This is a genomic window from Nocardia lasii (assembly GCF_042658545.1).
Taxonomy (GTDB): domain Bacteria; phylum Actinomycetota; class Actinomycetes; order Mycobacteriales; family Mycobacteriaceae; genus Nocardia; species Nocardia lasii.
In genome coordinates this window covers 685,812-741,501 of record NZ_JBHSQN010000002.1, presented here as the reverse complement: position 1 = coordinate 741,501, position 55,690 = coordinate 685,812, and the positions used below count along the sequence as shown (strand labels likewise).

General features: G+C 67.6%; 58 protein-coding genes, 1 tRNA gene and 1 pseudogene (1 of these 60 running past the window's edge). 31 read left to right on the top strand and 29 right to left on the bottom strand.

From position 1 onward, the window contains the following. The 6 genes and pseudogenes from ACFP3H_RS07195 to ACFP3H_RS07170 all read right to left on the bottom strand — a co-directional run. Positions 1-723 carry the 5' portion of an ABC transporter ATP-binding protein gene (locus tag ACFP3H_RS07195; protein ID WP_378601295.1) on the bottom strand. Its footprint begins 1,116 nt before the window's first position, so only the first 723 of its 1,839 coding nucleotides appear in the window; its start codon is at positions 721-723; its stop codon lies beyond the left edge, outside the window. Further along, complete coding sequence (locus ACFP3H_RS07190) at positions 720-2,597, bottom strand: ABC transporter ATP-binding protein (RefSeq protein ID WP_378601292.1); 1,878 nt, start codon at positions 2,595-2,597, stop codon at positions 720-722. The genes ACFP3H_RS07195 and ACFP3H_RS07190 overlap by 4 nt, the downstream gene beginning before the upstream one ends. 136 nt (positions 2,598-2,733) lie before the next feature. Beyond that, on the bottom strand, positions 2,734-3,948 hold the full coding sequence (locus ACFP3H_RS07185) for an acyl-CoA dehydrogenase family protein (protein WP_378601289.1): 1,215 nt from the start codon (positions 3,946-3,948) through the stop codon (positions 2,734-2,736). Beyond that, the gene (locus tag ACFP3H_RS07180; protein ID WP_378601286.1) at positions 3,948-4,745 is read right to left on the bottom strand and encodes an SDR family NAD(P)-dependent oxidoreductase; all 798 of its coding nucleotides are present in this window, start codon (positions 4,743-4,745) and stop codon (positions 3,948-3,950) included. The genes ACFP3H_RS07185 and ACFP3H_RS07180 overlap by 1 nt, the downstream gene beginning before the upstream one ends. A gap of 75 nt (positions 4,746-4,820) precedes the next feature. Further along, positions 4,821-5,000, bottom strand: a pseudogene (locus tag ACFP3H_RS07175) (SAM-dependent methyltransferase); the annotation flags it as partial. Positions 5,001-5,035: 35 nt separating this feature from the next. Further along, on the bottom strand, positions 5,036-5,434 hold the full coding sequence (locus tag ACFP3H_RS07170; RefSeq protein ID WP_378601283.1) for a helix-turn-helix domain-containing protein: 399 nt from the start codon (positions 5,432-5,434) through the stop codon (positions 5,036-5,038). 194 nt (positions 5,435-5,628) lie between these two features. Between ACFP3H_RS07170 and ACFP3H_RS07165 the strand changes: the two genes are divergently transcribed. Genes ACFP3H_RS07165 through ACFP3H_RS07155 form a run of 3 tightly spaced genes read left to right on the top strand, consistent with a single transcriptional unit; the run spans position 5,629 to position 7,563 of the window. Beyond that, on the top strand, positions 5,629-6,204 hold the full coding sequence (locus tag ACFP3H_RS07165) for a TerD family protein (protein ID WP_378601280.1): 576 nt from the start codon (positions 5,629-5,631) through the stop codon (positions 6,202-6,204). A 28-nt stretch (positions 6,205-6,232) separates the two neighbouring features. Beyond that, a complete protein-coding gene (locus ACFP3H_RS07160) occupies positions 6,233-6,880 on the top strand; it encodes a TerD family protein (protein WP_378601277.1) in 648 nt (215 codons plus the stop codon). Continuing rightward, complete coding sequence (locus ACFP3H_RS07155) at positions 6,877-7,563, top strand: VTT domain-containing protein (protein WP_378601274.1); 687 nt, start codon at positions 6,877-6,879, stop codon at positions 7,561-7,563. Before ACFP3H_RS07160 ends, ACFP3H_RS07155 begins: the two co-directional genes overlap by 4 nt. Before the next feature lie 97 nt (positions 7,564-7,660). Here the strand turns inward: ACFP3H_RS07155 and ACFP3H_RS07150 are convergent, their stop codons facing one another. The 3 genes from ACFP3H_RS07150 to ACFP3H_RS07140 all read right to left on the bottom strand — a co-directional run bounded on the left by ACFP3H_RS07150 (position 7,661) and on the right by ACFP3H_RS07140 (position 9,757). Next, the gene (locus tag ACFP3H_RS07150; RefSeq protein WP_378601271.1) at positions 7,661-8,266 is read right to left on the bottom strand and encodes an MmpS family transport accessory protein; all 606 of its coding nucleotides are present in this window, start codon (positions 8,264-8,266) and stop codon (positions 7,661-7,663) included. Positions 8,267-8,379: 113 nt separating this feature from the next. Then, positions 8,380-9,135 carry a dienelactone hydrolase family protein gene (locus tag ACFP3H_RS07145; protein ID WP_378601268.1) on the bottom strand — a complete coding sequence of 252 codons (756 nt, stop codon included), beginning with the start codon at positions 9,133-9,135 and terminating at the stop codon, positions 8,380-8,382. Positions 9,136-9,271: 136 nt separating this feature from the next. After that, a complete protein-coding gene (locus tag ACFP3H_RS07140) occupies positions 9,272-9,757 on the bottom strand; it encodes a hypothetical protein (protein ID WP_378601265.1) in 486 nt (161 codons plus the stop codon). A 95-nt stretch (positions 9,758-9,852) separates the two neighbouring features. Between ACFP3H_RS07140 and ACFP3H_RS07135 the strand changes: the two genes are divergently transcribed. Genes ACFP3H_RS07135 through ACFP3H_RS07125 form a run of 3 tightly spaced genes read left to right on the top strand, consistent with a single transcriptional unit; the run spans position 9,853 to position 11,453 of the window. Then, complete coding sequence (locus ACFP3H_RS07135) at positions 9,853-10,473, top strand: TetR/AcrR family transcriptional regulator (protein ID WP_378601262.1); 621 nt, start codon at positions 9,853-9,855, stop codon at positions 10,471-10,473. Positions 10,474-10,500: 27 nt separating this feature from the next. Then, entirely contained in the window at positions 10,501-11,082 is a 582-nt protein-coding gene (locus tag ACFP3H_RS07130; protein ID WP_378601259.1) for a TetR/AcrR family transcriptional regulator, read from the top strand. Further along, entirely contained in the window at positions 11,079-11,453 is a 375-nt protein-coding gene (locus tag ACFP3H_RS07125) for a hypothetical protein (RefSeq protein ID WP_378601256.1), read from the top strand. Before ACFP3H_RS07130 ends, ACFP3H_RS07125 begins: the two co-directional genes overlap by 4 nt. Before the next feature lie 53 nt (positions 11,454-11,506). Here ACFP3H_RS07125 and ACFP3H_RS07120 read toward each other — a convergent pair whose 3' ends face one another. Further along, positions 11,507-11,908 (bottom strand): hypothetical protein, encoded by a 402-nt coding sequence (locus ACFP3H_RS07120; RefSeq protein ID WP_378601253.1) that lies wholly within the window; start codon positions 11,906-11,908, stop codon positions 11,507-11,509. Between the two features lie 208 nt (positions 11,909-12,116). Further along, the gene (locus ACFP3H_RS07115) at positions 12,117-12,485 is read right to left on the bottom strand and encodes a hypothetical protein (protein ID WP_378601250.1); all 369 of its coding nucleotides are present in this window, start codon (positions 12,483-12,485) and stop codon (positions 12,117-12,119) included. A 180-nt stretch (positions 12,486-12,665) separates the two neighbouring features. Here ACFP3H_RS07115 and ACFP3H_RS07110 point away from each other — a divergent pair, with 180 nt between their 5' ends. The 4 genes from ACFP3H_RS07110 (at position 12,666) to ACFP3H_RS07095 (ending at position 16,759) form a co-directional block, all read left to right on the top strand. Next, a complete protein-coding gene (locus ACFP3H_RS07110) occupies positions 12,666-13,517 on the top strand; it encodes a hypothetical protein (RefSeq protein WP_378601247.1) in 852 nt (283 codons plus the stop codon). A gap of 139 nt (positions 13,518-13,656) precedes the next feature. After that, entirely contained in the window at positions 13,657-13,830 is a 174-nt protein-coding gene (locus ACFP3H_RS07105; RefSeq protein ID WP_378601244.1) for a CsbD family protein, read from the top strand. A 164-nt stretch (positions 13,831-13,994) separates the two neighbouring features. Continuing rightward, a complete protein-coding gene (locus ACFP3H_RS07100; protein WP_378601241.1) occupies positions 13,995-15,395 on the top strand; it encodes a glutamate decarboxylase in 1,401 nt (466 codons plus the stop codon). A gap of 827 nt (positions 15,396-16,222) precedes the next feature. Continuing rightward, a complete protein-coding gene (locus ACFP3H_RS07095) occupies positions 16,223-16,759 on the top strand; it encodes a hypothetical protein (RefSeq protein ID WP_378601239.1) in 537 nt (178 codons plus the stop codon). A 39-nt stretch (positions 16,760-16,798) separates the two neighbouring features. Here ACFP3H_RS07095 and ACFP3H_RS07090 read toward each other — a convergent pair whose 3' ends face one another. Next, on the bottom strand, positions 16,799-17,191 hold the full coding sequence (locus ACFP3H_RS07090) for a hypothetical protein (RefSeq protein ID WP_378601652.1): 393 nt from the start codon (positions 17,189-17,191) through the stop codon (positions 16,799-16,801). On the opposite strand from ACFP3H_RS07090, the gene ACFP3H_RS07085 reads away from it, so the two are divergent. Continuing rightward, a complete protein-coding gene (locus ACFP3H_RS07085) occupies positions 17,091-17,543 on the top strand; it encodes a tyrosine-type recombinase/integrase (protein WP_378601237.1) in 453 nt (150 codons plus the stop codon). The two genes, ACFP3H_RS07090 and ACFP3H_RS07085, sit on opposite strands and share 101 nt — an antisense overlap. Positions 17,544-17,587: 44 nt before the next feature. On the opposite strand, the gene ACFP3H_RS07080 is transcribed toward ACFP3H_RS07085, so the two are convergent. Next, positions 17,588-17,661 (bottom strand) — tRNA-Pro (locus ACFP3H_RS07080). 351 nt (positions 17,662-18,012) lie between these two features. Between ACFP3H_RS07080 and ACFP3H_RS07075 the strand changes: the two genes are divergently transcribed. Continuing rightward, positions 18,013-18,648 carry a HEAT repeat domain-containing protein gene (locus ACFP3H_RS07075; protein WP_378601235.1) on the top strand — a complete coding sequence of 212 codons (636 nt, stop codon included), beginning with the start codon at positions 18,013-18,015 and terminating at the stop codon, positions 18,646-18,648. Here ACFP3H_RS07075 and ACFP3H_RS07070 read toward each other — a convergent pair. Next, complete coding sequence (locus ACFP3H_RS07070; RefSeq protein ID WP_378601233.1) at positions 18,639-19,067, bottom strand: winged helix-turn-helix transcriptional regulator; 429 nt, start codon at positions 19,065-19,067, stop codon at positions 18,639-18,641. The genes ACFP3H_RS07075 and ACFP3H_RS07070 overlap by 10 nt on opposite strands. Positions 19,068-19,308: 241 nt before the next feature. Between ACFP3H_RS07070 and ACFP3H_RS07065 the strand changes: the two genes are divergently transcribed. Next, entirely contained in the window at positions 19,309-20,574 is a 1,266-nt protein-coding gene (locus ACFP3H_RS07065; protein WP_378601231.1) for an MFS transporter, read from the top strand. A 124-nt stretch (positions 20,575-20,698) separates the two neighbouring features. On the opposite strand, the gene ACFP3H_RS07060 is transcribed toward ACFP3H_RS07065, so the two are convergent. Both ACFP3H_RS07060 and ACFP3H_RS07055 read right to left on the bottom strand, forming a co-directional pair. Beyond that, positions 20,699-21,346 (bottom strand): response regulator, encoded by a 648-nt coding sequence (locus tag ACFP3H_RS07060; RefSeq protein WP_378601229.1) that lies wholly within the window; start codon positions 21,344-21,346, stop codon positions 20,699-20,701. Further along, positions 21,343-22,488, bottom strand: a complete 1,146-nt coding sequence (locus tag ACFP3H_RS07055) for a sensor histidine kinase (RefSeq protein ID WP_378601227.1) — start codon at positions 22,486-22,488, stop codon at positions 21,343-21,345. The genes ACFP3H_RS07060 and ACFP3H_RS07055 overlap by 4 nt, the downstream gene beginning before the upstream one ends. Positions 22,489-22,649: 161 nt before the next feature. Between ACFP3H_RS07055 and ACFP3H_RS07050 the strand changes: the two genes are divergently transcribed. From ACFP3H_RS07050 to ACFP3H_RS07035, 4 genes are all read left to right on the top strand, one after another. Further along, positions 22,650-23,126: a DUF6326 family protein gene (locus tag ACFP3H_RS07050; RefSeq protein WP_378601225.1), complete on the top strand. Its 477-nt coding sequence runs from the start codon at positions 22,650-22,652 to the stop codon at positions 23,124-23,126. An 80-nt stretch (positions 23,127-23,206) separates the two neighbouring features. Beyond that, the gene (locus ACFP3H_RS07045) at positions 23,207-23,566 is read left to right on the top strand and encodes a nuclear transport factor 2 family protein (protein WP_378601223.1); all 360 of its coding nucleotides are present in this window, start codon (positions 23,207-23,209) and stop codon (positions 23,564-23,566) included. Between the two features lie 67 nt (positions 23,567-23,633). Next, a complete protein-coding gene (locus tag ACFP3H_RS07040; protein WP_378601221.1) occupies positions 23,634-24,404 on the top strand; it encodes an SDR family oxidoreductase in 771 nt (256 codons plus the stop codon). A 464-nt stretch (positions 24,405-24,868) separates the two neighbouring features. Beyond that, entirely contained in the window at positions 24,869-25,519 is a 651-nt protein-coding gene (locus tag ACFP3H_RS07035; protein ID WP_378601219.1) for a SecDF P1 head subdomain-containing protein, read from the top strand. Here the strand turns inward: ACFP3H_RS07035 and ACFP3H_RS07030 are convergent, their stop codons facing one another. Beyond that, entirely contained in the window at positions 25,520-26,539 is a 1,020-nt protein-coding gene (locus ACFP3H_RS07030) for a DJ-1/PfpI family protein (protein ID WP_378601217.1), read from the bottom strand. 29 nt (positions 26,540-26,568) lie between these two features. Further along, complete coding sequence (locus ACFP3H_RS07025) at positions 26,569-27,405, bottom strand: oxidoreductase (protein WP_378601215.1); 837 nt, start codon at positions 27,403-27,405, stop codon at positions 26,569-26,571. Between the two features lie 129 nt (positions 27,406-27,534). On the opposite strand from ACFP3H_RS07025, the gene ACFP3H_RS07020 reads away from it, so the two are divergent. Continuing rightward, positions 27,535-28,209, top strand: coding sequence for a TetR/AcrR family transcriptional regulator (locus ACFP3H_RS07020; RefSeq protein WP_378601213.1), 675 nt, complete (start codon positions 27,535-27,537; stop codon positions 28,207-28,209). Positions 28,210-28,371: 162 nt separating this feature from the next. Further along, positions 28,372-28,719 carry a DUF732 domain-containing protein gene (locus tag ACFP3H_RS07015; protein WP_378601211.1) on the top strand — a complete coding sequence of 116 codons (348 nt, stop codon included), beginning with the start codon at positions 28,372-28,374 and terminating at the stop codon, positions 28,717-28,719. A gap of 10 nt (positions 28,720-28,729) precedes the next feature. Here the strand turns inward: ACFP3H_RS07015 and ACFP3H_RS07010 are convergent, their stop codons facing one another. Continuing rightward, entirely contained in the window at positions 28,730-30,547 is a 1,818-nt protein-coding gene (locus ACFP3H_RS07010) for an ABC transporter ATP-binding protein (protein ID WP_378601210.1), read from the bottom strand. An 81-nt stretch (positions 30,548-30,628) separates the two neighbouring features. On the opposite strand from ACFP3H_RS07010, the gene ACFP3H_RS07005 reads away from it, so the two are divergent. Further along, positions 30,629-31,033: a MarR family winged helix-turn-helix transcriptional regulator gene (locus tag ACFP3H_RS07005; protein WP_378601208.1), complete on the top strand. Its 405-nt coding sequence runs from the start codon at positions 30,629-30,631 to the stop codon at positions 31,031-31,033. Positions 31,034-31,127: 94 nt separating this feature from the next. Continuing rightward, positions 31,128-32,267 carry a lipase family protein gene (locus tag ACFP3H_RS07000; RefSeq protein WP_378601206.1) on the top strand — a complete coding sequence of 380 codons (1,140 nt, stop codon included), beginning with the start codon at positions 31,128-31,130 and terminating at the stop codon, positions 32,265-32,267. On the opposite strand, the gene ACFP3H_RS06995 is transcribed toward ACFP3H_RS07000, so the two are convergent. Beyond that, on the bottom strand, positions 32,262-33,128 hold the full coding sequence (locus ACFP3H_RS06995) for a hypothetical protein (protein WP_378601204.1): 867 nt from the start codon (positions 33,126-33,128) through the stop codon (positions 32,262-32,264). The two genes, ACFP3H_RS07000 and ACFP3H_RS06995, sit on opposite strands and share 6 nt — an antisense overlap. A gap of 405 nt (positions 33,129-33,533) precedes the next feature. Here ACFP3H_RS06995 and ACFP3H_RS06990 point away from each other — a divergent pair, with 405 nt between their 5' ends. Together ACFP3H_RS06990 and ACFP3H_RS06985 are read left to right on the top strand one after the other, a co-directional pair. After that, positions 33,534-33,806: a hypothetical protein gene (locus tag ACFP3H_RS06990; RefSeq protein WP_378601202.1), complete on the top strand. Its 273-nt coding sequence runs from the start codon at positions 33,534-33,536 to the stop codon at positions 33,804-33,806. 74 nt (positions 33,807-33,880) lie between these two features. Continuing rightward, positions 33,881-34,513, top strand: coding sequence for a hypothetical protein (locus ACFP3H_RS06985; protein ID WP_378601200.1), 633 nt, complete (start codon positions 33,881-33,883; stop codon positions 34,511-34,513). On the opposite strand, the gene ACFP3H_RS06980 is transcribed toward ACFP3H_RS06985, so the two are convergent. From ACFP3H_RS06980 to ACFP3H_RS06965, 4 genes are all read right to left on the bottom strand, one after another. Then, positions 34,510-34,770 carry a hypothetical protein gene (locus tag ACFP3H_RS06980; RefSeq protein ID WP_378601198.1) on the bottom strand — a complete coding sequence of 87 codons (261 nt, stop codon included), beginning with the start codon at positions 34,768-34,770 and terminating at the stop codon, positions 34,510-34,512. The two genes, ACFP3H_RS06985 and ACFP3H_RS06980, sit on opposite strands and share 4 nt — an antisense overlap. Positions 34,771-34,839: 69 nt before the next feature. Further along, positions 34,840-35,643, bottom strand: a complete 804-nt coding sequence (locus ACFP3H_RS06975) for a HEAT repeat domain-containing protein (RefSeq protein WP_378601196.1) — start codon at positions 35,641-35,643, stop codon at positions 34,840-34,842. Positions 35,644-35,688: 45 nt separating this feature from the next. After that, positions 35,689-36,387 carry an LmeA family phospholipid-binding protein gene (locus ACFP3H_RS06970; protein WP_378601193.1) on the bottom strand — a complete coding sequence of 233 codons (699 nt, stop codon included), beginning with the start codon at positions 36,385-36,387 and terminating at the stop codon, positions 35,689-35,691. 67 nt (positions 36,388-36,454) lie between these two features. Beyond that, on the bottom strand, positions 36,455-40,219 hold the full coding sequence (locus tag ACFP3H_RS06965) for an outer membrane protein assembly factor BamB family protein (RefSeq protein WP_378601190.1): 3,765 nt from the start codon (positions 40,217-40,219) through the stop codon (positions 36,455-36,457). A gap of 273 nt (positions 40,220-40,492) precedes the next feature. Between ACFP3H_RS06965 and ACFP3H_RS06960 the strand changes: the two genes are divergently transcribed. Beyond that, a complete protein-coding gene (locus ACFP3H_RS06960; RefSeq protein WP_378601625.1) occupies positions 40,493-40,717 on the top strand; it encodes a LuxR C-terminal-related transcriptional regulator in 225 nt (74 codons plus the stop codon). Between the two features lie 71 nt (positions 40,718-40,788). Here ACFP3H_RS06960 and ACFP3H_RS06955 read toward each other — a convergent pair whose 3' ends face one another. Continuing rightward, positions 40,789-41,889 carry a hypothetical protein gene (locus ACFP3H_RS06955; protein WP_378601187.1) on the bottom strand — a complete coding sequence of 367 codons (1,101 nt, stop codon included), beginning with the start codon at positions 41,887-41,889 and terminating at the stop codon, positions 40,789-40,791. Between the two features lie 10 nt (positions 41,890-41,899). On the opposite strand from ACFP3H_RS06955, the gene ACFP3H_RS06950 reads away from it, so the two are divergent. The 3 genes from ACFP3H_RS06950 (at position 41,900) to ACFP3H_RS06940 (ending at position 44,109) form a co-directional block, all read left to right on the top strand. Then, the gene (locus ACFP3H_RS06950; protein WP_378601184.1) at positions 41,900-42,181 is read left to right on the top strand and encodes a hypothetical protein; all 282 of its coding nucleotides are present in this window, start codon (positions 41,900-41,902) and stop codon (positions 42,179-42,181) included. Positions 42,182-42,281: 100 nt separating this feature from the next. Further along, positions 42,282-42,530, top strand: a complete 249-nt coding sequence (locus ACFP3H_RS06945; RefSeq protein ID WP_378601181.1) for a hypothetical protein — start codon at positions 42,282-42,284, stop codon at positions 42,528-42,530. Positions 42,531-43,005: 475 nt separating this feature from the next. Continuing rightward, the gene (locus ACFP3H_RS06940; RefSeq protein ID WP_378601179.1) at positions 43,006-44,109 is read left to right on the top strand and encodes a rhodanese-like domain-containing protein; all 1,104 of its coding nucleotides are present in this window, start codon (positions 43,006-43,008) and stop codon (positions 44,107-44,109) included. Between the two features lie 43 nt (positions 44,110-44,152). Here ACFP3H_RS06940 and ACFP3H_RS06935 read toward each other — a convergent pair whose 3' ends face one another. Continuing rightward, positions 44,153-45,577 carry a short-chain fatty acyl-CoA regulator family protein gene (locus ACFP3H_RS06935; protein ID WP_378601176.1) on the bottom strand — a complete coding sequence of 475 codons (1,425 nt, stop codon included), beginning with the start codon at positions 45,575-45,577 and terminating at the stop codon, positions 44,153-44,155. 155 nt (positions 45,578-45,732) lie between these two features. Here ACFP3H_RS06935 and prpD point away from each other — a divergent pair, with 155 nt between their 5' ends. From prpD to ACFP3H_RS06915, 4 genes are all read left to right on the top strand, one after another. Beyond that, a complete protein-coding gene (gene prpD / locus ACFP3H_RS06930) occupies positions 45,733-47,235 on the top strand; it encodes a 2-methylcitrate dehydratase PrpD (RefSeq protein WP_378601173.1) in 1,503 nt (500 codons plus the stop codon). Next, positions 47,235-48,149, top strand: a complete 915-nt coding sequence (gene prpB, locus ACFP3H_RS06925) for a methylisocitrate lyase (RefSeq protein WP_378601170.1) — start codon at positions 47,235-47,237, stop codon at positions 48,147-48,149. The genes prpD and prpB overlap by 1 nt, the downstream gene beginning before the upstream one ends. Then, on the top strand, positions 48,149-49,264 hold the full coding sequence (locus ACFP3H_RS06920; RefSeq protein ID WP_378601167.1) for a bifunctional 2-methylcitrate synthase/citrate synthase: 1,116 nt from the start codon (positions 48,149-48,151) through the stop codon (positions 49,262-49,264). Before prpB ends, ACFP3H_RS06920 begins: the two co-directional genes overlap by 1 nt. Positions 49,265-49,417: 153 nt before the next feature. Further along, positions 49,418-50,341: a methylenetetrahydrofolate reductase gene (locus tag ACFP3H_RS06915; protein WP_378601164.1), complete on the top strand. Its 924-nt coding sequence runs from the start codon at positions 49,418-49,420 to the stop codon at positions 50,339-50,341. A gap of 10 nt (positions 50,342-50,351) precedes the next feature. On the opposite strand, the gene ACFP3H_RS06910 is transcribed toward ACFP3H_RS06915, so the two are convergent. The 3 genes from ACFP3H_RS06910 to ACFP3H_RS06900 form a co-directional block, all read right to left on the bottom strand. Continuing rightward, complete coding sequence (locus ACFP3H_RS06910; protein ID WP_378601161.1) at positions 50,352-50,729, bottom strand: VOC family protein; 378 nt, start codon at positions 50,727-50,729, stop codon at positions 50,352-50,354. Positions 50,730-50,916: 187 nt separating this feature from the next. Then, complete coding sequence (locus tag ACFP3H_RS06905; protein WP_378601158.1) at positions 50,917-53,502, bottom strand: bifunctional serine/threonine-protein kinase/ABC transporter substrate-binding protein; 2,586 nt, start codon at positions 53,500-53,502, stop codon at positions 50,917-50,919. A gap of 75 nt (positions 53,503-53,577) precedes the next feature. Next, positions 53,578-55,635 carry a tetratricopeptide repeat protein gene (locus ACFP3H_RS06900; RefSeq protein WP_378601155.1) on the bottom strand — a complete coding sequence of 686 codons (2,058 nt, stop codon included), beginning with the start codon at positions 55,633-55,635 and terminating at the stop codon, positions 53,578-53,580. Between the last annotated feature and the right edge of the window lie 55 nt (positions 55,636-55,690).

Genomic DNA, 55,690 nt, shown 5'->3' with positions numbered 1-55,690 from the left:
CACGGCGTCGATCTGGGCGATGGCGCGGGCGCGCATCCGCTCCTCGATGCCGTAGACGCGGATTGTGTCGATCCCGACCAGGGTCTCGAGCAGCCCGGCGTACAGCGTGCCGACCCCGCGTCGCACGGCATCGAACCGCCGTCCGACCCACTGCTGGAGGCGATGTCCGGCGATCGGCACGCTGAGCCCGATGATCAGCACCAGCAGCGCGGGCGCCCACGAGTAGGTGAACATCACCGCCAGCGCCAGGATCATCTGCGCGATGTTCTGCACCAGGGTGATGCCGCCGGATTGGGCGTAGAGGGTGACGACATCGATGTCGTTGGTCACCCGGGCCACCAGCGCGGTGCCCGAACTCGCGCGCGGATCGGCGGGCGACAGCCGCAGGATGCGACCGAACGCCGATACCCGCAGATCCAGCAGCACCCGTTCCACGACCCGGATCATCTGGAAGTTCATCAGCGCCGAGGCGATCATCGCCAACACCACCGCGCCCACCCCGGCCACGACGGCGTGGGTGACGACATCGGCGCGGGTGGCGGGATCGACATCGGCGAGCAGCGCGTGATCGAGCGCGTACTGGATGGTCACGGGAATGACGATCCGACCGGCCGCGGCGACCGTGGCCAGCAACCCGATCACCAGCAGGGCCGCCGGGGACAGGGAGGTGTGGCGGCGCAACCGGCGCAGCAGCGCGGTGGTGCCGTAGGCGCGCGCGGTCATCGGAGCACCTCGTCGGTCCGGTAGGCGCCGAGCAGGTCCCGGTACCTGGGTTCGGTGTCGAGCAGGTTGGTATGGCGGCCGTGCGCGAGGATCTGCCCGTCGGCGAGGAACACCACGGTGTCGGCCAGAGCGACGGTGGCGGCGCGATGGCCGACCAGCACGACGGTGGTGTGCCGGTCGTCGTCGGCGTACTCGGCGCGTAATCGTCGCACCACGGTGTGTTCGACGAGTGGGTCGAGCGCGGAGGTCGCGTCGTCGAGCAGCAGCAGTCCCGGACGTCGGAAGATGGCGCGCGCCAAGGCGATGCGCTGCCGCTGTCCGCCGGACAGTTGGGTGTTCTCGCCGAGCACGGTGTCGACGCCCTGCGGTAGCGCCGCGACGAACTCGGCCGCGTCGGCGATGTGCAGGGCGCGTTCGAGGTCGCCGTCGTCGGCGCCGAGAGTCACGTTGGCGCGCACGGTGTCGGTGAACAGGAAGGCGTTCTGGGTGACCAGGGCGGTGCGTCGCCGGATCGCGCCGGGCGCGAGCAACCGGGTGTCCACGCCGTCGACGGCGACCACGCCCCGATCCGCTTCGAGCAGGTGGGCCAGCAGCGCGAGCAACGTACTCTTGCCCGCCCCCGTCGCACCGACCACGGCGACGACCGCGCCCGGTCGTGCGTCGAGAGTCAGGTCCCGCACGGCCGCCCGCCCGATCTCGAAATCTTCTGTGGGCGAGCCGATGTCGAGTCCTGCCGGGCGATCGCCGACCGCCGCTTCCTCGCGATAGTCGAAGCCGACCCCGCTGACCTCGATCGCCACGCCGTGCTCGTCGCGCGGCGGACAGTACTGTCCGAACGCGGGCCGTTCGACCGCGTCGAGCACCTCCGCCACCCGCACCGACCCCGCCACCCCGAGCGGCACGATGCCGAGGAACCGCGCGATCACGTTCAACGGAATCGCGGTGGTGATGAGCAGGTAGATCACCTCGACCAGCGCGCCGACCCCCAGATGTCCGGCCTCGACCCGCGAGACCCCGATCGCCAGGATCACCAGCGCGGCCAGCGGCGGCATGAGCTCGATCGTGGGGTCGAATACCGCGCCCGCGTTGCCCATTCGCCGATTCGCCGCCCGCGAGTCGTCGGCGGCCGCGGCGAAGCGGGCGATCTCGGCGTCGGTGATGCCGAGCGTGCGCACCACCTGCTGTCCGGCGATCGCCTCGTGCGCGAGTCCGCTCACCACCGCGCGCTGCTGCTGCGCCGCGCGAGCCCGCGGCGAAAGCACCCGCTGGTAGGCCAGATTGGCCGCGAACACCAGCGGGATGAGCACCACCGCGACCAGCGCGAGCCACCAGTCGACATGGGCGATATCGGCCAGCACCAGCAGCAGCATTCCCACCATGCCGACCGCGAACGGGAAGTGCTGCATGGGATCCCACATGGTCTCGGTGTCGGAGACCGCCCGCGAGACCAGCTGCCCGGCCGAGCGGCGCCGATGCCACGAGACACCGAGGCGCAGATAGGCGTCGACCACCGCTTTCCTGGCCTCGGCCTGGTTGCGGTACTCCACGATTCCCGTCGCCACACCCCGCGAGATGATCGTGACGATCCGCAACAGCGACACCGCGAGCACGAACACCGCGCCCGCGGCCGCCGCGCCCGGCAGGAACCGGCCCTCGGCGAAACCGGCCACCACCACGTGCTCGGTGCTCCACCCGACCGCCTTCGCCGCGAGCACCATACACACGGCGTTGACCAGCCCCGACCCGATCGCCACCGCCGCTGCCCCCGGCGCGTGCACGCACCCGCGCACCATGATCGCCAACCCGGTGCGCAACGACCGCGCATCCGCCCCGGCGTCGTCCCCCGCGAGCAACGTGCCCTTGCCGAAGCTCACGACCGGGATACCTCCTGTTTATGGGACACGCGTACTGGAATACTCTTCGCCGCACGCGGCACTGTGGGCAATGCTCGAGATCGCCCTGATCGAAACTCGGCTCGGCCCCGCCCCTTTCGTTCGCGGGAACTCGATGTCAGGGGAGCAGTCCGAGGGCGGTGCGGCCCACGACGTCGAGGATCGCGTCGGTGTTCGGGGGATGGAGCTGGCCGGTGCGCACGTCGCGGTAGAGCCGCTCGAGTTCGTTGCGGCGACTCACCGACGACGCGCCCACCACCTGCACGGCGACGTCGACCACGTTCTTGGCCGTCCTGGTCGCGAACTCCTTGGCGGAGAACAGGCGCGGCAGCGCCCACGCCCCGTGCTCGACCCCGGCGTCGACATCGCGAGTGGCCGTCTCGAGCAGCGCGAACGCGGCGTCGAGCTGGATCTCGGCCTCGGCGATCTGACGCTGCACCGCCGGCTTGGCCGCGTGCGACTCGACGCCGGCCACCAGCGAGGGGCGCGTGCCCGCGTGCAGGATCGCGACATCCAGTGCGCGCCGGGCGATTCCGAAGTAGACATTGGCCAGCAGCGGCAGGTACCAGACGAGGATGCCGCCGATCAGCGGGGGATAGGCGCCCCCGGGTGCGTGCGCGCCCGAGAAGGTCGAGGCCTCGGCGCGCGCGTTGTCGAAGATCGTGTCGTCGCTGCGGGTCGCGCGCACGCCGAGGGTGTCCCAGGTCTGCTCGACGCGCACCCCCGGCTGATCCCGCGCCACGAACAGGTGCACGATCCGCGGGTTGTGCGGATCGGAGTCGTCGCGGGCGTGGATGCCCACCGAGGTCCACACCGGTCCGAGCGAGGTGAACGTCTTGCGACCGTTGATCAGGTAGGAACCGTCGGGCTGCGGGCGCGCCGACACCACCGAATCATCCATTCCCACATCGTTTCCGCGCTCGCCGTGCCCGGCCGCGAACACCTCACCGTCGCGCACCGCGGCGAGCAACCAGCCGAAATCCGCCACCCCGGACGTGGTCAGCGCGGCCGCCGGACCGGTCCAATACAGGTGCATGTTGATCGCGAGCGCCGTGGCGGGCGCCCAGTACGCCAATTGCCTTTGCTCCCTGGCCAATTCGCTGAGCGACAGACCCCGGCCGCCGTACTGGGTCGGTAGCGCGGCGCTCAGGTACCCGGCCGCCCGCAATTCCTCGAAATCCTCGGTGAAGAAGATGTTCTCGGCGTCGTAGCCGGCCGCGCGGGCATGGAACCGGCGGTAGTCCTGCGCGCTGAAGAACGCGCTCGGCGGCGCGCTCGCCGCGAGCGGGGAGGTGGTGCTGGCGATCACGGTGGGTACGACAGTGCTCGTCATCAGTAGAAGACCGGTCCGGGAATGCCGCCACCGGCGGCGATCGCGTCGCCGGTGATGGAGATGCTGCGCGGGGACGCCAGGAACGTCACCACATCGGCGATCTCGCTCGCGTCGACGAGGCGACGAATCGAGTTCGTCGCCAGCTGCTGTTCCAGCGCGGCCACCTCGTCACCGTCGCGCTCGGCCTGCGCGGTGAGCCGTTCGGTGAAGCGCTCGGTGCGGGTGATTCCCGGATGCACGACCGTCACGTTCACCCCGTGCGGTCCCAGCTCGTCGGCGAGGTTCTTGGTCAACGCCGACACACTCACATTGCGAATGGTCTGCCCGATCGAATTCGCGTGCCGCGCACCGAGTCCGCTGATATTGACGATCCGCCCCCACCCCTGCGCCACCAGGTGCGGCGCCACCGCCCGCGCGGTCCGCAGATACCCGAGCACCTTGATCTCGACCTCCCGACGCACGATCTCATCGGTCGTGGCCTGCACACCCCCGCCCGGCCCCGCACTCCACGGCGTCGCCGCGGAATTCACCAGAATGTCCACCCCGCCCAACTCGTCCACCGTCCGCGCGACCAACGCCTTGACCTGCTCGTCGTCACCGGTATCGGTCGGCACCGCGATCACCCGCACCCCGAACTCCCGAACAATCCCCGCCGCGGCTTCCCGCAACGCCCCCTCCGCCCGAGCCGCGATCACCAGATCCACGCCCTCCGCGGCCAACCCCCGAGCCACCGCCAACCCGATCCCCCGACTGGCCCCGGTAACAATCGCCCGCTTACCACTCAATCTCAAATCCACCACCCGACGCTAACAACCCAACCCGCCCCTTCCACCCTTCCCGCTCGAGCAGATCGAAACCCCGTCGCGGGCGTCTCAGTCGGTGCGGGAGAAGACCGCGACGAGGAAGTCGGAGGTGGGGGTGGAGGGGCGTAGGTCCCAGGTGGAGAAGAGGGAATCGGTTGTGAGGCCGCAGGATTCGGTGTCGGCGAGGAATTCGGGGAAGGGGTAGCCGCGGTCGGCGCCGAAGCCGGTGACCAGGCGGCCGCCGTCGGCTCGCCCCCGACAGCCACGCTACCGCCGTCGCACGCTCACAGGATCGGCAGGTCCGGTGGGATCTGCATGGCGACCTGGATCAACGAGTGCGCCCGGGTGGCGATGATGTTGAGCAGCCCGTGCAACTCCGCGGGCGCGGTCTCGGCGACCGACTGCAAACTCTTGAGGTCGTCGTCGAGGCGCGCGAGCACCTCGGAGGTGTCCTGCGGGCCGGTATTGAGCGCCGTCGCGATCTCCGCCAGCGGAATCCCCTGCGCCTCGAGCCGCTGGACGAGATGGATGCGCTCGACATCGGCGACGTTGTAGAGGCGATAGTTGCCCGCGCTGCGCTCGGCGGGCACGAGCAACCCGATGCTGGTGTAGTGATCGACGGTGCGGGTGCTGACCTCGGCGCGGGCGGCCAGTTCGCCGATTCTGAGCACGGCCTCGACCATCACAGCCTCCTTCACAGCAGAGGTAGACCATACAGTGCCGCGTGCTACCGTCGCTAATGGTGCGGTCGGAGTCCTCGCGAACCGCAACCATACAGTGGCACGTAATACCGTGCGCCGCCGCTGACGGCGGCGCACCCGTGTGTGTGGGCAGGTCGATCCGGCCTGTCTTCGACCGATGAGAAGGAGTGATGGTCGTGGGTGTGAGTTTGGCCAAGGGCGGCAACGTATCGCTGTCGAAGCAGGCGCCGAATCTGACCGCGGTGGCGGTCGGCTTGGGTTGGGATGTGCGCTCGACCACCGGGACCGATTTCGACCTCGACGCCAGCGCGATCGCGACCGGCCCCGACAACAAGGTCGTCTCCGATCAGCATTTCGTCTTCTACAACAACCTGCGTTCGCCCGACGGCGCGATCGAGCACACCGGCGACAACCTGACCGGTGAGGGCGACGGCGACGACGAGGTCATCAACGTCGACCTGGCGGCCACCCCCGCCAACATCACCAGCATCTTCTTCCCCGTGTCGATCCACGACGCCGACGCCCGCCAGCAGTCCTTCGGCCAGGTCCGCAACGCGTTCATCCGCGTCGTCGACCGCGCCAACGGCAGCGAGCTGGCCCGCTACGACCTCACCGAGGACTCCTCGACCGAGACCGCGATGGTCTTCGGCGAGCTCTACCGCAACGGCGCCGAATGGAAGTTCCGTGCCATCGGCCAGGGCTACGCCTCGGGCCTGGCCGGCATCGCCCGCGACTACGGCGTCAACATCTGAGTCGGCGGATCCGAGCGAAGCGACACCCATGGGTACCGACGACAACAATCAACCGGGCGTGAGCCTGAACAAACTCACCCTGACCAAGACCGAACGCACCGTCACCCTGACGAAATCCGGTGAGCGCCAAGGTGCCATGCGGGTGAACCTGAACTGGTCCACCGGTGCGCCGGTCAAGAAGGGTTTCCTGGCGAAACTGCTCGGCGGCGCAGGCGGGGTCGATCTGGATCTGGGCTGCCTCTACGAGCTGGCCGACGGTTCCAAGGGGGTCGTGCAGGCACTGGGCAACAGCTTCGGCGCGCTGAACCAGCCGCCCTACATCGCCCTGGACGCCGACGACCGCAGCGGTTCGGCCACCGGCGGGGAGAACCTGCACATCAACCTGGCCGACCCGGAACTGTTCCGGCGGGTGCTGATCTTCGCCATGATCTACGACGGCGCCCCGAACTGGGCGGCCGTGGACGGCGTGGTCACCATGTTCCCGACCTCGGGTCCGCAGATCGAGGTCCGCCTGGACTCCTCGGCCGCCGACGCCCGCATCTGCGCGATCGCGTTGCTCACCAACACCGGGCAGGGCCTGACCGTGCAGCGCGAGGTCAACTACGTCGCGGGCAACCAGGCCGACCTCGACCGCGCGTACTCGTGGGGGATGAAGTGGGCGGCGGGCAGCAAATGAACACCGTCACCAATCTCGCGCTGCTGCCCGGCTTTCTGGACCCGGTCAACCTGCTGAACTCGTTCGGCACCTGGGTGCTGGCCGGTCTGCTGCTCGTGGTGTTCATCGAGTCGGGCCTGCTGTTCCCGCTGCTGCCCGGCGACTCGCTGCTGTTCACCGCGGGTCTGATCGCGGCGTCGAAGTCGACCGAGATCGAGCCGTTCGCCCCGATCGGCGTGCTGTTGATCCTGGTGCCGATCGCGGCGGTCCTGGGCGACCAGGTGGGGTACGTCATCGGCGCTCGCGGCGGCACCGCGCTGTTCAAGAGCAACGACGCGCGCCTGTTCAAGAAGCGCTACATCGACGAATCGCACGCGTTCTTCGTCAAACACGGCCCGATCACCATCGTGCTGGCGCGTTTCGTGCCGATCGTGCGCACCTACGCACCGGTCGTCGCGGGCGCGGCGAAGATGCGCTACCGAACCTTCGCCATCTACAACATCATCGGTGGCGTGCTGTGGGGCGCCGGCCTCACCTACCTCGGCTACCTACTCGGCCAGATCGCGGTGGTACGCGACAACATCGATCTCATCTTCCTCGGGATCGTCGCCGTCTCCGTCCTCCCGATCGTCATCGAAGTGGCCAAGCGCGCCCTGCGCAACCGCCGCTCCACCGACACCGACACCGAGTCGATCCCCTCCTAGCTGTCACGCGCGAGCGGCTGACAGCCGAACACGATCCCGCGACGTCGCGTCGCGGGATCGTTGCGTTCCCGGGGAAGGTCCGCACGACCCGCCCCGCTCAGAACGCGGCGGCGGTGCAGTTCACGACGGCGTACTTACCTGTTGCGGTCTGTTCGTCGGCGACCTCGCCGTCCACGGTGATTCGGCAGGTCACCGAGGATCCGTCCGTCTGCGCGCCCACTCCGATCAGCGCGACCGTCGAGGTGTTCGTGACCGACTTCGTCCATGGCGCGGTCGCGGTCATCTCCTGCTGCAACTCGCTGTTCCCGTCGAAGTAGGTCACCGAGCCGAGTTCGGAACTGTCCGAGATGATCTCGTAGGTGATGGCCTTGCCCTCGCCGGTCGAGGTGCCGGGCGTGAGCGGCGGGATCACCGGCGGCACAGCGGGGGTTTCCGGCGCCACGGGCCCGGTCGACTGCATCGAACTCGCCGCCGCGTCGAGGGACTTGCTGACCTCTTCGCCCGCCGTGGCGATCAGCGCGACACACCCACCGACCCCGCACAGCACCAGCACGGCGACGATCCCGAGCACGATCCACACCGTATTGCTCTTCTTGGGCGGCCGCGGCGGATACCCCGGCTGCTGACCATACGGCGGCTGTTGACCGTACGGCGGCTGCTGACCATAGGGCGGTTGCTGCGGCGGAAAGGGCGGAGTCGTCAAGGTGTCCCCTGCTGTGAGTACGGATCGCGCACTGGGATCGAGCCGACGAACCTTATCCCGTCCCACGCGTCCCGGTGGCGATTGCGCCGAAAACAGCCCTCGACCAGTCCTTTTCAGCGCAGCACGCGGGTGAACAACTCGCCGAGTTCGGTCCAGTGCCGGGCGTCCGCTTCGGGGTTGTAGACGTCGGTGTCGGATTGGGTGAAGCCGTGGTGGGCGCCGGGATAGACCTCGGTGCGGAAGGTGATGCCCGCGGTGGTGAGGGCGGTGTCGAGGCGGGCGATCTGCTCGGGCGGCAGGCCCGGATCGGCGTCGGCGTGGGCGAGGTAGACCTCGGCGGTGATCAGGTCGACGACGGTATGGGCGCTGGTGGGGTCGTCGGTGGCCAGCCGTCCACCGTGAAATCCCGCCACCGCCGCGACCCGATCGGGATAGGCGGCGGCGGTGTGGAGCGCGTTGCGCACACCCATGCAGTACCCGGTCAGGCCGACAGGATTGCCGGTGGTCAGCGGCGAATCCGCCAACCACTCCAGATACCCGGCCGCGTCGGCGACAACGAGTTCGGGCGTCAACGCGGTCAGCAGCGGACGCAGAGCGCCGAAGATCTCACCACGCCGATCGGCATCGATGAACTCGGGAAGTTCGACCACCGGCGCGGAACCGTTGCGATACAACACATTCGGCACGAGCACGGTAAACCCCAGCGCCGCGAGCCGTTCCGCGTCCCGCCGAACCACCGGCCGCAACCCGAACGCGTCGGAGAACACCAGCACCGCCGGGTGGGGCGCGTCATCGTCCGGGTGAGCGAGGAAGGCATCGGCCTTCCCGTCGGCCGTAGCCACGGTGAGAGCGAGCGTGCGAACCGCCACGACGGAACCTCCTGAGCACATCGAGTTGGGCACACCCTACTGACCCGGGGACGGTCATCAGCCGCTCGAGCCGGCCAGAACGAGCATCCGCGCACCTAGCGAATTCGACGCGCAGCGAGCACAGTGCAGCGAGCGGCTAAGGCCCCTCGGGAAGCTCGAGGTCGCTGCGCCGTTCGGTCGGTGTCAGGTGGCGCCGGACGAGCCGGTGCCAGCGACGGTGTCGATATCGGAAGATCGCCGTGGCGACTGATGCCACCAGCCCAGTCGCCCAGCGAGTGTCGATCTCGATGGTGTCGCTGTAGCGGCAGGTCTGCTCGGTGAGCGGTTCGACCTGAAGAGTGTGGTTCCAGGTCTTCAAGATCCCACCATGCTCGCGAGTTCGGATGGTGCCGGCGTCGACCTCGACAACCTCGATGGTGTGGCGGTAGGCGGGAATGACATGAAACGCCCACAGCCACCCCGTCCCTCGTTCTCCCCGCCGGAGCGGTTCGGCCCGGCCCGCGAGCGCCGGAATGCCGAACAGACCACGGCACACGTAGAGAAAGGTGACGGGGGACCGCATGGCGAACCACACGCGATCAGCGTCGGCGGCCAGCTCGGTTTCCAGGCGGATCGTTCGCATCTATCGTTGCTCCTCGCAGACGGACGTTGCTCTCACCTCCGAATTCTTCGCGCGAACAACACTGTTGACTACTCGCGTTCCGACGAAAGGTCGCTGTGGCACCCACGGATCGGTTTCGGCCCCGCAAGCAGCCCAAACAGGCGCGCGCGACCCTCACCCGCCGCTGGGTGCTCGACGCGGCTGCTCAGGTTTTCGCCGAGCACGGCTACCCGGCGGGCACGACCAACCGCATCGCCGAGCGCGCCGGCGTCTCGGTCGGCTCGCTCTACCAGTACTTCCCGAACAAGGACGCGATCTTGCGCGCGCTGATGGACGAACACGTCGACGCCGGGACCCGCCTGCTCGGCGAGCGCTTGGCCGAGGGCCTGCCCGCACAACTCGATGATGTTCTGCGCCTGTTCATTCGGGCCGTGATCGACAACCACCGCGACAACCCACGACTGCATCGCGTGCTGTTCGAGGAAGCCCCCCGCGCCCCGGAATTCCTGACGCGACTGCGCGAGACCGAGGACTTCGCCGTCGACATGGTGACCCAGCTGCTCATCCACCACCCCGAGGTCGCCGTCGCGCATCCCGACCGCGCCGCGCGGGTCGTGGTGGCCACCGTGGAGTCATTGATCCACCGCCTGATGACCTCGACCGCGCCGATGGATCCCACCGACCTCGAGGACGAGTTGGTCGTCCTGCTCGGTAGGTACTTACGCGCGGGTGCATAAATACGGGTCTACCCGTATTGTAAATGGATGAGCTCGAATTCCCGCGCCGGTCGCCCCCGCGACCAGCGCACCCACGCGGCCATCCTCGACGCCGCCGAACACCTCATCCTCGAAACCGGTTATGCGACAACATCGGTCACCGCGATCGCGGCCCGCGCCGGGGTCGGCAAGGACGCGATCTACCGGCGCTGGTCGGGAAAGCCCGAACTGGTCTACGAAGCGCTGTTCACCCGCGTCGACCTGGGCCCGGTGCCCGACGAGGGAACCGTCGAGGCCGACGTCACCGCCCTGGTCGAGGCCCTGATCGCCGAATTCAGCGCACCCGCCGCGGCGATCGCCCTACCGGGCCTACTCGCCGACTTCGCCGCCGATCCGAAACTGCGTGCCGTGCTGCGTGATTCGTTCCTCGCTCCGGTGAAATCACGCATGGGGGAGATCTTCGAGCGGGCTCGTGTCCGTGGCGAAATCGGCGACGACATCGCGATCGATCTCGTCCTCGACACCATCGCCGGTGCGATCTTCTTCCACCTCGGCATCCTCGGCGAGCCGGTGACGGCGGATCTGGCCACCCGTCTCGGCGCCATCATCACCACCGGGATCACCCGATGAACGGCTACCTGCTCGCCGGAGGTGTTCTCGCACTGGCTGTTTCGGCGATCCACATCATCGCGGGCCACTTCGACCCGGTGCGCCCCCTGCTGACCAGTTCGATGGCCGACGTCCCGAAGCGAACCATGCACGCCGTCTGGCACATGGTCAGCGTGGACCTCGTCGCCACCGCGCTCACCCTGCTCGCGCTGGCGTGGTGGGAGCCGACGGGAACCGCACTGGTCGCGGCACTGACCGCCGCCCGCTACGCGGCATACGCGGTGGTGTTCTTCGTGATCGCGACGCGCGTGCCGGGTCGCGCGTCGGTGTTCAGCCTGCCGCAGTGGATTCTGTTGGCGCCCATCGCGATTCTGGCAGGCCTCGGCGCCTGAGCCCTACCCGTGCGCCGACTCCGTGCGGAGCCGGCGCACCAGGGCTCAGCGACTCACATCGCCATCGCGGCCGCGTACCCGTAGGACGAGCGGTCCTCCTCGCGGGCCTTCAACGCGCCGTTCACGTAGATCGCGGTGAACGCGTAGCTCGCCTCGTCGTGCCGAATCGACGACCAGACAAAGGAACTGGACGCGAACAGCACATCAACATTGCGACACCACCGCCCACCCTCCATGGGGTCGGTCAGCGTCACGACCTCGTCGCGCTTCCCGAACCCGTCGTAGTAGGTGATCTCGTTGCCTTCCTGCGCGTCGGAGCAGAAGACGTAGCGAACGTTGCCGTACTTGGGAACCTCGACGGCGTTCGCGACACCGGCACCCGCGACAACAGCCCCCGCGAGCGCACCGCCCGCCCCGATCACCGCGACCGCGCGCCGGATGGCAGACCGAGTCATATCAAGTTGTCCTTTCGCGAAACGATGTGCCGATCGGAATGCTTCCGACAGCAGTCCGCGCGACGCAGCGCCCCGGGCGAACCGAACATTGAATCACACTGCGAGGCTTAGCGTTTCATGATCACGGAATCATCGTTGACGATCGATAGACCTCCGAACTGGGCGGCCGGTGCGGCACCGGTACACGCGATAGCTACAGACTCCCGGGTTACGAGGTCATCGCCGCCGCGTAGCCGTAGGTCGAGCGGTCCTCGTCGCGGGCTACCAGCGTGCCGTTGACGTAGATCGCGGCGTACGCGTAGTTGCCATTGGCGTTCACGATCGAGGACCAGATGTAGGTGCTGTCCCCGAACTGAACATCCACGCCGCCGCACCATCGATCACTCGCAACGGCTTCGGGCAGTGTCACGATTCTGTCGCGTTTGCCGAGGTTGTCGTAGTACGTGACCTCGTTACCCGTCTGCGCATCGGAGCAGAAGACGTAGCGAACGTCGCCGTAGTCGGGGACTTTGGTGGCGTTGGCAATACCGGAACCCGCGACAACCGCCCCCGCGAGGGCGCCTCCCGCTGCGATCATCGCGACAGTGTGCTGAATGGCTGAGCGTTTCATCTCGAGTTGTCCCTTCGCGAAACGAGGTGCCGACGGAAATGTTTCCCGGCATCAGTGCGCCCGACACACTGCCTCGCGCGAACCGCGCATCCAATGACGCTGCGTCGCTCGCCTTTTCCCGAATCGGGCTACGGTGGCCCTATGACAGTGCTCGCCCACGGCGCGGTCCGGAAGCTGGGAAACGCGCATGCGGTACTCCGGTTCGATGCGGCACATCCCGAACCGACGGGCGCCACAGGCCAACGGTTGCTGTTCGTCGACGATCGCCCGTCCTTCGAGCTTACTCCCTGGTGCGGCACCTGCCCAATGCTGTTCGAGCGCAAAGAAGGCGCCGACCGAACGCTGTCGATACCCGATCTCGCCGCACGATTGGAAGCCGGACTGAGCGATGTGGACAGTTCGGTGATCGAGTCGTTCGCCGAACTACTTCCGGTCGGAAAATATCAACCGATGCTGCTGAGCATCAGCCCTCACCTCGTATTCCCGCTCGATCGCGACGACTATTTCGCGCACGAGCAGGTCCAGACCTGGGGCATCGATCCCTTCTGGGGTCTGCCCGCGCACCCGCGCACGCCCTATTACCGAACATTCGACACCGCGGTGAGCCCACATTCCCACCTGTACGAATTCGTGGTCCCGATGGTCCCGCCGAGTTGGAACGACAGCGATCGCGTTCGACATTTCGAGCAGCGGCTCCGCACCGAATCGACGCCGACAGCGGTAGCGGTGTCAATTCTGGACGTCTGCGTACCCGCGGTCGCCCACGAGGGCCGCGATTATTACGCGCACTGGTCGCTGATCCACTTCCTGCTCGATGGCCACCACAAACTCGAAGCCGCCGCACGCACCGGCCGCCCCCTCCGACTGCTCTCCCTACTGGCAGTCGATGCCGGCCTGACCGAAAAGGGCGAGATCGCAGACCTTCTCGGCGTTCGGTCCGGTCAACCGTCGGTCCGAGTTCCACGCGGGACGACCCCCTCGGCCGCACGATTCTCCTGACTCGGCCGGGAGAGGGATCGGGGTCGTCGTGCGTAGGGACAGCAAGCGCGGGTATGCCGCAACCACGGCGACAACCTCGCTCCGGGCGGGCAAGAACACACCCCCGGTGTCGACGAATTCGAGAAGGAAGTACGGCGATATGAGTATCGGTAAGAAGGTCGCGTATTCGGCGGAGAAGACCAGAGGGCGGGCGAAGAAGGTCTACGGGCGCGCGGTGGGAAACCGGCGGCTCGAAGCGCAGGGGCGGGCAGCGCAGATCAAGGGCAGCCTGAAACTGTCCGCGGCCAAGGTCCGAGACGCCTTCCGGAAGTAGCCGCGTCGAGTAATCGAGAATCCCCGCCGACCTGGTTGGCGGGGATTCTCGTGGTTGGGTGACAGGATATGAACCTCGTCGAAACCGGAAGACACCAGGCAACGTACGCACCCGTGATCGTGTGACGACCGAACCCTGTCGTCCAATCGAAGGAGGATCGCTCCATGTCCGAGCCGAGGCGCCACCATCGGGGAAACGAGTCCGACACCATCTCCGTGCGGCCAGTGTTCGTCCAGCCGGGCGAGGCCTTCGAGCTCCCCAAATTCCGCCTGCCCGACCGTGATCGATTGGGCGAGGTCGCCTACCAGTTGGTGCACGACGAGGCGATGCTCGACGGCAACGCCCGGCTGAACCTGGCCACTTTCGTCGGCACCTGGATGGACGAGTACGCCAAGAAGCTGTACACCGAGACGTTCGACAAGAACATGATCGACAAGGACGAGTACCCGCAGACCGCCGCTATCGAGGAACGCTGTTGGCGGATGCTGGCCTCGCTGTGGCACAGCCCCGACCCCGAACACACCATCGGGACCTCCACCATCGGCTCGTCCGAGGCGTGCATGCTCGGCGGCCTCGCGCTCAAACGGCGCTGGCAGGACAAACGTAAAGCCGAGGGTAAGTCGACCGAGAAGCCCAACCTCGTGCTCAGCACCGCCGTGCAGGTGTGTTGGGAGAAATTCTGCAATTACTTCGAGGTGGAGCCCCGGTGGGTGCCGGTGTCCAAGGACCATATGGTGCTCGACGGCCACGAATTGGACACCTACGTCGACGAGAACACGATCGGCGTCGTGGCGATCATGGGCGTCACCTACACCGGCATGTACGAGCCGGTGGCCCAGATCTCCGCGGCCCTCGACAAGATCCAGGAGTCGACCGGACTCGATATCGACATCCACGTCGACGGCGCCTCGGGCGCGATGATCGCCCCGTTCTGCCAACCCGAGATCGTCTGGGACTTCCGGGTGGCCAGGGTGGCCTCGATCAACACCTCCGGGCACAAATACGGGCTGGTCTATCCCGGCGTCGGCTGGGTGGTGTGGCGCGATCGGGCCGCCGTGCCCGATTCGCTGATCTTCACGGTCAGCTACCTCGGCGGCGACATGCCGACGTTGGCCTTGAACTTCTCCCGCCCCGGCGCCCAAGTGCTGCTCCAGTACTACGTGTTCCTACGGCTCGGTTTCGAGGGCTACCGCCAGGTCCAGCAAGGCTGCCTGGACGTGGCCCGGTTCCTCGCCACATCGATCGCGGAATTGACACCGTTCGAGCTGGTCACCGACGGATCCCACCTCCCGGTGGTGGCGTGGACGCGCACCGCGAACGCGAACCCCAACTGGACGCTGTACGACGTATCCGACCGGCTACGACTCAACGGCTGGCAGGTCCCCGCCTACCCGATGGCCAAGGGCCTCCAAAACCTGACACTGCTACGGATCGTGGTCCGCAACGGCCTCAGCCACGACCTGGCCACCTCACTGATCCGCGACCTCACCGAGGCAATCGACTTCTTGGATTCCCTCGACACACCCCTCCCGGACTCCGGCCGCCACCCCGGCTTCCACCACTGACCAGCCGATACGCGAGCCTTCATCCTGCTGGCGCTTGCTCTGCTTCCTTCGTTGCTGGCGCGGTCGTCAGGGTCACCGGCGATAACGTCCCTGCCGCAGCGGCGTTGACGGCCGAATCCGATGACCCACCCACTCGATATTCCGTATGAGCGCAGCCTGCTGTTGGTCGCGTGCACAAGGGCACGCGAATAGCTCGTCGTGACCCTGGCATGGGCGATCGAGCGGTGCTTCCCCGGGGCTGACATGTGGCGATACCTGTTGTATGGCGCAATGATTGCGACAATCGCACGTTTCCTGTCGGTTCGTGCAGCTATCGTGGCTGAGATCAGCGGGGTGGAGCGGTAGGTTGCAGGAGGGCGGTCACGATGTCGCTGGGTCGGTGGTACGGCGATCATGAACATCGTCATGATCGTGATTCGGGCTATGACCCTGTCAACGATGACGTTCGTGACCCTTTCGAATTCGGCGCTACGCAATCACTGTTCGCGCGCGATAACGTACCGGACTCGGTGCCCGGTCGGGCAGTACAACCGTCGGTTCGGGGACGTGGAAAGAAGCGGAAGCCCCGACAAGCGACAGCGGGTTCGGCCGTGCAGATCTCGCCAGCGGACCGGAAGCGGTGGGAACAATTCGCGCACCGCTGGTTCGGTTCGCACCCGAGCGGCACCGCGCGGGGTTGTCTGAAGGCCGCGCACCAGGCTGGCTTGCGGTTCGTTACGGGGGTGATGGCCGGCGAGCAGTATGCGCGGCTCGCGCGAGTTAGCAGGTCTGGACGACCCGATCCGACTCGGCGAGTAAAGAATTCGGCTGAGGCGATCGTGGCGAGGATGGCACACGCCGATCCGAGTACGCCGCTGGTCGATTACCAGCAAGCGTTGCTCGACGCAGGTCATCGATTCCACAGCCGAGATGACATCGCGGATGTCTTCCGTCTGATCGCACAAAAATCGAAGTCGGCCAGGCCTGTTCAGCGGTCTGACCGAGTCACAAGGGGCGCTGAGCAGCCCACCGGGGTGCGTGGGCGGGATCACGTGCCGACCGCGCACAGTACCGAAATCGATCGAATTGTCGTCGCGGTGCTGCGCGAGGATCCAGAAGCGGCAACCAAGGACTATCAGCGAGCGCTGCGCGCTGCGGGTTTCGGTGAGGTCGGACAGCGCGAGATCACTGCGGTCTTCCAACGGATTCGGCAGCGCCGAGCAGAACAGTCGAAACCCGGAGCGGCGCGTGCGGATGGCTCGAAGAGGCGGTTGCGCAAGGGTTTCGCGCCGAGTGCCCGTGCGAGAACGGTCGAAGCCGCTGACCGCTGCCCGTCGTGTGATGTTGTGCCAGATCGGTTGAGCGGGTCCTGCCGGTGTGGGTAAGGGCTAGGAACCACTGACGTGGATCTTTCCGGACCGCGATCATTTGCCTGGTCGGGGCGGTGTCGGCCGAGCAGAATGACTGGGCGACCCTCGATCGCTCGCACTGCCGGGCTGGTCCTCGTTCTCGAAGGCGAAGCCCTTGATCACGGCTTCTCTCATTGCCGAGGCTTGCTCGTCGAGCAAACGGCGCAACCGCGCCCCATCGGCTTCGCCGCGTTCCCGCTCGAAGTAGGAATCGAGCCAGAGGCTGAACAGACCGGCACCGAACATGATGCCGCCCAGCTCACTCCATGGCAGCACGTTCAGCCATCCCAACTCTCGCACTGCGGAGATGGCTGAGCCCGCCGTCATGAACGTGATGCCGACGAAGACGAACACCAATCCGGCGAGGATTTTCTTGGTTCGGAGCGGGCGGTTGAGTACATCGTTCATACGATCGGGACTACTTCCCGCTGCCGCCACGCACGAAACCACTACCTACGGACATGCTGAATCACTTCCTTGCCCACGTTTGGGGTCCTGCGCGATGCGACCTACTGGACGAGGTCGTGACAACACTCGGCTACGAGATCTACGGCGCCACGATCTCCGGCATACCGGACTCACCTGGATGGCCGATGCCGGCGTGAGTCTGCACCTACTCCAGAAGTTCGCGGGCCATGCCGATAGTCGAACAACTGAGCGATACCTACACCCGGACCGCCGGGAGGTCACCGATGCCGGCGACAAGCTCTCGAACCACCTTCGGTCCCGTTCTGGTCCCGCTCTCCGCGTGGTGGGCTAACAGGAAAACCCTCTCCGACCTCGGTCGGAGAGGGTTTTCTACTGTCGGGCTGACAGGATTTGAACCTGCGACCACCTGACCCCCAGTCAGGTGCGCTACCAAGCTGCGCCACAGCCCGTTTCTTGCCCCCGTCGCCGGGTGCTCGGAAAGATTACCGCAAGTCTGGCCGTAGGTACTAATCCGCTGGTAGATGCCAGTTTTTGAGGATGTGGGAGGCGTATCGGTTGTGTGCTCCAGAGGGGACGAGGGGTGAATCTGAAAGGGCGCATCGTCCTCTGGTGCTCGGCGCGTGAGGGACTCGCGGGTGCGGGCGGCTCCCCGGCTGGGCCTCCGACCACACGACGGATTCGCCCGAATGGTTCTGCGTGCCCACATCGACGCAGATCGCGAGTCGTCGTCCACCGCCGTACATCCGGTGACGGTCCGGATCGCCGCTGAACGAATTATGCGGTTCTCGTAGGCTATGGCCGTGGGGTGTCAGGCGGAGAAGCGGGAGCGAGACGTTGCGACCCGATTGCTCGACGAGTATCGGCAGGCAGGCGGGTACGCCGACACGATCCCGGAAATCGGGAGGCGCCTGCATGACTCGCCAGCGGTCATTGTGGTGATTGCGCAATGGCTCACCGAACTCGAAGACCGGTGGCCAGGTCCTGAGACCGAAGGCCGAAGACTGACTCGACTGAGTTTGACGAATGCGCTGAATCGTACGGCGTCGCGCGAGACGACCGCCATCCCCGCGTTGATCAGCCAGTTCGATTACTCGAAGGCTATAAGTCCGCAAGTACGATGGGCGGCAGGCAATGTCATATTTAGAATTCCGGCCGGCCGGAAGTACTTCGAGGAACTCGCCGCCATCGCCGCGGACCGCAGATTCGGGACCGATCGTCAGATGGTGGTCGGCTGGCTCGGCAAGTCCCAGCACCCCGATGCTGCCGCGGTTGCCGCCGACCAACTCGACGACGAGACGGTGCAAGGGCACGCTCTCGATGCGTTGTCCAAGATGCGGGCGCAAGGCATATCCGAGCTGGTCGAGCCGTTCCTGACATCGAAGTTTCCCTGGTATCGGCGCAATGCGGCGCGGATCATCCACTACGATCAGGGCTGATCTTCCTTCCCTGTGGAGAACTCATTTCCCGAGCGGGTGGCGGGACCGTCGTTCGCCGCCGCTCGGGCTTGCAGGGCCGAAATGTAGTCATCGCCCCAGCGGTTGAGCTCGGCGACGAAGTCGCGCAGAGCTTCGCCGGTCGGTGTGAGCGAGTACACCACGCGAGGCGGAACCTCGGGAAAGGCTTTGCGCGACACGATTCCGTCCTGTTCCAGTTCGCGCAACTGGCGTGTCAGCACGCGGGGCGTGACAACACCGACAGCGCGGCGTATTTCGCTGTAGCGCAGGGACCCCTCCAGAAGATGCTTGACGATCGTCATCTTCCACGCACCTCCGAGAACCGCGACGCTGACCTCGACCGGGCATACAGCCATGGCCTGCAGAACTGATTTGCGCACCGCACCCTCTTCGCCGGGCATCGTCTCCCTTTCGACGTGTCTACCACCACGGTATCAAGACGAGCTATATGGACAATTTTGTCCATACTTACGAAGAGTGCCCTTAGGTGCTAAACCGGTAGTAGGCGAAGATCTGCGGACCTTTCAAACGTCGGTGCGACAGCACGAATTTGGCGGCATTCAGGAGGAGATGGCAGTGATCAGGGAACACTCCCCCTCGGCGAGTGCGAAGACGAGACGGCGATGGCATCCCGCATGGACGATGGTCGCGGTCGCCGCCCTCGCGCTCATCGCCGCAGGGTCGTTTACGACGATCGCCGGGCTGATTACCGAGCCGCTCGTCGATGCGAAGGGGTGGAGCCGAACCGATATCGGCATCGGCGTCGCCATAAATATGGTCTTGTACGGTGGCGTCGCGCCTTTCGCCGCGGCACTGATGGACCGTTGCGGGTTGCGTAGAGTTACCTCGGTCGCTCTCGTCGCGCTGATCGCGAGCTCGTTGCTCATCGCCAACGCGACACCGAATGCGCTGAGCTTCGTGCTGTGGTGGGGTCTTCTTGTCGGTACGGGAACCGGCTCGATAACGATGGTCTTCGGCGCCACTGTCGCCAACAGGTGGTTCCACGAGAAGATCGGGCTGGCCACAGGCCTGCTGACTGCCGCGAGCGTCGTCGGCCAGTTCGCGATGCTGCCTGTTCTGTCGGTGATTCTTGGCCACAGTGACTGGCGCGCACCGGTACTTATCTGCGGAGGTCTCGCTCTCGTCGGGCTCATCGGCGTGCAGGCCCTGATGAAGGACAGTCCGCGAGAGCTGGGGATTTACCCGTATGGTGCCGACGCGAGCAGTCGAGACATAGCGCGCTCTGCTGCCACCGGGAATCCGTTCACGCGCACTGTCCACGTGCTGCGGGACTGCTTGCGCGATATCCGATTCTGGACCGTGGCGCTGATGTTCGCGCTGTGTGGTGCCACCACGAATGGATTGATGTGGAGTCATTTCACCCCTGCCGCGCATGACCACGGCATGGCCGCAACCGCCGCATCCAGTCTGCTGGCTGTGGTCGGACTGGCGAATGTCCTGGGCACCGTTACCGCAGGATGGCTAACCGACCGAATCGAACCGAGGATATTGCTCGCAGTGTTCTTTCTCGGTCGGGGAGTTTCGCTTGCGCTACTGCCGATACTCTTTTCCGGCGACCTCAACCCCAATTTGCTGGCCTTTGCGATAGCGTTCGGCATCCTCGACGTGGCGACGGTTCCGCCTACGCTGGCATTGTGTCGGAACTACTTCGGCGATAACAGCGCCCTGGCCTTCGGGTGGGTGAACGTTTTCCACCAGATCGGTGCCGGAGCGATGGCTCTGATCGGCGGACTCATTCGCGATATCAACGGTTCGTACACGATGATGTGGGTCATTTCCGCGATAGTGTGTGTCGCGGCCGCCGGATTGGGCGCAACATCGGCACGCCTTCACCGTGTCAGTGAGCGTTCTGCATCCGATGCTGAATCATGCTGCACTACAGGATGATTGATGATGCTCGCGAGCTGGCGATTCCTCTGGTCGGTCGAGCAGATCCTCCGTGCGGGCCGCGTCGTCCGCGATTTCCTGGCCTTGGATAGGCCTCGGTGAGGTCACCGTCGGTGACAAGCCCTCAGACACGCCCCGTCTCATGAGCCCACATGGCGAGCTCGACCCGATTGCGCGCGCCGAGCTTGCGCATCAGGCTCGCCAGGTGGGTTTTGACCGTGCTGGGGCTGATGCGGAGGTCGGTGGCGATTTCGCTGTTGGTTCGGCCGTGGGCGACGGTGCGCAGGACCTGTTCCTCGCGGGAGGTGAGGGGTTCTATCGGTTGTGTGGCGGGGTGGTTCTGGGATCTGGCGAAGGCTGCGAGGAGGCGGCCGGTGACGCGGGGCGCGATCAGGGCGTCGCCGTCGGCGGCGGCGTGGATCGCTTGGCTCAGCAGGGCGGGTCCGGCGTCTTTGAGGAGGAAGCCGCGGGCGCCGGCCTTCAGTGCTCCGTGGACGTATTCGTCGAGGTCGAAGGTGGTGATGACGACGATCGGGAGGGGGTCGGGGACGTGGGGTCCGGCGAGTTCGCGGGTGGCTTCGATGCCGTCCATCAGCGGCATGCGGATGTCGAACAGGCACACGTCGGGGCGTAGTCGACGGGCCATGTTCACCGCTTGTCGGCCGTCGGGGGCGGCGCCGACGACCTCGATGTCGGGCTGGGCGTCGAGCAGCATGGTCAGGCCGGTGCGCACGATGTCCTGGTCGTCGGCGATGAGTACCCGGATGGTCATCGTCGGGCGTCCGCTCGGGGCAGCATCGCCTCGACGCGCCAGCCGCCGCTCGCGCTCGGGCCTGCGTGGAACGTGCCGCCCAGCAGTTTGGCGCGTTCCCGCATGCCGACCAGGCCGTAGCCCGACGGGCCTGCGACCGTGCTGACGGCACCGTCGTCGTCGACCGTCAACTGCACGCGCTCGATGTCACCCTCGATGCGCACGGCGACCCGCGTCGCGTGCCGGGCGTGGCGTCGCGCGTTCGTGACCGACTCCTGGGTCAGGCGGTAGAGGGCGGCGCCGATCGCGGGGCTGAGATCGTCGAGTTCGCCGGACAGTTCCACGTCGACCCGCGGCCCGCCCTCGGCGATACCGGCGAGGCGTTCGAGGTCGGCCACACCCGGTTGCGGCGCGAAATCGGCCTCCTCGGCGGAGCGCAGGACACCGACCATGGCGCGTAACTCGCGCAGTGTTCGCGAGGCCGCGTCCTCGATGACGGCGAGAACCTCGGTGGCGCGCTCGGGGTGTGACGCCGCGATGGCGCGGCCGGCTTGGGCCTGGATGACGATGCCGGAGACGTGGTGGGCGACGGTGTCGTGGAGGTCGCGCGCCAGTTGCTCGCGCTCGCGCGCCTTGGCCTCGTCGATGTCGCGGGTTCGGATGTAGGCGTGGTAGCGGACCGCGGCGCCCAGGGCGGCGGCGAACAGGAAGAAGGCGAACGCGGACACCGTGTCCGCGAGGCTGGTCGGGTCGGCGATATGGGTGATGACCAGCCACACCAGGATGATCGCGAGACCGGCCGCGAACTCATGGCCCGCTCCCCACCGGAACAGCGCGTAGGCCAGGATGAGCACGCCTCCGATACTCGTCAGGAGACCGGCCTGCTCGCCCGCGAAAATCCGGACGATGTCGACGGCGATCAGCGTGCCGAACGAGATCACGACCGCCGCCATGGGGTGGGTGCGGCGCCACAGCAGGGGAGCGAGGACCACGAGCACGACGGCGAGTACCAGCGCGCGCGACGCCAGGTCCTGCCGCAGGACCGCTTCTGTCACGGACCAGGTCACGAGCACCGCGACGATCGCCCAGTCCTGCCACGTTCGCCGCGGCGGGTTCGCCGGCCGTGGCTCGGCCCACAGCGAGCGCAGCGCCTTGGTCACCATCTGCCCAGTGTAGGGACCGTGCGGCAGCGGCGGATCAGCCGAAAGAACGAGCGGCCGACCGTGCTTTCGGCCGGTCGAACCGCGGCCCGCGGGCTGATGTATCGACCGCCGGGATCGGCGAACGTTGACCTATCCATCCGCACCAGAACCCGGAGCCCATGATGCGAAACAGTCGACCCACCACGCTGGAAAATCCGCGCCTACCGGTGCAGGCCGAGCTCGCGGCAGCCTGGACCAGTCTCATGTTCCTCTACATCTACGTCGACTATCTCGCCCTGTACAAGCCCGGGTTCGTCGACGACCTGCTCGCCGGTACCGTGCACGAGTTCGATACCGGCCCAACGTTTGTCGCGATGGCGCTCACGCTCATGTCCATCCCGAGCCTGATGATCCTGCTGTCGGTGATACTGCCCGCCCGCCTCAATCGCGCCACCAACCTCGTCGCGGCGACGCTGTTCATCCCGGTCACGATCTACAACGCGGAAGGAGAGTCGTGGAGCTACTGGTACTTCTACGGCTTCTCCATCGGACTCGAGGTGCTGCTCCTGGCCTTCATCCTGTACTCCGCCTGGACCTGGCCGCGTGCCGCGGCGCCGACAACCACGGCAGGCCCTGATCGTGAGGTCGCGTCCCGCTAGCGCCAGCGCGTGAACCCCTGCGCTCAGCCCACCGCGAACATCGTGGCGCGAGTAGGACTTCGGCTGGCAGGGTGGGGCGCATGGAGAACCTACGCGACGCTGAGCGACGGTTGCAGGCCGCACAACTTGCCGGGGATGTGCAGGCGCTGGATCGTCTGCTCGATGACCGGTTGATCTTCACCTTCGGCGCGGACGTCTACACCAAGGCCGATGATCTGGAACTGCACCGCACGCGGACGCAGGTGATGACGTCCCTGGTCGAGGAAGAGCTGAACGTGCTCGCCGAGGGCAGCACCGGGGTGACCTGGTTTCTCGGGACCGTCGAGGGGACCGTCAACGGCGAGCCGTTCGGCGCCCGGATGCGGTACACGCGTTCCTGGTTGCACGACGAGACGCACGGTTGGCGGATCATCGCGGCCCACGCCAGTACGGCGGAATGACCGGCATCGGAATGCCATGTCCGAATCCTGCCGGACTTCGGAGGGTCGGGTCCGTTGAATAGCTCGTATGAGCGAAACAACCACTCCCGCAACCAAAACGGCCCTGGTCACCGGCGCGAGCCGGGGCATCGGCCGGGCCATCGCTGAACGATTGGCCCGAGACGGTGTCCTCGTCGCCGTGCACTTCGGGCAGAACGACGCCGCCGCCAAGGAGGTCGTCGCCGGGATCGAGGCCGACGGCGGCCGAGCTTTCGCGGTTCGTGGCGACCTGGGCGCCACCGACTTCGCCACCCTGCTGGCGGACGTGGACGCGGGCTTCGCCGACCTCGGCGCCCCCGCCGGTCTCGACATCCTGGTCAACAACGCGGGCATGACCGTCATGAACGGCGTCGACACGATGACGCCCGCGGAATTCGATGTCCTCTTCGCTACCAATGTCCGCGCCCCGTTCTTCCTGGTCCAGGGCGTTCTCGACCGGTTGCGTGACGGCGGCCGCGTCGTGAACATGTCCTCGGCCGTCACCCGGATCGCGATCCCCGACATCGCGGCCTACACCATGACCAAGGGCGCCATCGACAGCTTCACCCGCGTCCTGGCCCAGGCCCTCGGCCCGCGCGGCATCACCGTCAACGCGGTCGCCCCCGGCTACGTCCTCACCGACATGAACGCCTGGCTCATCGACAACCCCGACGGCCAGCGCGAAGCCTCCTCCAACGTCGCCCTCGGCCGAGTCGGCCGACCCGCCGACATCGCCGACATCGTCGCCTACCTCGTCAGCGACGACGCCCGCTGGATCACCGGCCAAACCCTCGACGCCAGCGGAGGTTCCGCTCTCTGAGTGAGCTGAATGCTCGGATTCGCCGGCGAAATGCGTAGCTGCCCTTATTAGTTCGGGTCAGCGTGCCACTGAACTCGAGGGACAGGATTGTGTGGCTTCTGGATGGGGGGATTCGTCCCTACTCTTGGTGATCGGTCCAGTCGCACAGTTCGAGGAGATTTCCCTTGAGGTCATGGTCAATTGTGGTGGCGCTGTTGGTAGCTGTGGCGACGGGTGGGTGCGGGGCGGCGGGGGAGCAGGTGCGGGAGGCCGAGGTGGCTGCTCCGGTTGTTGATTGTCCTGGTTGTACGGCCAGGTTGAGTGCTACCTATTCCCGGCTCGATGGTCGGGCGGCGAGTGCTGGTGAGCTGGAGAAGGTTCAGCGGATGGTGGAGGGGCGGCTTCGGGCGGTCGGGTATACCGGCGTTCCTACGGTTTCCGGCAGTACTGTTTCGGTCACTCTTTCGGGTACCGCCGGTGAGTCCGTGCGCGATGTCTTCCGGGTGCCGCAGCTCGGTCTCCGGCCGGTCATCGGTGCGCTGCCGTCGAATTCGCGCGGTGCCGGTGGTGACACCCCGCCGGGTGAGCCTCCGGCGCCGCAGCCTGCCGTGGCTCCCGCGCAGGTGTCGGACGCGGTGGCCGAAGCCAAAGCTCAGCGTCAGAGCACCGATCAGGCGGTACAGCAGCTCGCCGTGCAAGCGATCGACTGCGGCAGTCCGGACCCGCTCGCCGGGAACGACGATCCGGCACTGCCGCTGGTGACCTGTTCGCAGGACGGCACCGAAGTGTTCCTGCTCGCGCCCAGTCGCCTCAGTGGCACCGACATCGCCGGTGCCACCGCGGGACTGGGTGCGAACTCCCAGTACGAGGTCAACCTGGAATTCACCACCGCGGGGGCCGAGGTGTGGGCGACGTTGACCCAGGAGTCCCTGCAGCGGCGAGTGGCGTTCGTGCTGGACACGGCGGTGATCAGCGCGCCGATGGTCCAGTCGGGTCCCCAGCTCGGGGGCCGGACCACCATCTCGGGCAGCTTCACCCGGGCGAGCGCGGATGTTCTCGCGCGCGATATCGGGACCGCCGCCGTCGCGCTGACCACCTCGGCCACGCAGATCGCCGTCGTTCGGCCGACCAAATAGTCAGCTGCGCGCGGCGCCTGCCTTGTCACGCAGGACCCCGACGAGGCGGTCGGCCTGCTCGTCGACCGACTGCGGGCCGTTGCCGGTGAGCAGTGCGTACTTCTCGTCCCAGACGGTCTTGACGGCCGACGGGTTGAGGGTGAGGCTGACGTCGTAGCCGGCCTCCTCGAGGGCCACGTCGACGTAGTAGGTCAGACGGGTGCGCTTGCCGGGGATCTTCGGGTACTGGGTGGCCAGCATCATCTTCTCGCCGTACTTGGGCACGGTGGTGATGTGGGCGGCCTTGTAGGCGTGATCGGTGCTGGTGGTGGTCTTGCCGTCGGCGTCAACGCGGTACTTCGCGGAGGTCAGGGCGATGGGGGCGTGGCAGATCAGCGAGACGGGGACGTTCTCCTCGCGCAGGGTGTTGAGCAGTTCGCCCATCTCGGGGTTGTCGTGGAAGTCGACCATGGGCGCGTGACCGCCGGGCATGTGCACGAAGTCGATATCGGCCAGGCTGAACGCGTCGGCCGGGTCGCGGTGGCGGGCGATCAGCTGCGCGATGGACAGGTACTCGCGCTCGGGCAGGGCGTCGAAGTCGGCGACGACCTGGTCGCGGATGGAGATGGCTTCCTCGTCGGTCTTGGGCAGCGGCTCCGAGACCGGGATGCGGCCGAGGAGTCGGTGGGCCAGGGCGAGTTCGTCGTTGCGGCGCTTCAGCAATTCGGGGTTCTTGTCGCGCAGTTCCTGGGGGCTGAGGTGCTTGACCTCGGTCTGCAGGGTGACGCGCGCGGTCGCCATGCCGAGGCCGCCCGCGGCCTGGAAGTTCAGGGCGAGGCCGTTGATGTCGAGCTGGGGCAGCTTGCCGTCGGGGGTGGCGAGGACGAAGTCGTGGGTCTTCTCGAACTTGGCCATCACGGCGGCGAGTTCGACGAGGAAGAAGCCGGTGGGGATCTTGTCGCCCTCGGGTTCGCTCAGCGGGAGCAGCCGAGCCGAGGAGATGACGATCAGGGCCTTGGGGCGAGTGGTGGAATCGGACATGGCATTTCCTTCTTCCGTGTGGGTGAGGGTCAGTTCGGAACGCCGGAGGAACGCTTGATGAGGGCGTCGAAGACGCGGTCGGGCAGGATCTTGCTGAGGAAGATCAGCGGGCGCGAGCCGAAGCCGACCTGGTAGCGGGTGCGCGGGTGGCGCGCGGTGGCGGCCTTGGTGACGGCCTTGCCGATGACCGACGGCGGCGAGGTCATGCGCGCGTTGGGCTGGGAGCTCTGTTCCAGCGATTTGCCCATCGCGGCGGCCTGCGCGGCATAGGGGCCGTGGCCGGAGGTGGCGGACAGTTTGTCGGCGGCGATCGAGCCCCACGGGGTGCGGATGGAGCCGGGCTCGATGATGACCACGTTGATGCCGAACTGCTTGACCTCCAGGCGAAGTGCGTCGCTGAGACCTTCGACGGCGTACTTGCTGGCGTGGTACCAGGCGCCCATCGGGGTGGCGAAGCGGCCGCCCATCGAGCTGATGTTGACGATGGTGCCCGAGTGCTGGGCGCGCATGTGGGGCAGGACGAGCTGGGTCATGCGGGCCAGGCCGAACAGGTTCACTTCGAGTTGGGCGTCGGCCTCGTCGAGCGGGACATCCTCGAGCGCGCCGTAGGAGCCGTAGCCGGCGTTGTTGACGAGCACGTCGATGCGTCCTTCCGCCGCGATGATCTCGGCGACCGCCTTCTCGGCCGAAGCCTCGTCGGTGACGTCGAGCGAGAGCGTGCGTACCCCGGACGAGGCTAGGTCCTTCATCCGGTCGGTGCGGCGGGCCGCGCCGTAGACGATGAACCCTGCCCGGTGAAGTTGGCGCGCGGAGTCCTCGCCGATCCCGGAGGAGGCTCCGGTGACCAGGGCAACCTTCTGAGTCATTCCCGTTTCCTTCCTGTCGGAGCGCCGAATAACGAACCGGCGGTCTCTTCGAGTCTACGCAACCTTCGGGCGAACTTCAATAGACCGCCGGTTCTTTATCAAAAGACCTGCGGTCTGTAGTATGGGGTGATGACGACGTTTCAGCGCGCCCGCAGCGAAGAGCAGCGCGAAACGCGGCGACTGAGCATTCTGGCGACCGCGACGACCATGCTCGCCGAGATGCCGGTTTCGGCCATCAGCCTCAACGAACTCAGCCGACGGGTGGGGTTGGCGAAGTCGAATGTCCTGCGCTACTTCGAATCCCGCGAAGCGGTCCTGCTCGAAGTGCTCGCGACGATGGCCCGCGACTTCCTGATCGAGCTCGTCGAACAGTTGCCCGACCGCGTCGACGACGCCGACCCCACCCCCGTCCGAATCAAGGCGACCGCCGCCGCCCTCGCGGACTCGTTCGCCGCGCACGGCAAGCTCTGTGAGCTGCTCAGCGTCCAGGCGAGCATCCTCGACCACAACATCTCGGCCGAGGTCGCCGCGCATTACAAGCGCGGAGCGCAGGACGCGCTCGCCGGGCTGGCCACGGTCCTGCGCACCGTGCTGCCCGAACTCGACGACGCACACGCCGCCGAGGCCGCCACCATGACGATCGTTCTCGTCGGCGCGCTGTGGACCCAGACCCATCCGGGACCGGCGGTGCTCGCGGCCTACGAAGCCGACCCGGATCTGGTGTTCCTGCCGCCGTTCGCCGTGGCATTCGAACGCGCCCTCACCGTGTTTCTGGCAGGGCTGCTGGCCGACCCCGATCGCTGAAAAAGGCCCGGCTGAGGGCGGTTTCGACGGTTCGTGGTGGGGTCGGTTCAGCCCTGGGGTGGGTTTCGGGCAGGCGGCTGGTCCGGGATCGTTGATGCCACACCGGAAATGGTGCAGCAGAGGGGAAATACGATGTCGACCAGCCGAATTCAGTTACGTGCGGTGACGATCAGTCTGGCGTTGGCGGTGCTCGGCGTCGCGGTTGCGGGCTGTGACCCGACCGAGGCGCCTCGCGGTGCCGAACCGACCCGGACCAGCACCGCCGAAGCGTCCGAGATCAGCGCCGACGAGGCGTCGTTCCTCGACGAGATCACGACCAACGAGGCGACCCTGCCGGGGAAGTCGTCGAAGGAGATGGTCGCCGCGGGTCACGCGACCTGCGAGCACCTGCGCGGCGGGGTGTCGGTGCTCGACGAGACCACCGCGGTCGAGCGGACCTACGGGATCGAGCAGGCGACGCTGTTCGTCAGCGCCGCGACCACGAACCTGTGCCCGGACTTCGGTTCGTGATCGCGCGCGCTCAGGCCGCCACCGCCTCGGCGACGCCGTTGAGGCGGGCATAGCGGCCCGCGCGGTCGAGCAGTTGACGGTGATCGCCCAGTTCGGCGACCCGGCCGTGGTCGAGGACCGCGATCTGGTCGGCGTCGCGGATGGTGCTGAGGCGATGGGCGATGGTGATGACCGTGCGGCCCTGGGCGACCACGTCGATGGCGGTCTGGACCGCGCGTTCGGTCTCGTTGTCGAGTGCGCTGGTCGCCTCGTCGAGCACGAGCACGCGGGGATCGCGTAAGAGGGTGCGGGCCAACGCGATTCGTTGCTTCTCGCCGCCGGAGAAGCGGTGACCGCGCGAGCCCACCACGGTGTCGTAACCCTGGGGCAGCGCCGCGATCAGGTCGTGGATCTGGGCGGCGCGGGCGGCGCGTTCGATCTCGGCGTCGGTGGCACTGGGCTCGGCGTAGCGCAGGTTCTCGCGGATGGTGGTGTGCAGCAGGTAGGACTCCTGGGACACGACGCCGACGATGCGGGCGAGGGTGCCCAGTTCCAGGTCGCGGACATCCACGCCGTCGATACTCACCCGACCGCCGGTCGCGTCGTGCAGTCGCGCCACGAGCGAGGCGAGAGTGGTTTTGCCGGAACCGGTTTCGCCGACCAGCGCCAGGGTCGAACCCGGCGGCACGACGAGCGAGATCCCGTCGAGCACGTCGGGGCCTTCGGCGTCGTAGCGGAAGCTGACGTCGTCGAATCGGACCTCGCCCACGACATCGCGCGGGTCGAGCTCGACCGGTCGCGCGGGTTCGGCGATCTCGACGGGCAGGTCGAGGTAGCCGAAGATCCGGCTGAACAGCGCCATCGAACTGGTGACCTCGACACCCACATTGAGCAGGGCCATCAGCGGACGGAACAGCCCGGATTGCAGGGCGGTGAAGGCGACGAGCGTGCCGATCGTCATGCCGCTGCTCGTCGCGGGCAGGCCGGCGGCGAGGTAGAGCAGGGCGGGAATGGCGGCGAAGACGATGCTCATGGTGGCCATCCGCCAGCGTCCGGCGAGCTGGGCGCGCACTTCGAGATCGACCAGGTCGTGGGAGGTGCGCTCGAAGTGGGCCGAGGCCAGCGGGCCGGTGCCCAGGGTCTTGCCGAGCTGCACGCCGCTCACCGACAGGCCCTCCTCGACCTGACCGTGCAGGTCGGCGAGGTGGCGTTGGCGCTGGGCGGTGATGTCGCGGCGCAGCAGGGCCACGCGCCGGGTCAGCCAGATCGCCGGCGGCAGCACGATCAGCGACAGCAGCGACAGCCGCCACGACAGCACGGCCATCGCGACGGCGGTGCCGACCACGGTGGTGACATTGCCGGCGATGGAGGTGGCGGTGCTGGTGACCACGGACTGCATGCCGCCGACATCGTTGATCAGGCGCGACTGCACCTCGCCGCCGCGCGTGCGGGTGAAGAACGCCAGCGACTGTCGTTGCAGGTGGCGGAACACATCGGCGCGCAGCACGTGCATGACCTGCTGGCCGACGGTGGTGGAGATGAGCGTCTGGCCGACGCCGAGCACGGCGGTGAGCACGGTGACGGCGAGCATGCCGCCCACGGCCCACAGCAGTAGTGAGACGTCCTGGTGCGGCAGCGCGTCGTCGATCACCATGCGCAGCAGGAACGGCGAGGCGAGGCCGATCGTCGAGGCCGCCACGATCAGGACGGTCAGCGTGGTGAGCTGGAGCCGGTACGGCGCGAAGAGCGCGGCGATCCGGCGCAGGGACACCGGCGACTCGCGCAGTTGGGCGCGGTCGGCCGGGTCGGGGCGGCGGGTGCGACCGCCGGTCGGTTTCTGTTCTTCCATGTGCAACCCCCTTGTGGGCTGTGCTGTTATGCTGAGGTTACCTCATTATCTGGTAGTGAAAACAAAGCGGGAGGCGAGTTTATGCCCGACAACGAGAGCGATCTCCTGATGCAGGTGGCCAGGACGCTCCGACGACGTTGGGCGGCGGCCTACGCGCCGATGGGCCTGACCCCCCACCAGGCCCGCGCGTTGCGGGTGGTCGGCGAACACGGCGGACTGCGATTGTCCGCCATCGCGGAGGCGTTGCGGATCAGTCCGCGGTCGGCCACGGAGGTGGTGGACGCGCTCGAACACGCCGAGCTGGTGACCAGGGCACCCGATCCGACCGACCGGCGCGCCACCCTCGTGGCGGTGACCCCGCACGGTGAACGGACCCTCCGCACCCTGACCGAAGCGCGCGCGGCCGACGCCGACGATTTCTTCGGACGCCTCACCGACGACGAGCGTGCCGCGCTGCGCAAGATTCTGGGCAAGCTGGTTTCCTGATCCGGTAGCGGAAATCCGGCTATCAGTGCTGGTCGCGGCGCTAAGGTGGCCTTCGATGGTCGTGTCGATCGCCACACCGCAGGAGGCAACCGCGATGGCTACACCGGTTTTCGTCATTCACGGCATCGGCAACAGGGACGAGCCGGGTTTCGCCACCAGTGTCGAGACGCTGGGGCGCGCGACCGGCGTGGCGAATCCGCGGCCGGTGTACTGGGGTGACCTCGGCGCCCGGTACGAGTGGGTCGAACACACGGTCCCCGGCGCGCAGGTCGCGGTCCTCGACGCCTCGGCCGCCGAGGATGGAATCCAGCCCGAGTTCCTCCTGTCCGACGCGGACGTCGACCTCATCCGGACGCAGTGGGACCAGGTGCCCGAGGTGTTCCTCGACGCGGTCGAGGAAGCATTGGCTCGGGAGTGGGGCAGCGAGGAGGTTCGCGGCGCGGCCGTGGATATCGTCGCGCTGCGCGCCGCGCTGGCCGAGGCGTGGCCGGACACCACCTGGTTGAAGATGACCGATGACGAGCAGGTGCTCCGCACGGCCGGGGAGGCGGTGGCGGGATCGATCCTGCCGGGGATGGGCGGGGCCGCCGGCGAGGTCGAGATCCTCGGGTTCGATCTGGTCGGGTTTCTCCGAAACCGGTTTCGTGATGTGGACAGGGTCGTCGGCGCTGTCGTGGGCGGGGCGGCCGGGCGACTCAATCGCAGTCTGCGACAGTCGTTTCTGCCCGAGATCACCAAAGGTGTCGGCGATATCCTCGTCTACCAGCGGCACCGCGACGAGATCGCCCAGCATGTCCGCGATGTCATCGCGAAGGTCGACCCGCGGCTCGGGCGCAGCGCCGAGCACCCGGTCGACATCGTGGCGCACAGCCTCGGCGGCGTGATCATGGTCGACCTGGCGACTTCCGATGAGCCACTGTGGATTCGGCGTCTGATCACCTTCGGCTCCCAGTCACCGTTCTTCCATGTCTGCGATCCGCGCGGCGGCGCCATCGTGCCGTACGCTGGAGAGCGCCCTGTCGAACTGCCCCCGACCATCCGGGCCTGGTCGAACCTGTGGGAACCACTCGACCCTGTCGCCTTCGTCGCCGCGCACGTCTTCCGTCTCCACGACGGCTCGAAACCGAAGGACATCAAAGTCCCGCACCTCGCCTCCACCGGTCTGTGGACCCACACCCGCTACTGGAAGCACCCGAGCGTCGTCGAGCACATCGCCGAGACTCTCGGGTCATGAGTTCTCCGCGATCAGCTGTCGCAGGGTTGTGCGTTGGTCGTCGGTGCACGACGGTGCTGTGATGCGGCTTCGGGCGAAGCCGAGCCAGGTCTCGTCCTTGGTCGGCCAGTCGCGTAAGAGGGTGAAAACCGCTGTGGCGTCGGAGGATTCGAGTAGGGGTGGCAGGGCTCGGGGGAGGGCTGGGTCGGTCTTGGCGTGAGGGCGGGCCTCGATGGTGGGCCACGGGGCGGTGTGGGGCGGGTGTAGGCGCAAGGGTGTGGGGTCGGGGTCGGGGAGTTCATCGGCGGTGGCGGTGAGCAGGGTGGTGATGCTGTCGGCGATCACCTCGGGTGCTCGTTTCGTGGTGGGAGCCTGCGCCAGGCTCTCGGCGAAGACGTCCCAATCGTCCTGGTCGAAGTGGTGGATGGCGGCGGTTCCGTGCTGGTCGAAGCACAGGTAGCTGTGGTGGTTGTCGTCGTGGGTGTAGATGGCGAAGCAGAAGACGGTGGTGTTGATGCGGTGGAAGTCCATGTCGGACAGGTTCTCTTCGAGTTCGGGGCGATCACCCCACACCCACACGATCGCGTCCAGCAGGCCGAGGGCCAGCGGGCGTGTCGCGTTCGCGCTGTGGAACAGGCTCAGGGAGTTCCAGTCGGCACGGTGGGGGAGGTCGAACGTGCCGATGCGCGTCCAGATGTCGGTGAGTTCGGGGGGAATCGCGACGCCGAGGCGAGTTTCGGTCGCCTCGATGGCGGCCCGGGTTTCCAGCGGGTTCCAGTGGATGTTCCAGGCGTCGGACAGCGATCCGCGTGTGATGTGGTCTTCGTAGCGTCGCAGCGCGGCGAGGACCACATCACAGGCGGGCGGCAGGGTAGGGCTCACGGTCCGATTCAACCGCGTCGATCCGCGCGCACCGCTGCCAACACCTGCCGAGCCTGCAATGCCGCGCCCAGGACGGCGTCGCGGGGGTTGCGTTCTCGGCGCGGGCGGCGATCTCATCCTGTGCGGAACACACATCGGGACCGGTCGACGACGGGACAACCTGCCTCGAGGCAGAATGTGGAGGTGAACGAGAGGCCTGTGGCGGAGTTCGGGGTCGCGGCGCCGGGCCGCGGTTGATGCGATGCGGTGCAGCGGCTGTGTCGGGAGTGAGAAGATATGAAAGGCACCGAGGGTAGTTCGGGTGCGGCCGAAGAAGGAGCGTCGAACGTTGTTCGGCTGCCCAAACGGCCGCGGCACAGTCGTGACGATGTCGGCGGGGCGCGGCGACCGTGGGAACCTGATCCCGTGTACGACCCGGCGCCCACCCGCCCGGTGACACGCGCCGAATTGCAGGCCGAGACGGCCTCGTGGTCGGCCGATGCGGCCGAGCGGGCCGCGGCGGCGCTGGGTGATTCCGGCGCGTCCGAGAACAATGTGATCGACCTGGTCGCCTCCCGGCGCAATCGCGGCGCCGACGGGTCGCGGGGCGTGCGGCCGCGAATGATGCCGCGTCGGGTCACCCCCGTCGAGAAGAAGACGCCCGGTGAGTCCGACACCGAGGGCTGGCCCGCGCCGTAGTCACGCGACCGTGCGTAGCGGCGGCGACACGGGGTATGCGCTCCCTACGGGGTTGCCGATGATGGGAGCGCGTCATGGTGGATGTCGACAAGAAAGCAGCGACCGGGCACGGTGGGCGGTTGCGGATTCCGCGTAGTCGCGGTGCCCTGGGTGGGCTCGCGGTCCTGCTGCTCGGGATCTGGGGTGCGCTCATACCGTTCATCGGCCCGTATTTCGACTTCGCGTACACCCCCGACCGGGCGTGGGCGTGGTCGGCGGCGCGCGGCTGGCTCGAAGTGCTGCCGGGTGCGGTCGCGATGGTCGGCGGGCTGTTCATGCTGATGAGCCGCAATCGGCTGATCGCCAGCTTCGGTGGGTGGTTGTCGGTGGCGGCGGGCGCGTGGTTCGTGGTCGGGCCGTTCCTGGCCGCGTTGCTGCGCCTCGGTGACATCGGCGAACCGGTCGCGAGCACCGACCTGCGCCGCGCGCTGATCGAGCTGACGTACTTCTACGGTCTCGGCGCGCTGATCCTGTTCTTCGCCGCGAGTTCACTGGGTCGGCTGTCGGTGCGCAGCACGCGCGACATCGCCTTCGCCGAACGGGTGTGGACCGCCGATCACACACCGGTGGCCGAGGAGAAGAAGGTCGTCGCCACCGACCACACCGACACCGATCACCCGAAGAAGGTGGTGTCGCCGCCCGCGGACGCTCGGCCGCACTCGGCTTAGGCGGATTCGACCCTGACCGCGGTGTCGGCGCTGGGGAAATCGAGCACGCGCAGGCGCCCGGTCACCAGGTCGACCGTGTCGGCGACCACCCGGCCCGCGCGCCGCGCGTCGTCGACGACGCTGGTGCTGACCACGCGGTAGCTGCGCTTGGCGGTGAGCACGATGTCCCCGGCCCGCAGTGCTCCCGCCGAGGTCGGGGGCTCGGTCGGTCTCTGTGGCTGTTTCGATCCGCGGACGAGTTCGATCAGTTTCAGCAACGTGTTCTCCTGTGCGGCGGGCAAGACTGTCGAAATGTCTTTACCCATCGCCGCCGCGGTCGAACCCTGTCAGGATTCGCGGGCGGCGATCGCGGCCTGGATCCGGCGCAGGGTGCGCAGGCCCTTCTTCGCGGCGACGCTGACCATGCCGTCGAAAACGGTGGAGCCACGATCGTGGGCCATCAGCCGTTCCAGCGTCGGCACCGCGCGATCGTCGCCGGTCGAACCGAGCGCGACCGCCGCCCAATAGCGCTGGTCCGCGTCCTTGCTCTCGGCCGCCGCGCACAGGCGCGGGATGATGTCCGGGGTGAATGTCGCCAGCGCGCTCGCGATATGACCGATGCGGTAGTAGCGGCGGTTCTCGAACTCGTCCCAGAGGGCGGCGAGCGCGTCGTCGCCGCCGATCGTGCCGAGGGCCTCGGCCGCTCGATCGCGCATGCCCGCGCTGACGTCGTGCAGCACGGGAACGAGGGCGGGCACGGTCGAGGCGTCGCCGAGCACGCCCAGGGCGATCACCGCCTGTTCGCGGGCCATGTCCTGCGGGTGGTCCAGCATCGCGATCAGGCCGGGCACCGCCTCGCGCGCACCGATCGCCGCGCAGCCCATCGCGGCCCACGCCTGACAGTTGTAGCGGGTGTCGGCGAGGGCGGCGAGCAGGGGTTCGCGCAGGCTGTCGTCGCCGAAGACCGAGGCCCGGTTCAGCGCCCGGCTGTAGAGCGAGCGGTGGTAGTCGGGGTAGTCGCGCACCAGCGCGCGCAGTGCCTCGGCGGCGGACGCGTCACCCTCACCGGCTCGGGCGAGCAGCAGCCGCAGGTTCTCCTCGCGGGTCTCGAGATCGCCGTCGTGGAGGGAGCGCGCATCAGCTGGGTTCACCGCCCAACGGTACCCGGCGGCGAGTGGGCCCCGTGACGACCAGCCCTAGCGGGTGAGGCTGTCGAAGCGGACATCGTCGGCCACCGCGGTCACGTGCAGGCCGTCGTTGCCCGGTCGGATCGCGGTCAGGCGGGCGCCGAGCGGTAGCTCGTGCAGCGGCACGACGAAGGTCAATGCTTGGCGCAGCATCGTCAGCGGCACGGTCGGGCCGCCGGTGCCGGGCTGGACCGAGACCGGGGTGACCTCGATGCCCTCGGCGGTCGGGGCCACGGTGACGAACACGGTCGCGGGCACCGACAGACCCACGATCGAGAATGTGCCGGTGGCGCGCAGCCCGTCGGGGGTGTTCGAGATCGATTCCACTCCGGAGGGCGCGTAGCGCCGCACGACGTCGTAGGGGACCACGGCGGTCGCGGTGGCGGTCGCGGCGACGAGGTCGGCGGTGCGGCGGGCGATCAGGTCGCTCAGCGGTGCCGAGACGTTCGCCAGCGTGATGTCGAGATCGTGGACGGAGATGTCGTCATCGGTCCAGTCGCCGATGCCGATATCGATCTCGCGGTAGCGACCGTCGACGGCCTGGGTGAGGAACGGGAAACCGCGGATGTCGACGTCGGGTTCGTGCGGCAGCTGGTACTCGGCGGCGATCTTGCGCGCGATCTCGTCCTGCGCCACCGTCACCGCCACCCGGTCACCGGCGACCAGCGCGATCACCGATATCACCAGCAGGATCAGCAGTGCGCGCATGTGTCCACCTTCTCGGCCATCCCACCATCATGCGGGGAAATGCCGTCGGCCGGTGCGCGCGTGCGGGTCAGCGGCGCCGATACCGGGTGGTCCCGGTCGAATCGCGAGTGTCGCTGACCAGTTTCGCGAAGCACTCCTCGATCGCGATACCGCGTGCGTCGCACCACTGATTGGCCGGTTCGGGATCGGCGAAGGTGGCGCCGGCGACGCTGACCCACCAGCCGCGCAGATCGAAGGTGCGCCACTCGTCGCTCCGGAGGAGCCGGACTTCCGGGTACTGGACCCGCAGGCGCAGGTGCTGTTCGAGGATCGTGGTCGCCGACCAGGTCAGCACGCGGCCGTCGGTGTCGGGGGCGACGAGACCGACCTGTTTCGAGGACAGTTGCGGCAGCCAGCGCTCGGCCAGAGTGCGGTGGATCCAGGGGCGGTCGGCGTCGGCCTGGGCGCGCAGGGCGTCGAACGCGAAGCGTTCCTGGTCGACGGGTGCCACCGTCCCCGTTGCCACGGAGGCGGCGATGGTGCCGGTGTTCGTCCGGCCCTCGCTCAGGCCCCGGCTGGTGCCGATGTCCACGCACGCGACGACCTGATCGTGCACGCTGTCGATCTGCTGTGCGCCGGGGTCGGTGCCCGATCCGAGGGAGTTGGGCAGTCGCCAGAAGGCGCCGAACGGGAAGGTGAAGTCGTGGCGCACCGCGGTGTCGCCCGGTTCGGGGAGGGCGAGCGGCGCGGTGGAGAAGTCGAAGATGCCGGTCGCGACCATCTGGTCGGATTGCGTGATGGAGACGCGGAGGGCGTCGGTGGAGATGATGTCGCCGCCGGGGCAGGCCGCGCGTAGTTCCATCCGGACGATCAAACCCTCTGTGCCCGTGCGGTATCGGACCGGCGTCAGTTCCGGGGCCTTGCCGCAGCGGGTGACCAGTCCACTTTCGGCTTCGCCGGTGGGAGTTGTTGCGCCCGTGGCGGATTCGCCGGTCGGTGCGTAGTAGGTGATCAGGTCGCGGTCGGTGGTCGCGAAGCCGTTTCCGGCGCGTTGCGGGTTGTCCTCGATGCCGCGCAGGCCCCACACCGTGACCCCGGTGCGCAGGTCGATCGCTTGCAGCACATCGTCTTTGGTGAACAGGAGGTGGCGTCGGTCGGTGAGCCAGCCGAAGGGCACGGTGTAGTAGTCGACCACGTCGAAGGGGTGGGTCCAGCGGGTCGCGCCGGTGTGGAAGTCGATGCCCGAGATGGTGTCCTCGCCCAGGAGCACGACCGTGTCGTCGACGATGTCGGCGACGCCCGCCCCGAGTTGCCACTGGCGCGCACCGGTGGCGAAGTCGTAGGCGGCGCCGTCGTGGAGGTAGCTGCCGGGGGTGTCCGCGACTGCTAGGGGCGCGGCGAAACCGCCTCGGCCGGTGTGGGTGCGCAGGTGCTCGCCGGTGCTGTCGAGGACGACGGTGCTGCGCGTGGTGCGTGAACCGCCGGGGCAGGTGACGGCCACCAGGCCGTGTCCGGGGTAGATCGCGACCGAGGTGGCGTCGGTGGGAATCACCTGCGTGCCGTCGCTCGCCCGCAGCACCATGGCGCCCGCGTCGCGGCCGAAGTAGACGAATTCGTCGGTGGCGCCGAAGGAATACTCGTCGCCGGAGCCGGGGCAGGCGTCGGTGGACTTCCACGGCACACTCCAGGACGCGGTCAGATCGTCGACGGTGCCGCGCGCGAGGCGGTCGTAGCCCGCGGTGACGATATCGGTGCCGACCACCTCGACCCGGGAGATGCCGGTGGCCGGGAGGTGATGATCGACCGAGCCGTCCGACATACGGAAGAACGACACACCCACGGCGCGGTTCTCGCCCATGCCCAGTTTGCCGAAGCACGGCAGCAGATCGCCGATGGTTCGTGACGCGCACGCCGCGTCGAAACCGACCTGCGCGGTCCAGCGGATCTCACCGGAAGCGGGATCGATGGCGACGAGTTCGGGTTGGCGATCGGAATTCGGGAGGTAGGCGGTGGTGATGAGGGTGTCGCCGAGGTCGAGCAGGCCGGCGCGGGGGATGCCGGTCGGGGCGGGGAGCGGGGCGGCGAACTGGGCTCGTTTGAAGACGCGGGAGGGGTCGAGAGTCCAGGTGGCGGTGGGCTTTTCGGGGTAGGTGTAGCGGAGTTGGGCGTCGGATCGGAGCTGGGTGGTCTCGGGGCTGGGCGGTGGGCGGTGGGTGAACCACCAGGTTGTGGTGCCTGCGATGACGAGGAGGGCGACGATGCCGAGGGTGAACAGGGCCACGGTATTCCGGCGGTTGGGGGTGGGGCTCGGGGGGACGAGGTAGTTGGGGGTGTGTGGTGGGTTGGTGATGCGGGGCGGAGTTTTGACGAGGGTGACCGTCGGCTGTTGCTTGGCGGGGCCGGCGGTAGGTGTTGGGGGCGTGCTGATTTCGGCGATGCGGACGGTGGCTGTCTGCCGGGCCTGCTGCTTGACGAGGCTGATGGTTATCGGCTGTGGCTCGGGGTTGGCGGCTGTCGTGGCAGGTGCCGGCGTCGGGCGTGAAGGTGGTGTGGATTGCTCAGGAACTCGGCGAGGCTGTGGTGATTTCTTGAGAGAAACGGTCGAAACCGATGGGGCTCCAAAAGGATCCGTTCCCCGCTCAGGCGCCGATGCCGATATCGGTTCAGCCAACCGCATCGACACCAGGAATTCGCGGATCTGCGGTGGCCACGGTATCGATTTGGTGCGCGTGTGCCATTCTCCGAACGCGCACCCCGCCGCGATGATGAACCACGCGATATCGGGCAGATCCACGATCGCCAGCACCACCGCGATCACACCGGCCACTCGTGCCACATGGAAAGGCTCGAGGACGAAAATCGGCTCGCTGTTGTCGACCCGGGTGTTCGATGGGGGCGCACCGGCATTCGCGGTGAGCTCGCGGATCAGGTCGTGTCCGTAGGAACCTTCGCGGATCAGCAGGTCGGTGTAGATCAGTGTTTGCGCCGTGCGGAACAGCGGCATCGCCACCGCGAAATACGCGAGCATGTACAGCGGCATGGCGAAGGTGGCCTGGCCGATCACCGAAAGGACCAGTCCCAGTGGGCAGTAGGTCAGCAGCAGCACGACCAGCACCATGACCAGCCACGCCGAATGCAGGCCGAGTAGTCGCCAGAATGACGGTTTCGCCAGCGCGGCGGAGCGTTTCAGCGACGCGGCGACACCTTTGTCCTCCAGCATCAGCACGATCGGCGCCAGACTGAACAGGATGCCGAAGGCGAATTCGCCCGCCAAGACCACCGGCATCGACACCAGCATCGCGGGCAATCCGCCCGCGAACAGTGCCAGCACCGGAATCACCCACCCGGGAACGACCAGGAGTAGAGAGAACGCGCACATCAGCCGGCACAGCGGCCAGAACCGCTCCCGCATCCGCGCGAACACCTCGGCGAACACCACCGGCGCCCCGCGGATGGCCCGGTCGGCCGCGATGGTCACCACCCCGTTGATCGCGGCGTCGCAGGGGATGCCGATCGCGACGATCGCCCCGATGACGACCAGGACCGTGCCGCCGAACCCCACCATCAACGCCGTGAGCGAATCGTCGGAGCTGCCCATGGCCGACATCGCGAGTGCGACAAGCACATACGTCACGAACATGATCGCCGCGACCCCCGCGACCAGCGCGGCGAGGGTGAATCCGACCGAGACTTTCCAGTGCCGCACCACCGCGCGCGCCGAACCGACGACGATGTCGAGCAGGGTCAGTGGCCGGATCGGGATGACGGGCACGGCCGGATCGAGCAACTGCCGCGCGATCCCGCGTGCCCGGTTCGGCCGGCCGGGGCCATGGGGCGTTGCGCTGAATGCCATCTGCGCAGAATGCGCCCGCGCACCGGATTTCGGTATCGGCCATCCGACCGACATTCCCCATTCAGCAAACTGCTCGGTTGCTATTTTCTGTGTGAAACGAACAGAGACACTACTTTTCGGGGCCTGCAAGTAGAGTCTTTCCAGCGGTGATTGTGAGCGATTAGCGTTCGCAGAGTGGTGATTTGCGGACGGGAGGTTCTGATGATGTCGGTTTCCGGTGGGACAGTCGCGGTATCGGGCGAGTTCGAGCGGTCAGCGCGGCGGCGGTGGGAGGTGCCGGGGCTGAGCCCGCGAGAATTGGAAGTGATGCTGGCGTGGATCCTGAGCGATTCCAAACACGAGGTATGCCAGGCCCTCTACCTGGCCCCGGGCACGGTGAACACCCACCTCACCCGAATTCGCCAAAAATACTGCCGAGTAGGCCGCCCCGCCCCCACCAAAGCCGCCCTGCTGGCCCGAGCCCTCCAGGACGGGCATTTACAACTCGACGAAATCTGATTCTTTCACCGAGCGGCACAGAACGAAATAGGCCGAGCGACTGTCAGTTCCCCGACTGACAGTCGCTGCTCTCAGAACCAGGGTCCCTCGTAGCGGCCGTTCACGAGCGGGTAGAGGTCCTTGTAGCCGCCTGCTTCGACGAGAACCCACCGGCCGTTCAGGGCTTCGGTCGGTTTGTTCCGGTAGTCCTGGGACAGCGTTTTCCGGGCGCGCACATCGGTGACGGTTCGGCCGTCCTTCGTGATGACGTAGAGGTGCCCGCCGATCAGCGTTGCCGGGTTGGTTTCCGCGCCGAGGGCGCCGGCATCGGCGGTGCTGAGGGTGAAGACCGAGGTCCAGGTGGTGGTGTCGAAGACTTCCAGGGCGGGGGAGTCGTTCGAGATGCCGGAGTGGACGAGCAGGAGATCGGCCATGGGATCGAGGGCGACACGGTGCGCGCCGGTGAAGGCGGGTCGGGTGGGGCGCCCGGTGACCACAGAGAGGGGATGCCAGCCCGTTCTGGTTTCGATCACGACGAACGGCCAGGTGGTGCGGTTGTCCCGTGCCTGGTTCAGCGCGCGCGCCGAGCAGTTGTCGGTGTCGAGTTCGGTGCGCGGGTCGTAGCGCCATTGTTCGGCGAGGGTGTCCACCGCACGGGCCGTGACATTCACGCAGTATCGGCCGAGTTGTTCCTGGTGTTTGATCACGAGCCGATCGGTGTCGAACGCGAGCTGCTCGCCCTGAACAGGTGGGGTGATGGCGCGAGTCGATGTCGGATCGAGAACCGTTGTCACACAGGTTCGCTGGCATCCGTCGCCCTTGTCGCCGACGTTCCAGCTCACCGCGATCTTGCCCGCGGCGTTGCCGGCGATGCTCTCGAGTTCGTGCTCGTGCACCTCGAAGCCCGGGATGGTGTGATCGGTGTCGGGGGTGGTCGATCCGGGTCGGAAGGTCTGCACCACGGTTCGCAGGACCTCGAGTTCCAAGCCCTGGGAGGGCGTCCGCAGGACGGCCACCTGGACGATGCGCAGATCCGACGACCCGGTTCCGGTCGTCGTCCACCAATTACGTCGAAGTTCTTGTCCGCTGGGTACTTTCACCGGGGGGACCGGCGCGGCGACAAGGGTGTCGACGGGCAGGTAGAGCGGCTTGTTGTTCTCGGTGGTGAGCAGCGCGCCGCTGGATTCGGTCAACGATGTGTAGGTGATCCGCCGTGGTCCGGTGGCGGCCGCGTCCACCGCGGTCGTCGTTGCCGAAGTGGTTGTGGTGGGGGAACTTCCGGCTTCGGTCGATGTGCTCTGGATCGCTGCCGGTGGGGTGGTCGGCGTCGGGCCGCACGAGGTCGAACAGATCGCCGCGGCCATCGCCACCGATCCCACAATCAATGCGCGCATGTTTCCTCTTGTGATGAACGAGCGGGTGCGGATCGATCGCGACGACACCCACCGCGACCTCATACCGACGCTATTGCGGCGTCCCCGGTAGGTCTGTAGGTCGAACAGTCGACATCGGCCGCTATCGGCGGTTTTCGGGGTGTGCGGTCGCCTACGATGCGCTGACCGTTGGGAGAATCGAGGAGTCGCCAGTGCCCACCATCGAGACGCTGCACGGTCGGCTGCGGAGTCAGTTCGCCGACCGGGTGGCACACAGTGACAGTGCCGCAGGCGAACTCGCCTTTCACAATGGTGTCGCTGTGCGGCTCTGGATCGAAAACCACACCCTCCATGCCGAACTGGACTCCCTGCAGGGCGGTCCGGAACTGTGGTTGCTCGGACCCGACGCCGACGATCTCGACGATTTCCTCGACACCGTCGACGACGCCTCGAACTGCTGAGCGCGGTCGGCGTCGCGTTGCAGCGCCGGATGATCGGAGACGAACACCGCGTCGAGGATCCCCCGCCGCGCGATCTCGGCGCTGCGCCTGTAGTGCTCGAAGTCGGCGAATCGATTCCACCGGGTGCCGGGCCAGTTCCAGGATTTCGCCGAGGCGCCGGAACCGACGATGGACGCGGCCAGGGTCAACCGTCGGCGGGGCGAGGGGGCAGTGCTCATGGGTCGGCCACTCCTACGGACCGCCTCCGAGGAGCGTCAATGAATACGATCTGCCGTGGTCGAACCCCTGAATGGGCACGCACACTCGAACCAGCGTGATCTGAACGCATCTCGCGCGCGGTCCGCGCAGCTCAGCGCCGCCGGGGCTGTCGGGGGGTGGTTCGCGCGGCGGCCGAGTGCTCCGAATCCGGACTTACTGTGGGATCCCGCGACGGTCGCGTCCGGGCCGCCGACTCCCGCCACCCGAAGGGGACCCCGTGAGCACCTCCTCGATCGACCACCGAACTGCCTCGCGCACCATCGATTCCGATACCTTGCGCCGCTGGCTCGCCGACACCGACGAGCTCGCCGTCCTCGACATCCGACCCAGCGAGGTCGTCGGCTACGCCTCGCCGCTGTTCGCCACCAATCTGCCCGCCGATCGGGTCGAAGCCGAGATCGACCGGTTCGTGCCGCGCGAGCTGGTGCGCACCGTGCTGGTCGACGCCGGCGACGGCGTGGCCGAACCGATCGCCGCCGCGCTGGCCGCCACCGGGCGCACCGAGGTCTACGTCCTGGCCGGTGGCATCCCGGCGTGGACGAGCGAGGGCACCGCCGACCTGCCGACCTTCGACATCCCCGGCCAGGACTTCTCCCTCGGCATCCGCGACGAACGCGCGACACCGTCGGTCACCGCGGCCGAACTCGAGACGCTGCGGCAGGCGGGCGCGGACGTGATCGTGATCGACACCCGCACCGTCGCGGAGTTCACCGCCGGGCACGTTCCCGGCGCCGTGGGCGTGCCCGGCGCGGAGCTGCTGCTGCGCTTCGACGACGTGGTGCCCTCGGCGGACACCCATGTCGTCGTCTCCTGCGCGGGGCTGCCGCGCGCGATCATCGGCGCGCAGACCCTGATCGACGCGGGCGTGCCCAACCGGGTCTCCTACCTGCACGACGGCACCAAGGCATGGAAGCAGGAGAATCTCGAACTCGAAACGGGGGCGACCGCCCTCTACGGCCCGGTCGACGACGCCGCCCGCGCGGCCGCCGCCGAACGTGTCCGCGCGATCTCCGCCGACGACGAATTCCCCCGCGTCGACCTCGCGACCGCCCTCACCTGGGCGGCCGACCCCACCCGCACCACCTACCTGCTCGACGTGCGGACGCCCGAGGAATACGCGCTGTCCCGCCTGCCCGAATCGATCAACGCCGAGGGCGGGCAGCTGCTCGGAGTCTCGTACCGGACCATCGCCGTGCGCGGTGCCCGCGTGGTCCTGATCGACGATCTCACCGCCGCGCGCGCCTCGGTCGTGGCGCACTGGCTGCAACGCCGTGGCTTCGAGATCGCCCTGCTGCTCAACGATTTCGAGGCGAACGCCTGACGCCGACCCGCCCTGGACCCGGCCGCACGAGATGCCACCGGGTTCATCGGCGGTCGGCCGGGGTGTAGGGGATATTGGCCGCGCGATTCTGGTCGACCCGGATCGCGCGGCCCAGTTGCGGGAAAGCGCGCTGGGCGCAGTCGGGGCGTTCGCAGATTTTGCAGCCGGCGCCGATCGGGACCGCGGTGTTGTCGTCGTGGATCGGCAGCCCGTGCGAATAGACGAGTTTCTCGGCATAGGCGAGATCGCAGCCGAGTCCGATCGCGAAATCCCTTTTGGGAGAGAGAAATCCGGGCGTGCTCTCATCGGTGGTGCGGGCCAGCCACAGGTATTTGCGGCCGTCGGGCATCTCGGCGATCTGGGTGCGGATGCGGCCGGGGGTGGTGAACGCCTCGTGCACCACCCACAGCGGGCAGCTGCCGCCCACCCGGGAGAAGTGAAAAGCGGTGGCGGACTGGCGTTTCGAGATGTTACCGGCGCGGTCGGTGCGCACGAAGAAGAACGGGACGCCGCGCTGGGTCGGGCGTTGCAGGGTCGAGAGACGATGGCAGACGGTCTCGAAACCGACCTCGAACATCGACGACAGCAGGTCGATGTCGTAGTGCAATTCCTCGGCCGCGTCCCGGAACAGCGTGTACGGCAGGATCAGCGCGCCCGCGAAGTAGTTCGCCAGGCCCACCCGCAGCAGGTCGCGCGAGCCCGCCGGCATGGCCTCCACCGAGGCCGTCAACGCGTCGATGGTGGCGGCGTGGGTGAGGAAGGCCAGCTGGGTTGCGAGCTGGAAAGCGCGCTGACCGGGGGAGAGTCGGCGGGCCAGGATGATCTGGCGGGCGGCCGGGTCGTAGACGCGTTTGGGGCCGGGATGGGTGGGGTCGTCGGAGCGGATGGTCACGGTGATGTCGTGGCGCTCGTGCAGTAGCCGGGTCAGTTGCAGGTCGAGGCCGCCGATGCTCAGGTGGTTGTCGGTGAACAGGGTTTCGGCGGCGTGGTCGAGTTCGGGAATGTGATTGCGGCGGTCGTAGAAGAAGTCGCGCACGTCCTCGTAGGGCATGGCGGTGCCGGGTTCGACTGTGGCGCCCTCGATTTCGGCGGCGAACTGTTCCACCTGCTGGGTGGCGCCGCGCAGTCGGCGATGCAGACTCACCAGCAGGCGTGCGGCGCCGGGTACTCGCGTCATCAGGTCGTCGAGTTCGGCGTTGGTGGCCGAGGTGGCGTCGGGGTCGTCGGCGAACACGTCCTGGAGGTCGGCCAGTAGTCGCGCGTCGGTGTCTGCGGCGAAGAAACCCATGTCCAGGTCGAAGGTGGTGTTGAGGCGAAGCAGCACCGGCACGGTGAGCGGGCGCTGATCGTTCTCGAGCTGGTTGACGTAACTCACCGATAGCCCGAGCGCTTTCGCCATGCCCGTTTGGGACAGTCCGCGTTGTTCGCGCAGTGTCCGCAGCCGCGCGCCCGCGTACATCTTCTGCATGCCGCCAATGTAGCAGCCGCGACTTTCACAACTTCCGCAACTTTGCAGGATGTCATCCGCAATATTTGGCATGTGCAGGGTATTTCGTGGGGAAACGGGTGTGTGTAACGTGCGAAATAGCAGCAGGAATTCACCGCTTTCGGGAGGCATCGACCGTGAAGAATCATCTGGTCCGTACGCACCGCTCCGCCGAGGACTTCCCCCGGCACGAGCATCTCGCCTGGCGGATCGCCGAGGTTGCCACCGATCCCGTGGCCGTGCCCGCCGACACCGAGGAGATGATCGTCAACCGGATCATCGACAACGCCTCGGTCGCGGCGGCCTCGATCACCCGCCGCCCGGTCGCCAACGCGCGAGCGCAGGCGCTGGCCCATCCGTACGGTCCCGGCGCGGCCGTGTTCGGCGTGCCCGGTCGGTTCTCGCCGGAGTGGGCGGCGTGGGCCAACGGGGTCGCGGTGCGCGAGCTCGATTTCCACGACACGTTCCTGGCCGCGGAGTACTCCCATCCCGGCGACAACATCCCCTCGATCCTCGCGGTCGCCCAGCACGCCGGTCGCAGCGGTGCCGAGCTCGTCCGCGGGCTGGCCACCGGCTACGAGATCCAGGTCGACCTGGTCCGCGCGATCTGCCTGCACGAACACAAGATCGACCACGTCGCCCACCTCGGCCCCTCGGCGGCCGCGGGCATCGGCACCCTGCTCGGCCTCGACACCGAGACCATCTACCAGGCGATCGGTCAGGCCCTGCACACCACCACCGCCACCCGCCAGTCCCGCAAGGGCGAGATCTCGAGCTGGAAGGCCTACGCGCCGGCCTTCGCCGGGAAGATGGCGGTCGAAGCGGTCGATCGCGCGCTGCGCGGCGAGGGTGCGCCCGCGCCGATCTGGGAGGGTGAGGACGGGGTGATCGCCTGGCTGCTCGGCGGTCCGAAGGCGGAGTACACGGTGCCGCTGCCCGGACCCGGCGAGGTCAAGCGCGGCATCCTCGACACCTATACGAAGGAGCATTCGGCCGAGTACCAGAGCCAGGCCCCGATCGACCTGGCCCGTCGGATGCGGGAGCGGGTCGGCGATCTCGATCAGATCGCCACGATCACCCTGCACACCAGCCACCACACCCACTACGTGATCGGCACCGGCTCGGGCGACCCGCAGAAGTTCGACCCCACCGCCTCGCGCGAAACCCTCGACCACTCGGTGATGTACATCTTCGCCGTCGCGCTACAGGACGGCACCTGGCACCACGAGCGCTCCTACGCGCCCGAACGGGCACAACGGCCCGACACCGTGGAGCTGTGGCGCAAGATCGCCACCGCCGAGGATCCGGAGTGGACGCGGCGCTACCACTCCACCGATCCGAACGAGAAGGCGTTTGGGGCCCGCGCCGAGATCACCTTGAAGAGCGGTGAGGTGATCGTGGACGAATTGGCGGTCGCCGACGCGCATCCGCTGGGCGCGCGGCCGTTCGCGCGGGCGCAGTACATCGAGAAGTTCCGCACGCTGGCCGAGGGCGTGATCGACCCGGCCGAGCAGGATCGGTTCCTCGAGGTCGCGCAGCGCACGCCCGAGTTGAGTGCCGAGGAACTGGGGCAGCTCAGTTTCACGGTGTCCGACGAGGTGCTGGCGCGCACGCCGAAGCTGCGCGGAGGGCTGTTCTGATGTCGGGCCTGCTGGCGTCGACCACCACGGCCGCTGACAAGCGTGTCGCCTTTCGGGCGGGGCTGACTTCCGGGCGCATCCAACGGTTTCCCGGCGCGTTCAATCCGTTGGTGGCCAAGCTGATTCAGGAAATCGGGTTCGAGGGCGTGTATGTGTCGGGTGCGGTGATCTCGGCCGATCTCGCGCTGCCCGATATCGGGTTGACCACCCTGACCGAGGTGGCCGGGCGCGGTCAGCAGATCGCGCGGGTGACCGAGCTGCCGGTGCTCATCGACGCCGACACCGGGTTCGGGGAGCCGATGAACGCGGCGCGCACGGTCACCGTGCTCGAGGACGCCGGGATCGCCGGGGCCCACTTCGAGGACCAGGTCAACCCGAAGCGGTGCGGTCACCTCGACGGCAAGGCCGTGGTGCCGGTCGCGGAGATGGTGCGCAGGGTGCGGGCGGCGGTCTCGGCGCGGCGCGACGAGAACTTCGTGATCTGCGCGCGCACCGACGCCGCCGGGATCGAAGGGCTCGACGCGGCGATCGAGCGGGCGAAAGCCTATGCCGACGCCGGCGCGGATCTGATCTTCACCGAGGCGCTTTCTGAAGCCGCGCAGTTCGAGAAATTCCGTGCGGCCGTGTCGATTCCGTTGCTGGCCAACATGACCGAGTTCGGCAAGTCCGAGCTGATCTCGGCGCGGACACTGGAATCCATCGGCTACAACGCGGTGATCTACCCGGTCTCCACGCTGCGCCTGGCGATGTTCGCCGCCGAGACCGGGTTGCGCGAGATCTACGACCAGGGCACCCAGGCCGGGCTGCTCGACCGGATGCAGCCGCGCAGCAGGCTCTACGAGCTGCTGCGCTACGAGAGCTACAACGAATTCGATTCCGCGATCTTCGATTTCGCCCTGCGAAAGGACCAGTGATGGCCGTTCCGACCATCTACAAGGGGCTCGCCGGGGTCGTCGTCGACACCACCGCGATCTCGAAAGTGGTACCCGAGACGAACTCGCTCACCTACCGCGGCTACGCCGTGCAGGACCTGGCGGCGAACTGCACCTTCGAGGAGGTGGCCTATCTGCTCTGGCGCGGTGAACTGCCCGATCACCGTGAGCTGGAACGGTTCTGCCAGCAGGAGCGGGCCTCGCGACGGGCAGACCGGTCGCTGCTGTCGCTGGTGGCGAAGATGCCCGACACCTGTCATCCGATGGATGTGGTGCGCACGGCGATCAGCTACCTCGGCGCCGAGGATCCGGCCGAGGACGACAACTCGCCGAAGGCCAACCGCGACAAAGCTCTTCGCATGCTGGCCGTGCTACCCACGATCGTGGCCGCCGATCACCGGCGCCGCCGCGGTCTGGACCCCATCGCGCCGCACTCGCAACTGGGGTACGCGGAGAACTTCCTCAACATGTGCTTCGGGGCCGTGCCGTCCCGGGAACTGGTCATGGCGTTCGAGGTGTCGCTGATCCTCTACGCCGAGCACAGTTTCAACGCCTCCACCTTCGCCGCGCGGGTGGTCACCTCCACGCTCTCCGATATCTACAGTGCGGTCACCGCCGCCATCGGGGCGCTGAAGGGGCCGCTGCACGGCGGGGCCAACGAGGCCGTCATGCACGACATGCTCGCCATCGGCGATCCGGCGCTGGCCGAGGAATGGTTGCGCGCCAGGCTTTCTCGCAAGGAGAAGGTGATGGGGTTCGGGCACCGGGTCTACAAGAACGGTGACTCGCGGGTGCCCACGATGAAGAAGGCGTTCCTCGACATCGCCGCCGCCACCGACGGCGAGAAGTGGGTGCGCATGTACGAAACGCTCGAACGCACCATGGGCGAGGTCACCGGGATCGAACCGAACCTCGACTTCCCGACCGGGCCCGCCTACTACCTGCTCGGTTTCGAGATCGAGGTGTTCACGCCGATCTTCGTGATGAGCCGGATCACCGGGTGGACCGCGCACATCATCGAACAGGGTGAGTCGAACGCGCTGATCCGGCCGCTGAGCGAGTACGTCGGGGTGGCGCAGCGCGCGGTCGTCGCCTAGCCGGGCGGTGGTCCGCAGCACGCGGTCGGGTGTCGACTCTGCTTGTCGCACAGGGAAGTTGGAACACGGATGGGATGGCAGCACGGGGCGGTATCGTGGAGCGCATCGCCGAGGAGGTCGAGGGCAGTGGCCTCGTGGAACGGGGGAGGGCCGATGAGCAGTGTCGTGCGGAGTCTGAACGAACACGCGGGGGCGGGGGTGCCGTTCTCGGTCGAGTTCAATCCGCCGCGTGATGTCGCGGGGGAGGCGCGGCTGTGGCGCACGGTGCGCGAATTCGAGCGCATGCACCCGGCTTTCGTGTCGATGACCTACGGGGCGGGCGGTTCGACCAAGGACCGCACCGTGCGCATCACCGGCGCGTTGGCACAGGAGACGACGCTGCTGCCGGTCGCGCACCTCACCGCAGTGGGCCACAGTGTGGCCGAATTGCGTTCGCTCATCGGCTCTTACGCCGATTCGGGGATTCGCAATGTGCTCATCCTGCGCGGTGATCCGCCCGGTGACCCGCTCGGCGAATGGCACCGTCACCCCGACGGGGTGGAGTACGCCGAGGAACTGGTTCGTATCGTGCGCGACCTCGGCGACTTCCACGTCGGGGTGGCCTCGTTCCCGCAGGGACACCACCGTTCCCCCGACCTCGACCACGACACCCGCCACCTGGCCGCGAAACTGCGTGCGGGCGCGGAGTATTCGATCACCCAGATGTTCTTCGACGTCGAGCACTACCTGCGTCTGCGCGACCGCGTGATCGCCATGGACCCCGTCGAGGGCGCCAAGCCGATCATCCCCGAGCTCATGCCCATCACCTCGCTGCGCACGGTCCGCCGGGCCGAGGAACTGTGCGGGCGAGCGCTGCCCGCGTCGGTGCTGGAACGGCTGACCAGGGCGGCGGGCACCGGTCCCGAGGAGGACCGCGCGGCCGTGCGCGCCGCCGGGATCGAGATCGCCACCGAGATCGCCCAGCGGCTCATCGACGAGGGGGCGCCGTGCCTGCACTTCATCACCCTCAACTTCGCCAAGGCGACCAGCGAAGTGCTCACCAACCTCGGCTATCGCGCCCGCGCCGCCGTGGCCTAGTGCTCGCCGGTCAACTCACCCACTCGAGCACCTGGACGACGATGCCGTTGTCGTCGGTCACCTGGAACAACCGCTCACCCCACGGCTGCTCGAGCAGCGGCAGGGTGATCGCGACGCCCTCGGCGCGCAGTCGCTGTTCCTCCCGTGCGGCGTCGTCGACGGTGAAGACCAGGGTGACCCCGCGCGCGAGCACGTCGCGCTGATCCTCGGGCAGCACCTCGAGGCCCCGGCGATGGATCGCCACACCCATCGCGCCGTCCGGGTGGGTCACCGCCGCGAAACCCTCCGCCGCGAACGCCTGCGTGTAACCGAAGTGGTCGACCAGAAACCGCTCGGTGACCGTCACGTCCGCCACCGTCAGCGACACCGTGCTCGCCGAGATCCGCACCAGAACCTACCTTTCGCACCGGGCCATCCGGTTATCTCGTACAGCGTACGTAGTTTGTGGCGAGTGTGCACGCGGTGATTGGGGAGCCGACTCGGCCGCGTTGGCCGACTGCCTGGCGGACCGGCCACGCCCCGCCTGGCGGGACCTCGCGCGGTGCGGACCGGTCGCTGGTCCGGGTGGTGTGGGCTCAGGAGTTGCTGCGGTACAGCCAGATTCGGGCGTCGACGAGTTCGCCGGTCTGGGTCCAGGAGTACATGCGGCCCAGCCCCGCGCCGGAGTAGGTGCGCAGGTAGTCGGCGAGGGCGGCGCGGGTGCGGGCACCCGAGGCGATGCCGCGCAGGACGATGGTGGTGAGGTCGTAGGCCTCGACGGAGTACACGCCGGGGGCGGTGTTGTGCAGGGTCCGGTAGGCGGTGGTGAAATCGGCGGGGGCCGGGGCGCAGGGGCAGGTGAGGGTGGAACCGACGGCTTTGCCTGCGGCGGCGCGCGTGAAGGAGGGGTCCAGGGCGCCGTCGCCGCTGTAGAAGGGGGCGTTCGAGCCCGCGGCGCGCAGTTGGCGCACCAGGTCGCCGGCATCCTGGGCGTACCCGGCGTAGAACACTGCCACGGGACCGGCCGAATAGACCTGGCGCGCAACGGAATCGACCGACTCCCCGGTGCGAACCGTGAACTGCCCACAGGCGGCGAGGGCGGCGGGGCCGAGCGCGGCGGTGACCGCGGCGGCCAAACCGGTGCCGTACTGGGTGTCGTCGTGGACCACGCAGACACTGCGGTGGCCCACGACGTCGAGCATGTACCGGGCGATCGCCGGACCCTGGAGATCGTCGTTGGCCAGGCCGCGGAAGAAGGTTCGGTAGCCGGCGGTGGTCAGGGTCGGGTTGGTGGCCGACGGGGTGAGGAACGGCAGGCCCGCGTCGCTGAGGAGGGTGCCGGTCGCCTTGGTCTCGCCGGAGAAGACCGGGCCGATCATGGCGAGCACCGACGGGTCGGCGGTCGCGGTGGGAATCACGGTGGCCGCGGTGGCGGGAGAACCGGTGGTGTCGAGGGTTTTCAGGGTGACCGTGCACCCGGGGTTGGCACGGGTGAAGCGGTCCAGCGCCAACTCCGCCCCGGCGCGGACGTTCTGCCCGAGGGCCGCGTCGGGGCCGGTCATCGCCCCGGCCAGGGCGATCGAGGTCGCGGGGCAGGTGGCTGTGCCGTCGCCGGCGGGATCGACCGGGGTGACGGTGAGCGGGCTGCGCTGCGAGCCGTGGGAGTCGAGCTGTCCGATCGCGGTGAACGAACCGACCGGTGCGGCGACCGCTGTCCCGTCGGACGGTCTTACGGGCGCGGCGCTGTCGCGGGTTGTCCAGACCACGGCCCCGGCGACGCCGACAGCGACGACGAGGGCCGCGGCGGAGGCCGGGAGCAGGAAGCGGCGGGTGGTGGACGGTGGGCGGAGTTGTCCGGGTGCTCGGCGAAATGCTTCGATGGGAGCGGGTTTCGGTGCGTGCGACGCTGAATTCGTGGAAGCGCCACGGGGCTGGGCGGGGGTATCGGCTGGACCGGTGAGGCGGCCGAGGATGCTCGGCCGAGATTCGGGTTCGTCGGGCAGGACACCGAGGTAGCGCGGACTCTGTTCCCGTGGGCCGGCGAGTCCGTCGAGGGAGCCCAGTGAGAGTTCGGGGGAATCGGGCGGGAGGCTGAGGTAGCGCGGGCTTCGAGGCGGTTGCTCGGCATCGGGCAGGGAAGGTGCTGGGGTCTGCGCGGGAATCGGAGTGCTCGGCGCAGCGTCGACCGGAGACGGGGAGGTGGGTGCGGGTGTGCGGGGCGGCGGGGCGGTCGGGGGTGAGATCGTCGACGCCGCTTCGGCGTGCGGCCGGGATGGCTCGGAGGGGTGGTCGGTCGACGGTGGGTGGTCGACTCGGACGGTCGGGAGCACGCGGGGGTTGATCGTCGGGGTGGTGTCCAGGGCCGCCCAGACGGCCTTCGTGAATTCGCGGCACGAGGTGAAGCGGTCGTCGGGGTGTTTGGCCAGTGCCTTGCGCACGATCTCGTCCAGGGCTACCGGTAGTCCCGGGCGGCGCTCACTCACCGGAGGCGGCGGCAGGTGAAGGTGGCCGGTGATCACCGCGCCGGCATGTCCGGCCTCGAAGGGGGTTGTGCCGCACAGCAATCGGAACAGGGTGCAGGCCAGAGAGTACTGGTCGGAGCGGTGGTCGACGGGGAGGGCGGAGAGTTGTTCGGGGGAGGCGTAGGTGAGGGTGGCGGTGACCACGCCGGTGCGGGTGAGGTGTTTGGTGTCGTCGCGCAGGCGGGCGATGCCGAAGTCGGCGAGCAGGACTCGCTCGTCTTCGCCGGCGGGTGCGCGTCCGAGCATGATGTTGGCCGGCTTCACATCGCGGTGCAGCACGCCGACCGAATGGGCGTAGTCGAGTGCGCGAGCGGTCTCGGTGACGATGCGGGCCGCGCGCCGGGGTGACAGGGTCGCGGCATCGAGGTGCGCGGCGTCGGTACCGTCGACGAACTGCATGCTGATCCACAGCCTGCCCGCGTCCACACCCCGGTCGTAGATCGACACGATATTCGGATGATCCAGCGCCGCAACCAGATCCGCCTCCCGAGCGAAGCGCGCCCGACTCTCGTCATCGGTGCTGAATTCCCCCGCCAGCACCTTCAGCGCGGTCCAGCGGGGCAGGCGCGGGTGGCGGGCGAGAAAGACCGAGCCCATGCCGCCGCTGCCCAGTACGCGCTCGATCGCGTACCCGGCGAAAACCTCACCAGGTCGAAGCATTCCGTCCCCTCGTTCTCGACGAACGAAAGGTACACCGTCGAGGGGGATATGGTGGTGGTCAACCCTGGGCTCGGGTCAGCCGAGCTCGGGGAGTTGCCCGCCCTCCAGTTCGGCGATCGACTGGGCTACCGGGGTGGCGTTGGGGCTGCCGACGCGGTGGTAGTAGTCGAAGGCGTGGCGGTAGTGGGTGATCGCTTCGGTGGTGTGGCCTGCGGTGCGGTGGGCGTCGCCGAGGAGGCGGTGGGTGCGGGCCTGGTGTTTTTCGGCGCCTTCGTGGGTGAAGAGTGCCAGGGCGGCGCCGAAGTCGGTGATCGCGGTGTCGGTTGCGCCGAGGGCGAGGTGGGCGCGGGCTCGGACCAGACGTGGTTTGGCGCTGTTGTCGACCTCGGTCGGGTCCTGGTCGAAGAAGGTGATCGCGTGATCGGCGTGGGTGATCGCGGTGGCGAAATCGCCTGCGCCGTAGTGGGAGCGGGCGCGTTGTAGGGCCAGGATGGCGAAGACGCGGGCGCGGTCGAACGCGCTGATCCGGGTGTCGTCGAGTGTGGCGACTACGGCCCATGATTCGTCGTAGGCTGCCAGTGCGCCGGCGAAATCGCCTTCGGCGGCGGCGATCTTACCGAGCCACTCCCGGGCGCTCTGCTCGCCGAGGGAATGGTGTGTGGCGCGGGCGAGAGCCAGTGCGCGGGTGAAGCTTTCGCGGGCCTCGGCGTATTCCTTGATGTCGAGGTAGGCGGCGCCGAGCTGGGCGGACAGCTGCATGACGCCGAGGTCGCAGTGGGCCTGTCGGGCGGATTCCACGCCGAGTAGATGGGTCTCGATCCAGGCGCTGTATCGGCTGTGCAGGTGCAGGTACTTCCACAGCGCCACACACAGCGGCCACGCGAGGTCGTGCAGTTCGGCGTTGTGCGCCGCGCGAACCGTGGCGACCAGGTTCGCTTCCTCACGGTCGAACCAGGCCAGCGCGGGCTGTCGATCGAAGACTGGTACGCCATGGGGGTAGCAGGCGGTGAGCAGGTCTGTCACCGGGGCCACCCACCAACGGCGGGAGATGACGGTGGCGCGGGGGAGCGTCTCGCGCAGATTCCAGTCGATCCACGCGGCGAGGGTCTGACGCAGGATCTCGGGGGTGTCGGTCGCCTGTGCGCGAGCGGCGGCGTCGTCGTGCAGCACCCGGTGGAACAGGTAGCGGGGATTGTCGACGTCGACGCAGCACAGCAGGTTCAGCTCGGTCAGGCGTTCGAGCAACTGGTAGACCACGGCCGTATTCGCGCTGCCCAGCGCGGCGGCGGCGGAACCGAGGCTGAAATCCGCCGCGGGCAGGGAACCGAGGAGTCGGTAGGCGCGCTGCTCCGGGGCGGTGAGGTTGCGGTAGGTGGTGTCGAGGAACCGCGTCATGCGCTGTTCGTCGTCCAGGGCAGGCAGCTGAATTCCCGAATCGCGCAGTTGCGTGAGCAAGACCTGAGCCATGGGTGGTCGGCCGTGGATCTGGGCCGCCAAGACTTTGACCTGGAGCGGGATTCCACCGCAGAACCCGGTGAGTTCGTCGATCGTCTCCGCGTCGAGTGACCGGGCGGTGTCGCCGAGTCCGGATCGGAAGAGTTCGACGGACGCGTCGGTGGTCAGGAGTTCGGGGGCGAAGTGCTCGAAGTCGTGCCGTTCCAAGGTGCGCCGTCGACGGGAGCTGGTGGCGACGATGATCGCGTTCGGCGCGTCGGGCGGGATGAACGCCAGGATCTGGGCTGTGGTGGCGAGATCGTCGAGGACGAGCAGGAATTTCGCGGTCTGGGCCACGGCGCGGAAGCTGTCGGCCTTCTCCTCCTGCGTGGCGCCCTGGTCGCCCTCGGACACCTCGAGTTGGCGGAGTGCGCGGGTGAACAATTCCTCGCCGGGGACGTCGGAGCCGTCCGAGCGGCGCCCGCTGAGCCAGATGAGCGGGCCCTGAATCAAGTCCTGGTAGTCCTTCCAGAACTGGGTCACCAGGCAGGAGAGCCCGATGCCCTCCACGCCGTCCAGGTACATCAGCGTCGGCAGCGCGCGTTCACGAGACCGGCGGATGTGTGCGGCCATGTCGTCCATGACGGGCTGGCGCGGCAGGAAAGGGTTGGCCCACGGTGGAACCATGCTCGCGCTCACTTGCCCTCCCCGCGACCGGCCTTCGAGACGGATGCCTCACTGTATACGGCACCGG

Bases quoted from the DNA above. Each gene is read 5' to 3' on its own strand.
- ACFP3H_RS06970 (WP_378601193.1), bottom strand. From the start codon at position 36,387: ATGCGCGCACTGCTGATCCTGCTGGTGATATCGGTGATCGCGCTGGTC.
- ACFP3H_RS07115 (WP_378601250.1), bottom strand. From the start codon at position 12,485: ATGATCGCAGCGGGAGGCGCCCTCGCGGGGGCGGTTGTCGCGGGTTCC.
- prpB (WP_378601170.1), top strand. From the start codon at position 47,235: ATGTCGGGCCTGCTGGCGTCGACCACCACGGCCGCTGACAAGCGTGTC.
- ACFP3H_RS07085 (WP_378601237.1), top strand. From the start codon at position 17,091: ATGGCTGAGCCCGCCGTCATGAACGTGATGCCGACGAAGACGAACACC.
- ACFP3H_RS07030 (WP_378601217.1), bottom strand. From the start codon at position 26,539: ATGTCCGATTCCACCACTCGCCCCAAGGCCCTGATCGTCATCTCCTCG.
- ACFP3H_RS07005 (WP_378601208.1), top strand. From the start codon at position 30,629: ATGCCCGACAACGAGAGCGATCTCCTGATGCAGGTGGCCAGGACGCTC.
- ACFP3H_RS07090 (WP_378601652.1), bottom strand. From the start codon at position 17,191: ATGAACGATGTACTCAACCGCCCGCTCCGAACCAAGAAAATCCTCGCC.
- ACFP3H_RS07140 (WP_378601265.1), bottom strand. From the start codon at position 9,757: ATGCGAACGATCCGCCTGGAAACCGAGCTGGCCGCCGACGCTGATCGC.
- ACFP3H_RS06905 (WP_378601158.1), bottom strand. From the start codon at position 53,502: ATGCTTCGACCTGGTGAGGTTTTCGCCGGGTACGCGATCGAGCGCGTA.
- ACFP3H_RS07050 (WP_378601225.1), top strand. From the start codon at position 22,650: ATGCGAAACAGTCGACCCACCACGCTGGAAAATCCGCGCCTACCGGTG.
- ACFP3H_RS07070 (WP_378601233.1), bottom strand. From the start codon at position 19,067: ATGCCCGGCGAAGAGGGTGCGGTGCGCAAATCAGTTCTGCAGGCCATG.
- ACFP3H_RS07105 (WP_378601244.1), top strand. From the start codon at position 13,657: ATGAGTATCGGTAAGAAGGTCGCGTATTCGGCGGAGAAGACCAGAGGG.
- ACFP3H_RS07170 (WP_378601283.1), bottom strand. From the start codon at position 5,434: ATGGTCGAGGCCGTGCTCAGAATCGGCGAACTGGCCGCCCGCGCCGAG.
- ACFP3H_RS06920 (WP_378601167.1), top strand. From the start codon at position 48,149: ATGGCCGTTCCGACCATCTACAAGGGGCTCGCCGGGGTCGTCGTCGAC.
- ACFP3H_RS06965 (WP_378601190.1), bottom strand. From the start codon at position 40,219: ATGGCATTCAGCGCAACGCCCCATGGCCCCGGCCGGCCGAACCGGGCA.
- ACFP3H_RS07130 (WP_378601259.1), top strand. From the start codon at position 10,501: ATGAGCTCGAATTCCCGCGCCGGTCGCCCCCGCGACCAGCGCACCCAC.
- ACFP3H_RS07160 (WP_378601277.1), top strand. From the start codon at position 6,233: ATGGGTACCGACGACAACAATCAACCGGGCGTGAGCCTGAACAAACTC.
- ACFP3H_RS07120 (WP_378601253.1), bottom strand. From the start codon at position 11,908: ATGACTCGGTCTGCCATCCGGCGCGCGGTCGCGGTGATCGGGGCGGGC.
- ACFP3H_RS07025 (WP_378601215.1), bottom strand. From the start codon at position 27,405: ATGACTCAGAAGGTTGCCCTGGTCACCGGAGCCTCCTCCGGGATCGGC.
- ACFP3H_RS07100 (WP_378601241.1), top strand. From the start codon at position 13,995: ATGTCCGAGCCGAGGCGCCACCATCGGGGAAACGAGTCCGACACCATC.
- ACFP3H_RS07040 (WP_378601221.1), top strand. From the start codon at position 23,634: ATGAGCGAAACAACCACTCCCGCAACCAAAACGGCCCTGGTCACCGGC.
- ACFP3H_RS07095 (WP_378601239.1), top strand. From the start codon at position 16,223: ATGGCACACGCCGATCCGAGTACGCCGCTGGTCGATTACCAGCAAGCG.
- ACFP3H_RS06915 (WP_378601164.1), top strand. From the start codon at position 49,418: ATGAGCAGTGTCGTGCGGAGTCTGAACGAACACGCGGGGGCGGGGGTG.
- ACFP3H_RS06985 (WP_378601200.1), top strand. From the start codon at position 33,881: ATGGTGGATGTCGACAAGAAAGCAGCGACCGGGCACGGTGGGCGGTTG.
- ACFP3H_RS06935 (WP_378601176.1), bottom strand. From the start codon at position 45,577: ATGCAGAAGATGTACGCGGGCGCGCGGCTGCGGACACTGCGCGAACAA.
- ACFP3H_RS07045 (WP_378601223.1), top strand. From the start codon at position 23,207: ATGGAGAACCTACGCGACGCTGAGCGACGGTTGCAGGCCGCACAACTT.
- ACFP3H_RS07065 (WP_378601231.1), top strand. From the start codon at position 19,309: ATGGTCGCGGTCGCCGCCCTCGCGCTCATCGCCGCAGGGTCGTTTACG.
- ACFP3H_RS07010 (WP_378601210.1), bottom strand. From the start codon at position 30,547: ATGGAAGAACAGAAACCGACCGGCGGTCGCACCCGCCGCCCCGACCCG.
- ACFP3H_RS07185 (WP_378601289.1), bottom strand. From the start codon at position 3,948: ATGACGAGCACTGTCGTACCCACCGTGATCGCCAGCACCACCTCCCCG.
- ACFP3H_RS07060 (WP_378601229.1), bottom strand. From the start codon at position 21,346: ATGACCATCCGGGTACTCATCGCCGACGACCAGGACATCGTGCGCACC.
- ACFP3H_RS07020 (WP_378601213.1), top strand. From the start codon at position 27,535: ATGACGACGTTTCAGCGCGCCCGCAGCGAAGAGCAGCGCGAAACGCGG.
- ACFP3H_RS07000 (WP_378601206.1), top strand. From the start codon at position 31,128: ATGGCTACACCGGTTTTCGTCATTCACGGCATCGGCAACAGGGACGAG.
- ACFP3H_RS07055 (WP_378601227.1), bottom strand. From the start codon at position 22,488: ATGGTGACCAAGGCGCTGCGCTCGCTGTGGGCCGAGCCACGGCCGGCG.
- ACFP3H_RS07125 (WP_378601256.1), top strand. From the start codon at position 11,079: ATGAACGGCTACCTGCTCGCCGGAGGTGTTCTCGCACTGGCTGTTTCG.
- ACFP3H_RS07155 (WP_378601274.1), top strand. From the start codon at position 6,877: ATGAACACCGTCACCAATCTCGCGCTGCTGCCCGGCTTTCTGGACCCG.